The 54,392-nt window shown below is 73.3% G+C and carries 53 protein-coding genes, 1 pseudogene and 1 riboswitch (2 of these 55 cut by a window edge); of the genes and pseudogenes, 24 read left to right on the top strand and 30 right to left on the bottom strand.

Translation table 11 applies throughout. The features are described from left to right. From ACFYSC_RS32755 to ACFYSC_RS32745, 3 genes are all read left to right on the top strand, one after another. Positions 1-814: the 3' portion of a LysR family transcriptional regulator gene (locus tag ACFYSC_RS32755; protein WP_389969334.1), read on the top strand. The gene continues 41 nt to the left of window position 1, outside the view; only the last 814 of its 855 coding nucleotides appear in the window; its start codon lies beyond the left edge, outside the window; the stop codon is at positions 812-814. Positions 815-1,240: 426 nt separating this feature from the next. Continuing rightward, entirely contained in the window at positions 1,241-1,795 is a 555-nt protein-coding gene (locus ACFYSC_RS32750; protein ID WP_389969332.1) for a DUF2243 domain-containing protein, read from the top strand. A gap of 50 nt (positions 1,796-1,845) precedes the next feature. Then, positions 1,846-2,724 carry a cytochrome c oxidase assembly protein gene (locus tag ACFYSC_RS32745; RefSeq protein WP_389969330.1) on the top strand — a complete coding sequence of 293 codons (879 nt, stop codon included), beginning with the start codon at positions 1,846-1,848 and terminating at the stop codon, positions 2,722-2,724. A gap of 118 nt (positions 2,725-2,842) precedes the next feature. Here the strand turns inward: ACFYSC_RS32745 and ACFYSC_RS32740 are convergent, their stop codons facing one another. The 4 genes from ACFYSC_RS32740 to ACFYSC_RS32725 form a co-directional block, all read right to left on the bottom strand. After that, on the bottom strand, positions 2,843-3,256 hold the full coding sequence (locus ACFYSC_RS32740; RefSeq protein ID WP_389969328.1) for an STAS domain-containing protein: 414 nt from the start codon (positions 3,254-3,256) through the stop codon (positions 2,843-2,845). After that, a complete protein-coding gene (locus tag ACFYSC_RS32735; RefSeq protein WP_389969326.1) occupies positions 3,253-4,566 on the bottom strand; it encodes a PP2C family protein-serine/threonine phosphatase in 1,314 nt (437 codons plus the stop codon). The genes ACFYSC_RS32740 and ACFYSC_RS32735 overlap by 4 nt, the downstream gene beginning before the upstream one ends. After that, the gene (locus ACFYSC_RS32730) at positions 4,566-5,339 is read right to left on the bottom strand and encodes an alpha/beta fold hydrolase (RefSeq protein WP_389969324.1); all 774 of its coding nucleotides are present in this window, start codon (positions 5,337-5,339) and stop codon (positions 4,566-4,568) included. Before ACFYSC_RS32730 ends, ACFYSC_RS32735 begins: the two co-directional genes overlap by 1 nt. Positions 5,340-5,425: 86 nt before the next feature. After that, positions 5,426-5,911, bottom strand: coding sequence for a GNAT family N-acetyltransferase (locus ACFYSC_RS32725; RefSeq protein WP_389969322.1), 486 nt, complete (start codon positions 5,909-5,911; stop codon positions 5,426-5,428). 146 nt (positions 5,912-6,057) lie between these two features. Between ACFYSC_RS32725 and ACFYSC_RS32720 the strand changes: the two genes are divergently transcribed. Then, positions 6,058-7,188, top strand: a complete 1,131-nt coding sequence (locus ACFYSC_RS32720) for a hypothetical protein (RefSeq protein WP_389969320.1) — start codon at positions 6,058-6,060, stop codon at positions 7,186-7,188. Positions 7,189-7,256: 68 nt separating this feature from the next. Here ACFYSC_RS32720 and ACFYSC_RS32715 read toward each other — a convergent pair whose 3' ends face one another. Continuing rightward, a complete protein-coding gene (locus ACFYSC_RS32715; RefSeq protein WP_389969318.1) occupies positions 7,257-8,192 on the bottom strand; it encodes a LysR family transcriptional regulator in 936 nt (311 codons plus the stop codon). A 127-nt stretch (positions 8,193-8,319) separates the two neighbouring features. Here ACFYSC_RS32715 and ACFYSC_RS32710 point away from each other — a divergent pair, with 127 nt between their 5' ends. The 4 genes from ACFYSC_RS32710 to ACFYSC_RS32695 all read left to right on the top strand — a co-directional run bounded on the left by ACFYSC_RS32710 (position 8,320) and on the right by ACFYSC_RS32695 (position 14,970). Next, on the top strand, positions 8,320-9,582 hold the full coding sequence (locus ACFYSC_RS32710; RefSeq protein WP_389969316.1) for an MFS transporter: 1,263 nt from the start codon (positions 8,320-8,322) through the stop codon (positions 9,580-9,582). 58 nt (positions 9,583-9,640) lie between these two features. Further along, a complete protein-coding gene (locus tag ACFYSC_RS32705; protein WP_389969314.1) occupies positions 9,641-10,282 on the top strand; it encodes a cysteine hydrolase family protein in 642 nt (213 codons plus the stop codon). A gap of 127 nt (positions 10,283-10,409) precedes the next feature. Further along, positions 10,410-13,583, top strand: coding sequence for a BTAD domain-containing putative transcriptional regulator (locus ACFYSC_RS32700; protein ID WP_389969312.1), 3,174 nt, complete (start codon positions 10,410-10,412; stop codon positions 13,581-13,583). Positions 13,584-13,767: 184 nt separating this feature from the next. Beyond that, positions 13,768-14,970 carry a cytochrome P450 gene (locus tag ACFYSC_RS32695; protein WP_389969310.1) on the top strand — a complete coding sequence of 401 codons (1,203 nt, stop codon included), beginning with the start codon at positions 13,768-13,770 and terminating at the stop codon, positions 14,968-14,970. Between the two features lie 87 nt (positions 14,971-15,057). On the opposite strand, the gene ACFYSC_RS32690 is transcribed toward ACFYSC_RS32695, so the two are convergent. Next, positions 15,058-15,807 (bottom strand): glycoside hydrolase family 25 protein, encoded by a 750-nt coding sequence (locus tag ACFYSC_RS32690; protein ID WP_389969308.1) that lies wholly within the window; start codon positions 15,805-15,807, stop codon positions 15,058-15,060. A gap of 11 nt (positions 15,808-15,818) precedes the next feature. After that, a riboswitch (cyclic di-AMP (ydaO/yuaA leader) is annotated at positions 15,819-15,968 on the bottom strand. A gap of 610 nt (positions 15,969-16,578) precedes the next feature. Here ACFYSC_RS32690 and ACFYSC_RS32685 point away from each other — a divergent pair. From ACFYSC_RS32685 to ACFYSC_RS32665, 5 genes are all read left to right on the top strand, one after another. Next, positions 16,579-17,394, top strand: a complete 816-nt coding sequence (locus ACFYSC_RS32685) for a hypothetical protein (protein WP_389969306.1) — start codon at positions 16,579-16,581, stop codon at positions 17,392-17,394. A 41-nt stretch (positions 17,395-17,435) separates the two neighbouring features. Continuing rightward, positions 17,436-18,110: a GNAT family N-acetyltransferase gene (locus tag ACFYSC_RS32680; protein WP_389969304.1), complete on the top strand. Its 675-nt coding sequence runs from the start codon at positions 17,436-17,438 to the stop codon at positions 18,108-18,110. Between the two features lie 268 nt (positions 18,111-18,378). Then, a complete protein-coding gene (locus tag ACFYSC_RS32675; protein WP_389969302.1) occupies positions 18,379-18,759 on the top strand; it encodes an ArsR/SmtB family transcription factor in 381 nt (126 codons plus the stop codon). Further along, positions 18,759-19,847: an ACR3 family arsenite efflux transporter gene (arsB, locus tag ACFYSC_RS32670; protein WP_389969300.1), complete on the top strand. Its 1,089-nt coding sequence runs from the start codon at positions 18,759-18,761 to the stop codon at positions 19,845-19,847. Before ACFYSC_RS32675 ends, arsB begins: the two co-directional genes overlap by 1 nt. Continuing rightward, positions 19,840-20,235 (top strand): arsenate reductase ArsC, encoded by a 396-nt coding sequence (locus tag ACFYSC_RS32665; RefSeq protein WP_389969299.1) that lies wholly within the window; start codon positions 19,840-19,842, stop codon positions 20,233-20,235. The genes arsB and ACFYSC_RS32665 overlap by 8 nt, the downstream gene beginning before the upstream one ends. Positions 20,236-20,292: 57 nt before the next feature. Here the strand turns inward: ACFYSC_RS32665 and ACFYSC_RS32660 are convergent, their stop codons facing one another. From ACFYSC_RS32660 to ACFYSC_RS32615, 10 genes are all read right to left on the bottom strand, one after another. Continuing rightward, positions 20,293-20,562 carry a hypothetical protein gene (locus ACFYSC_RS32660; protein WP_389969297.1) on the bottom strand — a complete coding sequence of 90 codons (270 nt, stop codon included), beginning with the start codon at positions 20,560-20,562 and terminating at the stop codon, positions 20,293-20,295. A 484-nt stretch (positions 20,563-21,046) separates the two neighbouring features. Then, positions 21,047-22,300 (bottom strand): M28 family metallopeptidase, encoded by a 1,254-nt coding sequence (locus ACFYSC_RS32655; RefSeq protein WP_389969295.1) that lies wholly within the window; start codon positions 22,298-22,300, stop codon positions 21,047-21,049. Next, a complete protein-coding gene (locus ACFYSC_RS32650; RefSeq protein ID WP_389969293.1) occupies positions 22,297-22,554 on the bottom strand; it encodes a hypothetical protein in 258 nt (85 codons plus the stop codon). The genes ACFYSC_RS32655 and ACFYSC_RS32650 overlap by 4 nt, the downstream gene beginning before the upstream one ends. A 148-nt stretch (positions 22,555-22,702) precedes the next feature. Next, a complete protein-coding gene (locus ACFYSC_RS32645) occupies positions 22,703-23,761 on the bottom strand; it encodes an ArsO family NAD(P)H-dependent flavin-containing monooxygenase (protein ID WP_389969291.1) in 1,059 nt (352 codons plus the stop codon). Then, positions 23,758-24,159, bottom strand: a complete 402-nt coding sequence (locus ACFYSC_RS32640; protein ID WP_389969289.1) for a metalloregulator ArsR/SmtB family transcription factor — start codon at positions 24,157-24,159, stop codon at positions 23,758-23,760. The genes ACFYSC_RS32645 and ACFYSC_RS32640 overlap by 4 nt, the downstream gene beginning before the upstream one ends. 32 nt (positions 24,160-24,191) lie before the next feature. Then, positions 24,192-25,424, bottom strand: coding sequence for an MFS transporter (locus ACFYSC_RS32635; protein WP_389969287.1), 1,233 nt, complete (start codon positions 25,422-25,424; stop codon positions 24,192-24,194). Then, a complete protein-coding gene (locus tag ACFYSC_RS32630) occupies positions 25,421-25,684 on the bottom strand; it encodes a hypothetical protein (RefSeq protein ID WP_389969285.1) in 264 nt (87 codons plus the stop codon). Before ACFYSC_RS32630 ends, ACFYSC_RS32635 begins: the two co-directional genes overlap by 4 nt. A 13-nt stretch (positions 25,685-25,697) precedes the next feature. Beyond that, positions 25,698-27,110, bottom strand: coding sequence for an FAD-dependent oxidoreductase (locus ACFYSC_RS32625; RefSeq protein WP_389969283.1), 1,413 nt, complete (start codon positions 27,108-27,110; stop codon positions 25,698-25,700). 26 nt (positions 27,111-27,136) lie between these two features. Next, a complete protein-coding gene (locus ACFYSC_RS32620; protein WP_389969281.1) occupies positions 27,137-27,289 on the bottom strand; it encodes a hypothetical protein in 153 nt (50 codons plus the stop codon). A 112-nt stretch (positions 27,290-27,401) separates the two neighbouring features. Beyond that, the gene (locus ACFYSC_RS32615; protein ID WP_389969279.1) at positions 27,402-28,505 is read right to left on the bottom strand and encodes a flavin-containing monooxygenase; all 1,104 of its coding nucleotides are present in this window, start codon (positions 28,503-28,505) and stop codon (positions 27,402-27,404) included. Between the two features lie 80 nt (positions 28,506-28,585). On the opposite strand from ACFYSC_RS32615, the gene ACFYSC_RS32610 reads away from it, so the two are divergent. Then, the gene (locus tag ACFYSC_RS32610; RefSeq protein WP_389969277.1) at positions 28,586-28,933 is read left to right on the top strand and encodes an ArsR/SmtB family transcription factor; all 348 of its coding nucleotides are present in this window, start codon (positions 28,586-28,588) and stop codon (positions 28,931-28,933) included. 19 nt (positions 28,934-28,952) lie between these two features. Here the strand turns inward: ACFYSC_RS32610 and ACFYSC_RS32605 are convergent, their stop codons facing one another. After that, the gene (locus tag ACFYSC_RS32605) at positions 28,953-29,300 is read right to left on the bottom strand and encodes a Tn3 family transposase (protein ID WP_389969275.1); all 348 of its coding nucleotides are present in this window, start codon (positions 29,298-29,300) and stop codon (positions 28,953-28,955) included. Between the two features lie 477 nt (positions 29,301-29,777). On the opposite strand from ACFYSC_RS32605, the gene ACFYSC_RS32600 reads away from it, so the two are divergent. Further along, the gene (locus ACFYSC_RS32600; protein WP_389969273.1) at positions 29,778-30,350 is read left to right on the top strand and encodes a TetR/AcrR family transcriptional regulator; all 573 of its coding nucleotides are present in this window, start codon (positions 29,778-29,780) and stop codon (positions 30,348-30,350) included. Positions 30,351-30,467: 117 nt separating this feature from the next. Beyond that, positions 30,468-31,451, top strand: coding sequence for a zinc-dependent alcohol dehydrogenase family protein (locus ACFYSC_RS32595; RefSeq protein ID WP_389969271.1), 984 nt, complete (start codon positions 30,468-30,470; stop codon positions 31,449-31,451). 15 nt (positions 31,452-31,466) lie between these two features. On the opposite strand, the pseudogene ACFYSC_RS32590 reads toward ACFYSC_RS32595, so the two are convergent. Both ACFYSC_RS32590 and ACFYSC_RS32585 read right to left on the bottom strand, forming a co-directional pair. After that, positions 31,467-31,631 (bottom strand): annotated as a pseudogene (locus ACFYSC_RS32590) (NAD(P)-binding domain-containing protein); the annotation flags it as partial. A gap of 56 nt (positions 31,632-31,687) precedes the next feature. Further along, positions 31,688-32,611 (bottom strand): SDR family NAD(P)-dependent oxidoreductase, encoded by a 924-nt coding sequence (locus ACFYSC_RS32585; RefSeq protein WP_389969269.1) that lies wholly within the window; start codon positions 32,609-32,611, stop codon positions 31,688-31,690. Positions 32,612-32,744: 133 nt separating this feature from the next. On the opposite strand from ACFYSC_RS32585, the gene ACFYSC_RS32580 reads away from it, so the two are divergent. Continuing rightward, a complete protein-coding gene (locus ACFYSC_RS32580; protein WP_389969267.1) occupies positions 32,745-33,635 on the top strand; it encodes a helix-turn-helix transcriptional regulator in 891 nt (296 codons plus the stop codon). Between the two features lie 154 nt (positions 33,636-33,789). Here ACFYSC_RS32580 and ACFYSC_RS32575 read toward each other — a convergent pair whose 3' ends face one another. Beyond that, positions 33,790-34,800, bottom strand: a complete 1,011-nt coding sequence (locus tag ACFYSC_RS32575; protein WP_389969265.1) for a DUF5937 family protein — start codon at positions 34,798-34,800, stop codon at positions 33,790-33,792. Between the two features lie 87 nt (positions 34,801-34,887). Here ACFYSC_RS32575 and ACFYSC_RS32570 point away from each other — a divergent pair, with 87 nt between their 5' ends. Next, positions 34,888-36,141 (top strand): MFS transporter, encoded by a 1,254-nt coding sequence (locus ACFYSC_RS32570; RefSeq protein WP_389969263.1) that lies wholly within the window; start codon positions 34,888-34,890, stop codon positions 36,139-36,141. A 266-nt stretch (positions 36,142-36,407) separates the two neighbouring features. Then, complete coding sequence (locus ACFYSC_RS32565; RefSeq protein WP_389969261.1) at positions 36,408-37,235, top strand: hypothetical protein; 828 nt, start codon at positions 36,408-36,410, stop codon at positions 37,233-37,235. Between the two features lie 220 nt (positions 37,236-37,455). Here ACFYSC_RS32565 and ACFYSC_RS32560 read toward each other — a convergent pair whose 3' ends face one another. From ACFYSC_RS32560 to ACFYSC_RS32550, 3 genes are all read right to left on the bottom strand, one after another. After that, positions 37,456-40,128 carry a tetratricopeptide repeat protein gene (locus tag ACFYSC_RS32560; RefSeq protein WP_389969259.1) on the bottom strand — a complete coding sequence of 891 codons (2,673 nt, stop codon included), beginning with the start codon at positions 40,126-40,128 and terminating at the stop codon, positions 37,456-37,458. Between the two features lie 526 nt (positions 40,129-40,654). Next, positions 40,655-41,071 carry an NUDIX domain-containing protein gene (locus ACFYSC_RS32555; protein WP_389969257.1) on the bottom strand — a complete coding sequence of 139 codons (417 nt, stop codon included), beginning with the start codon at positions 41,069-41,071 and terminating at the stop codon, positions 40,655-40,657. 58 nt (positions 41,072-41,129) lie between these two features. Beyond that, on the bottom strand, positions 41,130-41,831 hold the full coding sequence (locus tag ACFYSC_RS32550) for a hypothetical protein (protein WP_389969255.1): 702 nt from the start codon (positions 41,829-41,831) through the stop codon (positions 41,130-41,132). Positions 41,832-41,908: 77 nt separating this feature from the next. Here ACFYSC_RS32550 and ACFYSC_RS32545 point away from each other — a divergent pair, with 77 nt between their 5' ends. Next, positions 41,909-42,778 (top strand): LysR family transcriptional regulator, encoded by an 870-nt coding sequence (locus tag ACFYSC_RS32545; protein WP_389969253.1) that lies wholly within the window; start codon positions 41,909-41,911, stop codon positions 42,776-42,778. Between the two features lie 67 nt (positions 42,779-42,845). Next, positions 42,846-44,963: a hypothetical protein gene (locus tag ACFYSC_RS32540; protein WP_389969251.1), complete on the top strand. Its 2,118-nt coding sequence runs from the start codon at positions 42,846-42,848 to the stop codon at positions 44,961-44,963. 202 nt (positions 44,964-45,165) lie between these two features. On the opposite strand, the gene ACFYSC_RS32535 is transcribed toward ACFYSC_RS32540, so the two are convergent. From ACFYSC_RS32535 to ACFYSC_RS32520, 4 genes are all read right to left on the bottom strand, one after another. Continuing rightward, positions 45,166-45,972 (bottom strand): MerR family transcriptional regulator, encoded by an 807-nt coding sequence (locus ACFYSC_RS32535; RefSeq protein ID WP_389969249.1) that lies wholly within the window; start codon positions 45,970-45,972, stop codon positions 45,166-45,168. Positions 45,973-45,995: 23 nt separating this feature from the next. Then, a complete protein-coding gene (locus ACFYSC_RS32530; protein ID WP_389969247.1) occupies positions 45,996-46,883 on the bottom strand; it encodes an alpha/beta fold hydrolase in 888 nt (295 codons plus the stop codon). 130 nt (positions 46,884-47,013) lie between these two features. Next, positions 47,014-47,625, bottom strand: a complete 612-nt coding sequence (locus ACFYSC_RS32525; RefSeq protein WP_389969245.1) for a dihydrofolate reductase family protein — start codon at positions 47,623-47,625, stop codon at positions 47,014-47,016. A gap of 74 nt (positions 47,626-47,699) precedes the next feature. After that, positions 47,700-48,542: a helix-turn-helix domain-containing protein gene (locus tag ACFYSC_RS32520; RefSeq protein ID WP_389969243.1), complete on the bottom strand. Its 843-nt coding sequence runs from the start codon at positions 48,540-48,542 to the stop codon at positions 47,700-47,702. 207 nt (positions 48,543-48,749) lie between these two features. Between ACFYSC_RS32520 and ACFYSC_RS32515 the strand changes: the two genes are divergently transcribed. The 3 genes from ACFYSC_RS32515 to ACFYSC_RS32505 are packed head-to-tail and all read left to right on the top strand — an operon-like array spanning position 48,750 to position 52,440. Then, on the top strand, positions 48,750-49,262 hold the full coding sequence (locus tag ACFYSC_RS32515) for a PadR family transcriptional regulator (protein ID WP_389969241.1): 513 nt from the start codon (positions 48,750-48,752) through the stop codon (positions 49,260-49,262). After that, on the top strand, positions 49,259-49,951 hold the full coding sequence (locus tag ACFYSC_RS32510) for an ABC transporter ATP-binding protein (RefSeq protein ID WP_389969239.1): 693 nt from the start codon (positions 49,259-49,261) through the stop codon (positions 49,949-49,951). Before ACFYSC_RS32515 ends, ACFYSC_RS32510 begins: the two co-directional genes overlap by 4 nt. Beyond that, positions 49,948-52,440 (top strand): FtsX-like permease family protein, encoded by a 2,493-nt coding sequence (locus ACFYSC_RS32505; protein WP_389969237.1) that lies wholly within the window; start codon positions 49,948-49,950, stop codon positions 52,438-52,440. The genes ACFYSC_RS32510 and ACFYSC_RS32505 overlap by 4 nt, the downstream gene beginning before the upstream one ends. 47 nt (positions 52,441-52,487) lie before the next feature. Here the strand turns inward: ACFYSC_RS32505 and sigJ are convergent, their stop codons facing one another. The 3 genes from sigJ to ACFYSC_RS32490 all read right to left on the bottom strand — a co-directional run. Further along, positions 52,488-53,423, bottom strand: coding sequence for an RNA polymerase sigma factor SigJ (gene sigJ / locus ACFYSC_RS32500; RefSeq protein WP_389969236.1), 936 nt, complete (start codon positions 53,421-53,423; stop codon positions 52,488-52,490). 121 nt (positions 53,424-53,544) lie between these two features. Then, positions 53,545-54,189: a LuxR C-terminal-related transcriptional regulator gene (locus tag ACFYSC_RS32495; protein WP_389969234.1), complete on the bottom strand. Its 645-nt coding sequence runs from the start codon at positions 54,187-54,189 to the stop codon at positions 53,545-53,547. A gap of 15 nt (positions 54,190-54,204) precedes the next feature. Beyond that, positions 54,205-54,392, bottom strand: partial view of a sensor domain-containing protein gene (locus tag ACFYSC_RS32490; protein ID WP_389969232.1) — the end only. Its footprint extends 1,045 nt past the window's final position; only the last 188 of its 1,233 coding nucleotides appear in the window; its start codon lies beyond the right edge, outside the window — the gene reads right to left on this strand; the stop codon is at positions 54,205-54,207.

The raw sequence follows: 54,392 nt of genomic DNA, 5'->3' as shown, positions 1-54,392 counted from the left end.
CGTCGCGGAGGAGCTGCACTTCGGCCGCGCCGCCGAGCGCCTCGGCATGGCCCAGCCGCCGCTGTCCCGGGCGATCCAGCGGCTCGAACGCCGCCTCGGCGTCTCCCTGCTGGAGCGCGACCGCCGCGGCGTCTCCCTGACCGGCGCCGGAGAGGTGCTGCTGCACGAGGGCCGCGCGGCTCTCGACGCGGTCAACGCCGCCGCGCACCGCGCCCGTCGCGCCGGCGGCCCGGGCGGCCCCCGTGACCGTCTGGTGCTGGCGGTGAAGGCCGCCGCGTCCCACGAGCTGCTGCAGAAGCTTCTCGCCGCCCACGCGGCCGAGCCCGGCGCCGCCGAGATCGAGGTGCTACCGAGCGGCACCTGCGAGCAGGGGGATATGCTGCGCGACGGCCGCGCCGACGTGGCGCTCATGCACACGCCGTACAACTCCCTCGCCGGGTTCGACAGCGAGGAGCTGCTGACCGAGGGGCAGGTCGCCATCCTGCCCGCCGGGCACCCCCTCGCCGCGCGCGGGACCCTGTCCATGGCCGAGGTCAGCGACATCCCCGGCCTTCCGCTCGCCCGCTGGGCCCGTGACGGCGCCCACCCGCCCGGTCCCGGACCCGAGATCCGGGACCAGACGCAGCTGGCCCAGCTGATCGCCCTCGGACGCACGGCGGCCGTCATCCCCGACTCCGCGCGTGCCTGGCTGTGGGCCGAGCACGCCGCCGTCCCCCTGACCGACGCGCCCCCCGTCGTCACCCACATCGTCTGGCCCGCGCACAGCCGTTCCCTCGCCCTCGCCGGGCTGATCCGCACGGCCACCCGGCTGTGAGCCCCTCCCGGCCTCCGACACCGCCTCCATCGCCGCCGTCATCCCGGCGGCGCACCGCCTGATCGCCGGCCCCGCACCCCGCCGCCGCACAAGCCCGGCACGGGGCGTCCCAGGCGCGGGTGAACGCCGGGCTCCGGGGCTCGCCCCGATGCCCCTCGACTCTCGTCCAGGCCATGCCGCACCCGGGTAAGGGCCGGGCCAAGGACCGCCCGCGGCGGCGTTTCCGCACCTCACCGCGGTGATCCAGAGATCTACCATTCGATCCGTTCCGGGCTTTTCACGGCCCGTTCTCCCGTGTTTCCCGCCACGGCGGGGGAGTGCGGACATATTCCCCCGGATCGGCGGCATGTACCGGTGGGCCGCCACCTCGTTCGGGACGAACGACGCGACGGCGGCACCGGACGGGACGGACGAGGAGGTTCGCACATGACAGACACCGCGGCCGGAACGGTGGCGACGAGACGGGAGATCGTCCTGCCGGGCACGCTCCTCGGGGTCGGGCTCGGAGGGTTCGTCGACGGGATCCTCCTGCACCAGATCCTGCAGTGGCACCACATGCTGACCAGCACGAATACCGACAACATCGGGATCGGGTACTACCCGCCGAACACGGTTCCGGGCCTGCGGATGAACACGCTGTGGGACGGCTTCTTCCACGTGTTCTGCTGGCTGGCGGTGCTGGTGGGCCTGAGCCTGCTGCACGCGCGGGTCACCCACTCCCGCGGCCGGGTGTGGGGCTCGCGGATGCTGTGGGGCTGGATCCTTTTCGGGTGGGGGCTGTTCAACCTCGTCGAGGGCGTCGTCGACCACCACATCCTGGGCATCCACCACGTGCGCACCGACGCCTACCAGCTCTGGTGGGACCTCGGTTTCCTGCTGCTGGGCGTCCTGCTGATGGCCGGCGGCTGGCTGCTGCAGCGCGGCGGCCCGGCGGTGGACCTCTGCCACGACACCCCGCGCACCACCACGGCGGCCCCGTGACCTCCACCGTGATCTCCACTGTGGTCTCCACCGGAGTCTCCGGATCGCACGTGACATCTGTCGCCGTCGCGGACCTTCTCACCCGGCGGGCCGGCGACGTCCCGCTCCTGGCACACGAGGCGCACCACCACGGCGGGCTCTCCGGCGCGCTCCCGGCGGCGGGCGTCGCCGTACTGCTGGCGGCGTACCTGGCGATGGCGGCGCTACGGCGGCGCGAGCCCAGGGGGTGGAGCCCGTGGCGCACGGCGGCCTTCACCGCCGGCGCCGCGCTGCTCGCCGCGGGCCTGACCGGGCCGGTCGCCGCGTTCGCCGCAACCGACTTCCGCGGGCACATGCTCCAGCACCTGCTCATCGCGATGCTCGCCCCGCTGGGACTGGTGCTGGGAGCGCCGGTGACGCTGCTGCTGCGGTCGCTGCCCGCCGGCCGCGCCCGCCGCGTCACCGCCGTGCTGCGCAGCCGCCCCGCGCACGTGCTGGCCGACCCGTGGGTGGCGCTCACGCTGAACGTCGGCGGCATGGCCGCGCTGTACCTCACCCCCCTGTACGGCCTCTCCCACGCCGACCCGCTGTTGCACTCGCTCGTCCACCTGCACCTCGTGCTGGCGGGCTGCCTGTTCTCCTGGGTGATCGCCGGGCCGGACCCGGCGCCGCGGCGTCCCCCGGTGCCCAGGCGGCTGGTCGTGCTGGGCGTGTCGATCGCCGCGCACGCCACGCTGTCGCAGCTGATGTACGCCGGCCTGTTCGTCGGCGTGACGGCCCCCGGGCCGGAGCTGCGGGGCGCCGCGGAGATCATGTACTACGGCGGCGACATCGCCGAGTTGCTGCTGGCCCTGGCGCTGGTGACGACCTGGCGGCCCGCCCGGCCGCGCGTCGCCCCGCGGAGCCGCCCCACGCCCGAACCGGCCACGCCGGCCGTATCGGCGCCGTGAGCCCGAGGCCCCGCACGAAGCCTGACCCGGAGCCCGAGGCCCCGCACGGAGCCCGAGGACCTCACCTGGCGGCCGAGGACCTCACACGGTGACCGGGGGCCTCACGCGGGCCTCGCCGTCACGCCTCCGGGGCCGTCCGCGCCACGGCCCCGGGGGGATCGGCCTCGCGGACCGGCGGGCCGGGCGCCGGGGCGGCGGGGACACCGGCCGCTGCGGCGTCCGGATGGACGGTAAGCACCTGGTCGAGGCCGATGACGCCCAGGACGCGCAGAGTGGGGGCGGGGACGGCCGCCAGCGCGACGTCGGCCCCGGCCTCCAGAGCGACGTTGCGGGCGGCCAGGAAGGCGGTGATCCCGGTGGAGTCACAGAACGTCAGCCCGCTCAGGTCGATGACCAGCCGTTGCCCGGGACGCAGGACGAGGCGCGGGAGCACGTCGTGGAACCCGCCGACGGTGGCGAAGTCGAGGTCCCCGGCCACCTCCAGGACCGTCCCGTCCGGGAAGGCGCGGACGCCGACGGTCAGGCCGTTCACGCCGGTTTCCCGGTCACGCCGAGGGCGGGCACGCTGAAGGCCATGGTCGCGGTGTCGTCGTCCAGGCCCTCGCCGAAGCCGTGCAGCAGGGCGGTGACCGCGGTGATCGTGTCCCCGGCCGTCGCGGGGGCAAGCCGGGCGGCGAAGTCGAGCAGCGCTCTGTCGCCGAAGAGGGCCCGGCTGGAGTCGACGTGGGCCTCGGTGAGGCCGTCGGTGTACATCAGCACGGTGTCGCCAGGGGAGAGCACCGTACTGGTGCGGGTGAACGGCGGGCGGGGCAGCACGCCGACGAGCACGCCGCCCGGGGTGGGCAGGTACTCGGCGCCCCCGCCGGCCCGCAGCAGCAACGCCGGGGGGTGCCCCCCGCTGGCCAGGGTGAGGGTGAAGCCCTTCCCCTCCGGTTCGAGGATCCCGAACACGACCGTGCAGAAGCGGGGCTGGCCGGTGTAGCGCTCCAGCAGGACGGTGTTGAGCGTGGTCAGCACCGTGACCGGGTCGGGGTCGTGGACCGCCGCGGCGCGCAGGGAGTATCGGGTCAGCGAGGTCATCGCCGCCGCGGCCGGGCCCTTGCCGCACACGTCGCCGAGGAAGAAGCCCCAGCGCCCGTCGCCCAGGGAGAACAGGTCGTAGAAGTCGCCGCCCAGGCGGTCGGGGGAGGCGGTGTGGTAGTGCGCGGAGGTCTCCAGCCCGGGGATCTCCGGCAGGACGGGGGGAAGCAGGCTGAGCTGGAGGGTCGCGAGGACGTTCTGGAGCCGCTCGCGTTCCCGTTCGGCCCGGAGACGGGCCTCCTCGGCCTCCCGCTGGGCCTGCTCCGCCTCCCGGCGGGCCTTCTCGGCCTCCTTGCGGGCCCGTAGCAGCTCGGTCTCGTAGGCGCGACGGTCGCGGGCGTCGAAGACGCTGGTGCGGATCAGCAGGGGCTGACCGTCGATGCCGGTCTTGACGGTGGAGGTGACGAGGACCGGCAGGCGGGAGCCGTCGGCGGCCTTGAGGTCGAAGGCGATGCCGCTGATCTCCCCCCGCATGCGCAGCAGGGGGGCGTAGTGGGTCTCGTGATAGAGCCTGCCGCCGACGGTGAGCAGATCGGTGAAGCTCATGCGGCCCACCACCTGCTCGCGGGTGTATCCGAGCCAGGCCAGCAGGGTTTCGTTGATCTTGGCTATCTTCCCGTCCAGGAGAGTGGAGAGATAGCCGCACGGAGCGTTCTCGTACAGGTCCACGGCGCTGTCCTCCAGGAGGGCCGTGAAGGCCGCGTCCTGTGTCAGGCTACCGTCGCCGCCGTTCTGCTCCGGTTCCTGCTCGGTCCGGGACATCACCGGGCGGCCCCGGCGAAGGAGAGGATGGCCTGGGCCGTCGCCTCGGGGGCGCTCAGCTGCGGGCAGTGGCCGGTGGCGTCGAGGGTGACCAGCGTGCTGCCGGGGATCGCCGCGTGGACGTAGGCGCCGACCTCGCGCGGGGCGATGAAGTCCTGCGTGCACTCCAGGATCAGGGTCGGTACGGTGACCGCCGCCAGGTCGGCGCGGTTGTCGGACAGGAACGTGGCGTGGGCGAAGACGCGGGCGATGTCGGGGTCGGTGGCGCAGAAGCTGCCGGTCAGTTCCCGGCCCAGCTCCGGGCGGTCGGGGTTTCCCATGATCAGCGGAGCCATCGTCGCCGACCAGCCCAGGTAGTTGGCGTCCAGGGACTCCAGCAGCTCCTCGATGTCGGCCTTGCTGAACCCGCCGCGGTAGTCGCCGTCGTCGATGTAACGGGGGGAGGGGGTGACCAGGACGAGGCGGGCGAAGCGGCCGGGCTCCCGCGCCGCGGCCAGCACGCCGACCATCGCGCTGACCGAGTGACCCACGAACGTCACGTCCCGCAGGTCCAGCTCCCGGCAGATCTCCACGACGTCGCGGGCGTAACCGTCCAGCGACGCGTACCGCTCCTCGTGCCACGCCGACAGGTCGGAGCGGCCCGCCCCCACGTAGTCGAACAGCACCACCTCGAAGTGCTCGGCGAGGGCGGGCACGACCAGCCGCCACATGTTCTGGTCGCAGCCGAACCCGTGCGCCAGCATGACCGTCGGCGCGCCTCTCCGGCCGGTCACCGTCACATTGTTCCGTTTCGCAACGTTCACACCGCCCATCCTCTCACCGCGCCACGGCTTCTCCGCGGGACGCGGTGAGACCGGGGTCAGCGGGGCAGGTCGAGGCCGTAGGCCAGCAGCGTGAGGGAGGGGACGGGCCGCCAGTCGCGTTCGGGGAGGCGGCGGAAGCCCTCCGAGAGGTACAGCCGCCGGGCGGTCGTCATCGCCGGTTGCGTCGACAGCAGCAGGAGCCCGACGCCCCGGCGGACCGCGAGGTCGGTGGCGGCCCGCACCAGCGCGCGGCCGACGCCCCGCCCGCGGGCGTCCGGCGCCACGGCCAGCGCCCTGATCTCACCTTCTCCGGGGTCGCGCGCCACCTCGCTGCCCTCGTGCCGGGGCTCGAACATGACCGTGCCCAGCAGCCGATTTTCCTCCACCGCGACCAGCACCTCGCCGGGGCCGTCGGCGCCCAGGACGCGCAGGGTGGCGGCGTAGCCGGGGCTGGCGTCCAGCAGTCCCTGCGCGTCGTAGGCGGCGACCCGGAGCTCTCCGGCGCTCTTCATCTCCTCGGGGCGGACATCGCGCACGATCATGCGGACATCCAACCACCACGCCCCACCGGCCGCGCGGCCGGACGGATGGTCTCAGGGACGCGCCCGGCGGGCGAGCACCACGACACGCCCATGAACGAATTACTGTTTTTTTATTTCTGGAAATTGGAAAAGGCTACGCTCGTCCGGTGGTCAAGGACGCGGGCGTGGTGACGGCATGCAGGCACTGCGGTGCGCCGATCGAGCAGCGCCCCGGGCGGGGCCGCCCCCGGGCCTACTGCCCGCAGGGGAGCTGCCAGGCGATGGCCAAACGGGAGCGGGAGCTGAAGCGGGCCGCGCCGGGCCTGGAGGGCGCGCTGGCTCGGGCCGAGGAGCTGTACGACCGCATGGAGAAGGGCATGGCGGCGGCGATCGCCCCGCTGGCCCAGGCCCTGTCCGACGAGCTGAGCCCGGCCGGGGTGGAGGCCAGGCTCAGCGCCGTGCAGGCCGAGGCGCACACCCGGGTGGCGCTCGCCCACGCCGAGCGCGAGCAGGCGCTGGAGCAGGTACGGCTGGCCCGCGAGGCCGCCGGTCACGCCCGGCGCGAGCGCGACGCCATGGTGCGGCAGGTGGAGGAGGCCAACGCCGAGCGGGACACCGCGCTGGCCGACGCCGAGACCGCCCGGGAGCAGGCCCTGGCCGCGCTGCACGAGGCCGCCGCCACCGAACGCCTGGCCAGGAACGCCGAGCAGCAGGCCAGGCGGCGGGCCGAGCGGGCCGAGGCCGCCATGGACACGGGCGTGCGGGAGATGGCGGAGCGGGTGGAGGCGGCCGAGACCGCGGCCCGGCAGGCGCAGGCGGGCGCCGCGCACGAGCGGGAGCTGGCCGGGCGGGCGCACGCCGAGCGCGACCTGGCCCGGCGGGCGGCGGAGGAGGCGCAGGAGGCGCGGGCCGCGGCCGAACGGGCCGTCGCCGCCGCCGAGGCCCGCGCCCGGATGCTGGAGGCGGAGCGGGACCGGGCGCTGGCCCGCGCCGACGAGGAGGCGCGGGCGCGGGCCAAGGCCCAGGCCGAGGCGTCCGAGGCCAGGATCCGGACGACCCGCGCGGAACGCCGGGCGGCCGACGCCGAGAAGCGGGCGACGCGCCGGGTGGCCGAGGCCGGCGACCGGGCCGCGGACGAGGTCGCCCAGGCCCGCGCGGAGCGGGACGAGGCCCGCACCCGGCTGGCCCTGGAGCAGATGAGGACCGCGGACCTGCGCGAGCGGATCGAGGCGTTGCAGGCCGAGGCCGCGGCGCTGCGGGAGCGGGCGGTCACCGCCGAACTGCGCGCCGCCGGATAGCGACGGGACGGCGGGCGGCGGTGGGATGGCGGCCGGGGTTCCGGAGACTCCGGTCCCCGGGGCGGCGCTCAGCGCGGGATCGCCCAGTCCGGCGCCCAGGTCCCGGCGGCGCCGTGGCCGGCCGCCGTGGCCGCGAGGTGGGCGCGGAGGACGGCCAGCGCGGGGTGTGGGTTGTCGCGGTGCCACAGGAGCGAGTGCGGGTAGACGGGCGTGGGATCGGTCACCGGGATCCGGCGCAGGCCGTGGCCGGCGGGCCAGACGAGGCGGGTCTGCCCGCCCATGAAGGTGGCCAGGGCCGGGGTGTCGGCGATGGTGTCGAGGAGCGCGTCGGAGCCGAAGTTGGGGCCGGTCACCTCGATGGTGAGGCCGAACTCGGCGACGAGGTCGTCGTAGTAGGCGGCCCACTCGGTGCCGGGGACGACGCCGGGCATCCAGATCCGGTGCCCGGCGAGCCGGGCGAGGGGCACCGACCGGGCGGCCGCCAGCGCGTGGCCGGGGCCGACGAGGAGCTGGAGCGGCTCGTCGATCACCCGGACGGACTCGACGCCCTCGGGAAGGGGCCGGCCGGGCGCGGCGACGGCGCGGAAGGACGCGTCGATCGCACCGGACCGGATGGCGGCGACGGCCCTCTCGATGTCGAACAGCATCACCACGTCGAGTTCGATCTCGGGGTGCGCGCGGTGGAAGCCGCGCATCAGGCCCGACTGCGCGCTGCGTGAGGTGATCACGTCGACGCGCAGCGGACGGCTGCCGGCGCGCACCGACGCGACCGCGCGCTCGGCGGCGCGCAGCAGCTCCCGGGCGTGGGGCAGGAACGCCTGCCCGTCGATGGTGAGCTCGGCGCCGCGCGGCGTGCGGGTGAACAGCCGCACGCCGAGGTCGCGTTCCAGCGCGGCGATGCGCTTGGAGACGGCCTGCTGGGTGACCGCCAGTTCGGCGGCGGCCTCCTGGAACTGCCCCGCGTCGGCGGCGGCGACGAAGGTCCGGACGGTGTCGAGATCCATGCGCACACCCTAGGGACACAACCACCGGTTGTGTCCAGGTGGCCTTCCGGTTGTTTGATCCCAGGAAAGATGCTCGCTTTGATGCTTCTCGATCACGGATCGGTTGTACGGATGAGAGGCGTCGGGCATGCGGGACGGGCATCGGCTGGGGCGGCGGTTCGGGTGGCTCTGGGGAGCGTACGGGACCAGTGCCCTCGGCACGTGGCTCGCCTTCGGCGCGTTCCCGCTGATCGCGGTCCAGGTGCTGCACGCCGGACCGGCGGAGGTGGCGGCGCTGTCCTCCGCGGGGGCGGCGGCGGGCGCGGCCGTGGCGGTGCCGCTCGGCCCGTGGGTGGAGTTCCGCCGCAAACGGCCGGTGCTGATCGGGATGGACCTGCTCCGGTTCACGGCGCTGCTGACGATCCCCGCCGCCTTCGCGTTCGGCGTGCTCTCCTTCGTCCAGCTCCTGCTGGTCTCGGTCGTCGTCACCGCGGCCGACATCATCTTCCGCGCCGCCTCCGGCGCGTACCTGAAGACGCTGCTGCCGGCGGGGGACCTGCTCGTCGCCAACGCTCGGTTCGAGGCCACGTCCTGGACGGCCACGATCATCGGGCCGCCGCTGGGCGGGGCCGCGATCGGGCTTCTCGGCCCGGTGGCGACGGTGACGGCCGACGCGGCCAGCTATCTGCTCTCGGCCCTGGGCATCCGTGCGATCGGCGGTCACGAGCCGCCGCCCGAACGCCGGGAGGCCACGCGCATGCGGGCCGGGGACCTGCTCGACGGCTGGCGGTACGTCCTCGCCGACCCGGCGCTGCGCCCGCTGTTCCTCAACACCGCCCTGTTCAACGGCCTGGTGATGGCCATCGACGCGCTGCTCGCCGTCCTGATGCTCGGCGAGCTCGGGTTCGCGCCCTGGCAGTACGGCCTCGCCTTCGCCGCGCCCGCGATCGGCGGGCTGCTCGGCTCGCGACTGGCCCGTCCCCTCGTCACCCGGTTCGGACGGCACCGCGTCCTGGTCGTGACCGGGGCGCTGCGTGCACTCTGGCCCGTCGGCCTGGCCTTCACGGGGCCGGGCACCGGGGGGCTGCTGCTGGTGATGGGCGTCGAACTCGGGCTCATCCTCTGCTGCGGGGTCTTCAACCCCGTTCACGCCGCCTACCGTCTGGAGCGCACCGCGACCGGCCGGGTCACCCGCGTGCTGTCCGCCTGGACGGTGACGACCAGGGTCTCGACCGCCCTCCTGACGGCCGTCTGGGGAGTGCTGGGCGGCCTGCTCGGCCCGCGCACGGCCATCGGCCTGGCCGGCGTGCTCCTGCTGGCGACCCCGCTGCTGCTTCCCCGCCGCGCCGCGGCGCCCCTCACCGAACCGGAGCCGGAGCCGGAACGGGAGCCGGAGCCGGATCACGCCTGATCGGCCCAGGCGCGCGACCCCGCGCGCCAGGGTGTCCCTCATCATCCAAGGAGAGAGAATGACCGTCACGACCCCGGCCCTGGACCCCCGTACGGCCGCGCTGCTCGTCCTGGACTGCCAGCGGGGAATCCTGGCCTCGCTCCCGGGCGATCCGGAGGCTCTGCCGTCACGGGTGGCCGGCGCCGTCGCCGACATGCGGGCGCACGGCGCCGTCATCGCCCACGTGCGAGTCGGATTCACCGAAGCCGACTGGGCGGCGGTCCCGCCCGCCAACAGGACCTTCTCCCTCATCGCGCAACAGCGCCTCATGCACCACGAGGAACCCGGCACCGCCTTCCACGACCGGCTCACCCCCGCGCCCGGTGACATCACCGTCCGTAAGACCCGCTACGGCGCGCTGTCCACGACGGACCTGGACCGGCGGCTGCGGGAGCGCGGAATCACCACCCTGGTCATCGCCGGCGTCGCCACCGGCGGCGCCGTGCTGTCCACCGTCGCCGACGCCGCCGACCGCGACTACCGGCTCCACGTCCTCTCCGACGGCGTCGCCGACCCGGACCCTGAGACCCACCGGACCCTGATGACCGGCGTCCTCCCGAGAATGGCCCACATCATCGACACCGCCGGGCTGCGTTCGCTCCTGCGGGAGAACCGGCCCGGCCGGGCGGGGACGGGCGGGGCGGGGACCGGCGGGACATGACCATCGACGATCGGCGGCCGTCAGCGGCCGGACCACCGGCGGCCCTCACCGGGCCGTGTCCGCCTCACCCCCGGGGACCGGTTCCGGAGTCCGGGGACGGTCGCCGGTGTGCGGGACAATCACCGGTGTGCGAGTCGGGCTGCTGGGACCGTTCGAGGTCCGGAACGGTGACGGGGCCGTGGTGGAGGTCCCCGGGGTCCGGCTGCGCGCGCTGCTGGCCGTACTCGCCCTCGAACCGGGCCGGGCCGTCACGCGGGCGAGGCTGGTCGACTGGATCTGGGGGCGGCGGCCGCCCGCGGACGAGGCGAACGCCCTGCAGGCACTGGTGTCCAGGCTGCGCAGGGCGCTGCCGGACGGTGCGATCGAGGCGGACTCCGGCGGGTACCGGCTGGTCGTCGACCCCGACGCCGTGGACGTGTGCCGGTTCGAGCACCTGACCGGCCTGGCCCGCGCCGCCGGGCCCGCGGCGCGGGCGGAGCTGCTGCGCTCGGCCCTCGCGCTGTGGCGCGGCACGGCCATGGCGGACATCGCGCCGCGCGACAGCGACGCGTTCGACGCCGCGGTCGCGCGCCTGGAGGAGCTCCGTGTCACCGCGCTGGGGGACCGGGTGGAGGCGGACCTCCGCCTCGGCCGCGGTCCGGAGCTGGTCTCCGAGCTGACCGGGCTGGTCGCCGCGTATCCGCTGCGGGAGGGGTTCGCAGCGGCCCTGATGCGGGCGCTCGCCGAGGCGGGGCGCACGGCCGAGGCGCTGGCCGTGTACCGGCGGACACGCGAGCGGCTCGCCGAGGAGCTGGGCGCCGACCCGTCGGCCGGACTCTCCGCCCTGCACGTCGCGCTGCTCCGCGGCGAGCCGGGCGAGCCGGGCGGGCGTACGGAGAACCGCGGGACGAACCTGCGCGCCGAGCTGACGAGTTTCGTCGGCAGGGACGACGACGTCTCCGCGGTCGCCGCCCTCGTCCGCGGGCACCGGCTGGTCACCCTGACGGGGCCGGGCGGCTCCGGCAAGACCAGGCTGGCCACGGAGACCGCCCGGACGATGCTCGCCGGGCTGCCGGACGGGGCGTGGCTGGTCGAGCTGGCCCCGGTGCGGGCGGACGGCGACCTCGCGCAGGCCGCGCTCACCGCGATCGGCCTGCGCGACCAGGGCCTGCTCGGCGGCGCGCGGGGCGGGGAACCGGCGGACCGGCTCGCCGCCGCGCTCCGCGAGCGCGCGACCCTGCTGATTCTCGACAACTGCGAGCACGTGATCGAGGCCGCCGCGGCCTTCGCGGACCGGCTCCTGGGCGAATGCCGGAGGCTGCGGATCCTCGCCACGAGCAGGGAACCGCTCGGCATCATCGGGGAGGTGCTGTGGCAGGTCGGACCGCTCGCGTCGCCCGCCGAGGGAGCGGACCCCTCCGAGGCCGGGTCCTCGCCCGCGGTGCGGCTGCTGCGGGACCGTGCGGGTCTGGTGCGCCAGGACATCGGCACGGGTGCGGGCACCCTGTCGGCCATGGCGCGGATCTGCCGGGCTCTCGACGGGATGCCGCTGGCGATCGAACTGGCCGCGGCGCGGCTGCGCACCATGTCCGTCGACCAGCTGGCGCACCGGCTCGACGACCGGTTCCGCCTGCTGAACGGCGGCAGCCGTACGGCGCTTCCCCGGCACAGGACGCTGCGCGCGGTCGTGGACTGGAGCTGGGATCTGCTGACCGAGGCCGAACGCCGCGTGCTGCGGCGGCTCTCGGTGTTCTCCGGCGGGGCGAGCCTGGAGGCGGCCGAACGGGTGTGCGGGGACGGCGCGTCCGGCGGGGAGCAGGTGTTCGACCTGCTGACCGCGCTGGCCGAGAAGTCGCTGCTGATCGCCGGCGGCGACGGCGCGCCGCGCTACCGGATGCTCGACACCATCGGGGAGTACGCGGCGCACCGGCTCGCCGAAGCCGGGGAGATCGAGCGGGCGCACCGGGCGCACCTCGCCCACTTCACCGAACTGGCCGAGACGGCCGAGCCGCATCTGCGCCGGGCCGGGCAGCTGGAGTGGCTGGCCGTGTTGAGAGCCGAGCACGACAACATCGGCGCGGCCCTGCGCCGGGCGATCGCCGCCGGATGGGCAGGGGAGGCGATGCGGCTGGTCACCGCGGTGGGCTGGTACTGGTTCCTCAGCGGGTACCGGACCGAGGGCGCCGAGTTGAGCGTCGCGGCGGCCTCACTGCCCGACGAGGCGCCCGGTGAGGTGCCCGACGAGGTGCGGGCGATGGCGTACCTCCTGGTGACGGTGTTCGCGACCTCCGGGCCCGGCCGCGACCAGTACCGGGCACGGGAGTGGATCCTGCGGGCGCACCGGCTCACCCGGCGCGGCGGGCACAGTAACCCGCTGCTGGGGTTCGTCGCGCCGCTGGAGCGGATGCTGCGGGAGCCGGCGGAGTTCCTGCCCGCGTTCGAGCCGCTCATCGCCGACGACGATCCGTGGGTGCGCGCGCAGGCCAGGCTCACGCGCGGCCGGCTGCGGCTCACCCACGGCGGCGACGAGACCGGCGTGGACGCCGACGCCGGGATCGCCCTCGCCGAGTTCCGCGCGCTGGGAGAACGGTCGGGGATCTCGCTGGCGCTGGCCTTCCTGGCCGACCGGCTCGCCATGCGCGGTGAGTTCGCGCGCGCGTGCGAGCACTACGAGGAGGCGGTCGTGGCGCTGACCGAGGTCGGCGCGGCCGAGGACGTGGTCGGCCTGCGGGCGCGACAGGCCCAGCTGTACTGGCTGCTGGGCGATGAGCGGGCCTGCGCCTCCGCCATGGCCGAGGCGCAGCGGTGCGCGGACGGGATCGCCTGGCCGGACGCGTACGTGCTCGCCGAGCTGGCGCTTTCGAAGGCGCAACTGGCGCGCTGGCGCGGCGAGCCGGACCAGGCGCGCCGGCACCTGGCCGCGGCCCGGGCGACGCTGAGCGAGGAGGGGGAACCGGACGTCTGGCTCCGCGTCAGGGCCTCTGACCTGTACGGCTACCTCGCCGATGACCTCGACGAGGCCCGCGCGCACCGCAGCGAGGCGCTCCGCGCGGCCGTGGAGACGGCATATCCGCAGGCGATCGCCGGGGTGCTGGTCGGGATCGCGGATCTCGCGCTGCGCCGGGGGGACCACGAGCGGGCCGCGCGGCTGCTCGCGGCGAGCGACGCCGTGCGCGGCACCCCGGATCTCTCGCAGCCGGACGTCTCCAGGATCGCCGGGGAGGCACGGAGCCGCCTCGGCGGGACCGCGTTCGCCGAGGCGATCCGCGACGGGCGGCGGCGCGACTGGCACGAGCTGGCCGAGACCGCCCTCGGCCCGTGAGCGTCGCGCGCCGGTCGGCGGCGCGGACGCCGCCGGGGTCCCTGCGGCGACCGGGTCCGGCGCGGGGCGGCGCCGGCGGGCGTGTCAGCGGCCGTGTCAGTACGGCGACGGCCCGGTGTCAGCGCGGCGGGCGATGGTGGACGCCGTTGAGACCCGGCCCTGAAGGCCGACGAGAGGAACCACCATGGAACACACCGTCACCGGGCTGCCCGCCGAGCGCCGGCCCGGCTGTCCCTTCGACCCGCCGTCGGAGCTGGTCGAGGCGCGCGAGCAGGGCCCCATCAGCCGCTACGTCTTCCCCGACGGGCACCGGGGCTGGCTGGTCACCGGGTACGACCTGGTCCGGTCGGTCCTGGCCGACCCGCGGTTCAGCTCGCGCAAGGAGTTCATGCTCCATCACCCGTACATCGACTACAGCGGCGTGGAGACCGTCCCTCCGGCGGGACCGGGCGAGTTCATCCTCATGGACGACCCGCGGCACAGCCGGTACCGCAAACCGCTGATGGGGAAGTTCACCGTACGGCGGATGCGCCTGCTCACCGAGCGGATCGAGCAGATCACCGCCGAGCACCTGGACGCCATGGAGAAGACCGGGCCGCCGGCGGACCTGGTGACCGCGTTCGCCAAGCCGATCCCCGCCGTCGTGATCTGCGAGCTGCTGGGCGTGCCGTACGAGGACCGGGGTTCCTTCCAGGAGAACATCGACAAGTTCCTCAACGGGGAGACGAGCGACGAGGACCTGTTCGCGGCCTACACCGCGACCCAGGGCTACCTCGCGGAGCTGGTGGCCTCCAAGCGCGCCGCCCCGACCGACGACGTGCTCAGCGACCTCACCGACGGCGACCTGACCGACGAGGAGCTGAGGGGGATGAGCCTGATCCTGCTGGCGGCCGGGCTCGACACCACCGCGAACATGCTGGCGCTGGGCACCTTCGCGCTGCTGCGCGAGCCGGAGCAGCTCGCCGCGTGGCGCGCCGATCCGGCGCTCACCGACGGGGCCGTGGAGGAGCTGCTGCGGTATCTGACCGTCGCCAAGATGTTCATGAGGACGGCGCTGGAGGACGTCGAGCTGGGCGGCCGGATCATCGAGGCCGGTACGACGGTCGTCCTGTCGAACCACGCCGCCAACCGCGACCCCGAGCGCTTCACCGACCCCCACGTGCTCGACCTGCGCAGGCGGGAGGGCGGGCACGTGGCCTTCGGCCACGGCGTCCACCAGTGCCTGGGGCAGCAGCTGGCCCGGGTCGAGATGCGGGTCGCGTTCCCCGCGCTGCTGGACCGCTTCCCCTCGTTGCGCCTGGCCGTACCGGCGGAGGAGGTCGCGCTGCGCCCGGAGGTGGCGGACATCTTCGGGGTGAAGAGCCTCCCGGTCACCTGGGACGCCTGACCGCCGAGGGCGGGCGTGGCGGTGTCCGTCCCACCCGGTGGTCCGGGTGGGACGGACACCGGGCCGGCCGGCGCCCCGGCCCGCCGGTCACGCCGACCGGCGGCCCAGGGCGCGGAGCTGGTCCGGGCTCAGCGCGGAGACGTTCTGGTCGATGGGCGAGTCCGAGTACTGGTGGATCGTCCACGCCTTCCAGCCGGCCGGGGGCGTCACGGCGCCCTTCTCCCGGCCGTAGGCGGCCACCCACAGCGGGTACTGCTCCAGCCCCGCGCCGTAGGTCTCGGCGAAGTTCAGGCCGCTGTAGAACATCGGCGTGACGCCGGTCCTGGCCTTCACGTGTGCCAGCCACGCCTTGGCCCAGGCGTTGACCTGCTCGACGGAGCGGTCGTCGGTGGCCTCCAGGTCCAGGACGAGCAGGTCGCCGCGCCTGGCGGGCTGCGCGTCCACGACGGACAGGAAGTGCTCGGCCTCGGCGATCGGGTCGTTGCCCGGGTGGCCGAAGTGGTAGGCCCCGCGCACGATGCCCTTCTTGTCCAGCTCCCTCCAGTGCCTGGCGAAGGAGCGGTCGCGGAACGTCGTGCCCTCGGTGGCCTTGATGATGCCGAACTGGGCGGAGCTGGTGCTCCAGTCGTAGGCGGGCTGGTAGTTGGAGACGTCCAGTCCGTAGGTGAGCGGGCCCGCCTCCTGCTGGGAGACGCGCTGGGCGGCCGCGATGTGCCCGGCGGGCGAGGCGGAGGCCGTGACGGGGGCGATGCCGCCGAGGGCGGCGCCGGTCAGGACCGTGCCCGCGAGGGCCAGGCCGAGACGGTTTCCGAGCGTGCTGATCCGGGGGTTGCGCATGGGGTGTCGGCTCCTTGCTTCCATGTCGCCTACCGGGTTAGCTGTCGGGTTCGGGCATGGAAGTGCCCTACGGACGCGTCGATGAGAAGTCGTCCGATTCACCCCGGAAAAGGTGGGTCCCCGGTTCCGCTGGGAAGGCGCGGATTCGGCGTCCGCACGCCGTCGGCGGGCATTGCCACGGAAACGGCGTCGGGTCCAGTCGATGGAGCGGCTCTCGTGCCGCTGGGGCGGCTTTCGCGCCGCGATGACAAAAGGTATGCGTTGCCCCACGGAAAGGGCAAGTGACCTGCGGCGGAGCGGATCGCGCCGGTGATCCGGAGGGTGTCGGACCACCCTGCCCGCAGGGGATCGGGGCCCATGGTAAAAATTGACGCCTCGCCGTCCCGGACCGGGCGGGAACCGGGCCGCCCGCCGTGGCGACCGGACTTCCCGGCGGTCGCCACGGCGGCCGCATCTCGGCCATACGTCCGGTCTGTAGGGATTCGTGGTGTCCCCTTGGTAACAGCTCCGTAAGAGCGCGCCGTTACCTGACGCATACGGACCGTGATGTTCGGCAGGCTGGGGGGAGATCGGATCCGGCGACGGGGAGGCGAGATGCAGGATGATCATGGTCCGGCCCGCGGGCGCGGTTCCGGTGCGGGCCCCCGCGGTCGCATGCCGTACGGCGGGCCCCCGGGCGGCCCGCCCGGGTCCGCCGCGTCCCCGTCCCGTCCGCCGGTCCGCCCCGAGGCCCGGTACGACGGTCCGGCGCAGAGCCCCGGAGACCCGTTCATGCACGGCTCGCTGGTGGACGCCGGCATCGCCCTCGCCGGTCGGCCGCGCCACCCGGCCGGGGAACGGCCGCGTTCCTGGACGGGTCCGCGTCTCCGGCGCGACCGGCTGCTGCGCCCGGCGCTGATCGGCGCCTTCCTGGCGGCCGCCGGGCTCGGCGTCTGGACCTCCGGCCGGTCCCCGCTGGACGACCGGCCCTCCGCCGTGGCGGCCCCGCTGCCCGCGCCGTCGCTCGCCCCGCACGGCACCGCGGTCGTCCACCCGCCGCAGGCCGCCCGCACGCCCTCCGCCGAACCCGGCAGGGTCATGGTCGTCCGCGAGCTGAAACCACGCCTGGTGCGGCCCCGGGCCGACGCGGCGGACACCCCGGACGGCCGCGCCCCGGGGGAGGAGCGGCGGCACGCCGCGGCACGCCGTACGCCGGAGGCCGCTACGCGGACGGAAGCGGGAACGGAGGCGGGGGCCGGGGCCGGAGGCGACAGGCCGGGCCACCGGGAGACACGGGGCCTCTCGCGCCCGCCGCACGCCCCGCACGACCGCGGGCACGGGCACGGGCACGGGCACGGCCCGGGGGCGCCCGCCCCCGAGGCCGGACCGCGGGGCCGGGCCGACGGCGGCGCTCCCGGTGCCCCGGCCCGTGACGCCCGTGACGCCCGGGACACCTCCGCCGGTCCCGGCGGCCACGACGGCTCCGGCGGCGTGGGGCTCCGGTTCGACACCGCCTACGCCTGCCGCGACTTCCGGCCGGACGACTGGCGCCACGACTTCTGCGTCCGGGCGTGGAACGACTACCGCAGAAGCAACGACCTTCCCTAACCTGGGGGCCGCGCCCACCCGCGAGTGAAGGAGCACCGGTAATGGCGCACGATGAGATCACCGGCCGCCGCTCCGTGCCGGCCCAGGACGCCGCCGGTCGGACGGCCGACGGCCACGAGCAGGATGCCTTCGGGCGGGGCCGCTCCGGCGCGGCCGGCCATGAGGAACCCGGCGCGCGACCGGCGACCGCCCAGGCCGCCGGGCCCGACGCTCCGCCGGGGGTGGAGATCCGGCCGATGCGCCGACGCGACGCCGAACAGGTGCTGGCCATCTATCAGGCCGGGCTGGACACCGGCCAGGCCAGCTTCGAGACCCTCGCCCCGAGCTGGGAGGGCTTCACCGCGGCCAGGTTGCCGCACCTGCGCCACGTGGCCTGCGACACCGGCACCGGCCAGGTGCTCGGCTGGGTGGCCGCCTCGGCGGTCTCGGCCCGCCCCGTCTACGCCGGGGTGGTCGAGCACGGCGTCTACGTCCACCCGGGCTGCCAGGCCCAGGGGATCGGCCGGGCTCTGCTGGCGGCGTTCGTCTCCGCCAGCCAGGACGCCGGCGTCTGGACGATCCAGTCCGGCGTCTTCCCCGAGAACGCCGCCAGCCTGGCCCTGCACCGGGCGCTCGGTTTCCGGGTGGTCGGCATCCGCGAGCGGATCGGCCGCCACCACGGCGTCTGGCGGGACGTGGTGATGATCGAGCGCCGCAGCACCTCGACCGGAACCTGAATCGCCGCCCGGGAACATCGGCTGCCGGGCGATGGTCGCACAACCCGCGGCCGGTGTGCCCGGTGTCCCGGGCCTCACCTTTCGCCTTCGTGGAACACCGTTCGTCTGGGGCCGCGTTGCGCTTTTCGCCGAGAGGTGACACGCACACGTGATGGCTGAGGGCCTCGCTGTTGCGAACTCCGTCGCGACTCCTCCGATCTCCCCCTGAAATCGATGTATGTCAATATAGAGAAGTATCGATTTCGATGAATGTCTATATGGAGGACGTGTGGAACCTCTGGAACTCCTGGAGTGCAGCCCGCCGCTGACCCGCGAGCCGCTGGACGCCGGGCAGGCGGCCGGGGTGGCGCGCGTGTTCAAGGCGCTGGGCGACCCGGTACGGCTGCGCATCCTGTCGATCGTGGCCAGCCGCGCCGGCGGCGAAGCGTGCGTGTGCGACATCACCGACGCCTTCGAGCTGTCCCAGCCGACCATCAGCCACCACCTCAAGGTGCTCAAGGAGGTGGGGCTGCTGACCTCTGAGCGGCGCGCCTCCTGGGTGTACTACCGGCTGGTGTCCGAGACGCTGGGCGAGCTGTCGGCGCTGCTGACCCTGCCCGCCAATGAGCCCGCCGGCGTGACGGCCGCTGCAGCGGCGGTGCCGCGGTGATGTCGGCTCAACCCGCACAGGCCACCGCGCCGCCAGCCGGGGTGATCGGCGCTCTGTCGGTGCTGGATCGGTTCCTGCCGGTGTGGATCATCGCGGCCATGGGCGCAGGGCTGCTGCTCGGGCGTCTGGTGCCCGGCCTGGACACCGCGCTGGACACCGTCAAGATCGGTGAGATCTCGCTGCCGATCGCGCTCGGCCTGCTGCTGATGATGTATCCGGTGTTGGCCAAGGTCCGCTACGACCGGCTCGGCACCGTCACCGGCGACCGCCGCCTGCTCCTCTCCTCCCTGCTGCTCAACTGGGTGCTCGGCCCGGCGCTGATGTTCGCGCTGGCCTGGATCTTCCTGCCGGACCTGCCCGAGTACCGCACCGGCCTGATCATCGTCGGGCTCGCCCGCTGCATCGCCATGGTGCTCATCTGGAACGACCTGGCCTGCGGCAACCGGGAGGCCGCCACGGTGCTGGTCACGCTCAACTCCATCTTCCAGGTGGTCGCCTTCGGCGCGCTGGGCTGGTTCTACCTGCAGGTGCTGCCTGGCCGGCTCGGCCTGACGCAGGCCGCACTCGACGTCTCGGCCTTCGACATCGCCTTTTACGTGCTGGTCTTCCTGGGCATCCCGCTGGCCGCCGGCTACGCCTCGCGCAAGCTCGGAGAGCGCGCCCGGGGCCGAGACTGGTACGAGCAGCGCTTCCTGCCGCGCGTCGGCCCGATCGCCCTGTACGGGCTACTGTTCACCATCGTCATCCTGTTCGCCCTGCAAGGCCACACCATCACCTCCCAGCCCGGCGACGTGGCCCGCATCGCACTGCCGCTGCTGGCCTACTTCGCCCTCATGTGGGGCGGCGGCTTCGCGGTCGGCAAGGCGATCGGCCTGCCGTACGACAAGACGACCACGCTCGCCTTCACCGCCGCCGGCAACAACTTCGAGCTGGCCATCGCGGTTGCGGTCGGGGTCTTCGGCGTCACCTCCGGCCAGGCCCTGGCCGGAGTGGTCGGCCCGCTCATCGAGGTCCCCGTCCTGGTCGCCCTGGTCTACGTCAGCCTGGCCGGCCGCCGCCTGTTCAGCAAGGAGCCCGTAGGTGCCTGACAAGCCGAGCGTCCTGTTCGTCTGCGTGCACAACGCCGGCCGATCCCAGATGGCCGCCGGATGGCTCGTCCACCTGGCCGCAGGCCGCATCGAGGTCCGCTCCGCAGGATCGGCCCCCGCCGATCAGGTCAACCCCGTCGCCATCGAGGCGATGCGCGAGGTGGGCATCGACATCACCACCGCCCAGCCCAAGATCCTCACCGTCGACGCGGTCGAGGCGTCCGACGTGGTCATCACCATGGGCTGCGGCGACGCCTGCCCGATCTTCCCCGGCAAGCGGTATGAGGACTGGAAGCTCGACGACCCCGCCGGGCAGGACATCGAGGCCGTCCGCGAGATCCGTGACGACATCCGCGCCCGGATCGAGAAGCTGATCACGCAGCTGTAGCCGCATCACATCAGGGCGGCGTGTGACGTCCGGTCCCGCGCCGCCGGATGGCTGCCGTCAGGTGATGCCTCGGGCGATCTCCCGGACCACCTCACGCCCCGTCGGGGCGACCGCCTCCTGCATCACAAGCAGCAGATCCATCTCAAGGTTCGGGTTGCGCCGCGCCACCTCGGCAGCCAGTTCCTTGAGGTAGTCCCGCGCCGCAACCCGGGCGATCTCCTGCATGAGGACCAGCAGATCCACCTCCAGCTTCGGATGGCGACGGACCAGGTCAGCCGCCAGCTCGGCGACGGTTTGCCGCGCCACCTGGGCCGCGGCCTGTTCCATCGACGCCCCTGGCCCCGAATGGCCGTCGATGCGGGGCCGGCCCGCCGGGGTGGCCCCGGACGATCGGCCCTGGCATCACTTCGGTCTGCGCCTGGCCCCTGATCTGGCTAGTCACCCTCGGTTGCCGCTGTGCTGAGGAGCAGTTCCCGTACGCCCTGCGGGCCGCCTGACGGCGTGCTCGCCTTCATGAGAAAGAACGTCATGCAGATTCTCGACCTGCTCACCGGCCCCCTGCAGGTGGCCTCCGCCGCGGCCGGCCTGTACGCCGCCTCACGCTGGCGCGCCGCCAGCTGACCCGTCGCGTAGAAGGCGAGCCCGCCGAACCGCCTGTCGAGACGCCGCCAGCGACGGTGCCTTCGTCCGCCCAGTCCTCGTCCTTCCCGCAGCCGACGCTCGGATCGCCGCTGGAGTCGTCCGCCACGTCGCCGGAGGCCGACGCACGTCCATGACGATCCCGCTCACACCACGGCACCGCGCACGCCCGTCACAGTGCTGAGACGATCGAGGGCGCCAGGAGCCACACGGTGGCCACCAACAGCCGAGCCGCTGCCACCAGGGTGTCCGGCTGGACGCGGTCGGGGGTTTCGGCGGGGGTCTGGTAACCGGGCATGCCCATGCCGATGCCGATCGCGGCCAGTCCGGCGGCGGCGTAGCGGCGGTTGTCAGACGCCATCGCGCCGGCCCGCAAGGGCACGTCAACCAGGCGGGCGGCCTGGTCGAGGGTGGCCAGCAGGGCGTGGGCGGGTCCGCCGGCCTCGACGGAGGCGGCCTGGTGCAGGTGCGCGGCGCCGTCGAGGTTGATCACCAGCGTGCCGGACGGCAGGGCGGGCGCGTGGCGGGCCGAGCCCCATGCCCCGCTCTCCTCGGCGTCCAGGAAGGCCACCGACAGATCGGCCCGGAGGGCCGGGGCGGCCGTCAGGACGCGGGCGGCCTCCAGAACGGCGGACACGCCAGAGGCGTTGTCGGCGGCCGCGGGCAGCCGTACGCCGGGATCGTCGCCCACGCCGTCGTAGTGCGCGGTCAGCAGTACCCGCGTCCCGCTCCCCGCGCCCCCGGCGCGGGAGGAGGCGGGGAAGCGGGCGCAGACGTTGCGGCCGTCCGCAGCGACCTGCCGCAGCGGCATCGACCCGGTCACCTGCACCGGCCCGACCGCCAGGGCGTCGGCCAGGCGGGCGTGCAGGTCGGTGCGCAGAGCGATGATCGGGACGGCGCGAGGGGCCGGTCCGGCGATCATCTTGGGCATCCACCCCTCGGCGTCGGTGCCGCGCGCGGCCAGTACTCCGGCCGCGCCGTGGGCCTCGGCTCGTTCGCACGCCTGCGCCCAGTCTCCGGCCTCGGCCAGCACCCATCGGCCGCGCAGGTCGGCATCGGAGGTGGCGGCCAGCGGCGCGGTGTGCGGATGCGGCGAGTCGGCGGAGGCGAGGTGCTCGACGAAGTCCCGGCGGTGTTCCAGGCGCAGCGCCTGATCGCCTGCGCTCCATTCGAGCACCGGGGTGGCGTACAGCTCCCGTACGTCGGCGACGGGGAAGGAGTCGAGTTCGACCTTCGCGCCCAGCTCGCGTAGCCGCTCGGCGAGCCATGCGGCGGCGGCGCCGCCTCCGGGCGTGCCCACGCGCCGACCCGCGTAGTGGTCGCGGGCCAGCTCGTGCACCGTGGCCAGCATCCGCGCCGCCGACACCCGCTCCACGACGGCGGCCAGGCCGGGCGCCTGAGGGAGGTCCGGCGTGGTGGAGGTCATCCGCAGCAGCCGGTGGAGGCTGCCTCGGCGGCCGGAGCGGCGGTTGGGGCCTGACCGCAGCAGCCGGCCTGGGCGGTCTGCTGGGCGACGGCCGTGCTGCCGCAGCAGGCGGTGGCGGCTGCCTCTGCCTGCTGGGCCGTGTCACTGGCCGGGGAGGCGGAGGAGGGGGTTCCGCAGCAGCCGCCGGCGGCGGGCGGTGCGAAAGCCTCTGCCAGGTCGCTGGTGAAGCCGCCGCTGGTCTGGTTCGTCGTCATGGTGGTTGCCCTTCTGCCGGTGCGAGGTCGAGACCATCAACACTTAGATGTATGTCGAATCAGGAGCCACGATCTCACGCTGCTTAGATGTTCGTCAAGATAGACGTAAGTCGAATCAAGGGTGTGAATGACACCGAAGTGCGTGCGCCTAAAGCTGGGCGATGACCTCTGCGGCCAGCTGGCGGGCGGTGCGGCCGGCGCCGATAAGAGTGGCCGAGGCGGGGCCGGTCCAGTCGCCATAGCCGAGCAGGTGCAGGCGTGGCTCGGCCAGGGCGCGGGTGCCGTCGGTGCCGATCACGCCGCCGGGGCCGCGCAGCCGCAACGGGGCCAGGTGGGCCAGGGCGGGCCGGAAGCCCGTACACCACACGATCACGTCGCATGCCGTCGTGCTGCCGTCGGCCCACGCCACCCCGCCGGGAGTGATGCGGGAGAACATGGGCTCGGCCTTGAGTGCGCCCCGGTCGCGGGCCTCGCGCACGGGCGTGACGGCGACGATGTCGCCCAGGTCGGCGATGCTGTCGGCGTTCTGTCCGGTCAGGGCGGCCTGGTGGCGGCGGGTGGCCAGGTCGAACAGGGCGCGGCCGTCGATCTCGTCAGGGAGCACCCGGGGCGGGCGCAGTGTCGCCCAGGTGGTCTGGGCGACCTGGGAGAGTTCGGCGAGGATCTGGGCGGCGGAGTTGCCGCCCCCGACGACCAGTACGCACTTGCCGCGGAACGGCTCAGGTCCGCGGTAGCCGGCGGTGTGCAGCTGCTCGCCGCCGAAGTCACGGATGCCGGGGTAGTGAGGGACGTAGGGACGCCACCAAGTGCCGGTGGCGCTGACGACGATGCGGGCGTGCCAGGTGCCGGCGCTGCTGTCCACGGCGAGACGGTCGCCGGCACGTCGCACGGCCTGCACGACGGCCGGGCGGACGATCGGCAGCCGGTAGCGCTGCTCGTAGTCGGTGAGGTAGGCGACGACGTGGGCGGCGTCCGGATAGCCGCCGTCGTCCGGAATCGGCATCATCCGGCCGGGCAGGGAGCTGTACTGCGCGGGCGAGAACAGCCGCAGGGACGGCCAGGCGTGCAGCCAGGCACCCCCCGGGGCCTGCCCGGCGTCCAGGATGACGAAGTCGACACCTGCACGCCGCAGGTAATAGCCCATGGCCAGGCCCGCCTGCCCGCCGCCGATCACCAGGACGTCGACGGACCCAGGGGCGGCCGTCATGCCGGAAGCAGCTCCAGCTCAGTGCGACCCGCCGCGGGCTGGGGGTCGGGTCCAGGAGCAGAATCGGTGAGCGGGGCGAACAGCGCGCCCAGCTTGTTCACCGTCTCGGGGATGATGCGGTAGTAGACCCAGGTGCCGCGGCGTTCGCCGTCGATCAGCCCGGCGGTGCGCAGCACCTTCAGGTGGTGGGAGATGGTGGGTGCGGTCAGGTCGAACACGCCGGTGAGATCGCACACGCACGCCTCGCCGCCGGCATGCGAGCCGATCATCGACAGCAGGCGCAGCCGTACCGGGTCGGCGACGGCCTTGAGCAGCGTGGCCAGCTCGACGGCGTCGGCCTCGCCGAGCGGCTCTCGGGCGATCGGCGCGCAGCACGGGGTGGTGGAGAGGGCGGCCATGACGCGACTCCTTAATTCGATGCCGGTCTAAATTATAGGCGGTGGTAGGCGAGCAGCGCGAACGCCGCGATCGCGCAGGCCACGGCCACCGCGCTCATCACCCAGCCATAACCTGCGGTTTGGGCGAGCGCGACCGCGCCGAGGGGAGCCAGGGCCTTGTCTGCGACGGAGAAGAGCGCGATCCGCCCTGACAGGCTGGCGTAGGCGGCGGTGCCGTACCGCTGCACGAGCAGGTGCGGCAGCGTGATGGAGCCGATGCCGAAGCCGAGCCCGAAGAGCAGGACGCAGCCGATCACGCCCGCGACGCTCGCTCCCAGGACCGGCAGGAGCAGCGCCGCGACGCCTTGCAGCGTATAGATCGCGGCGGCTATGAGAGCGGCGGGCAGGCGGGTCTGCAGGCCGGTGGTGACCAGCCGCCCGGTGACCGACAGGACGCCGAGCAGTCCGGCGAGAGTGGCGGCCAGGACCGGGCTGTGGCCGAGATGGATGAGGTAGGTGATCAGCACGACGGCGATGACGGCGACCGCGCCGCCGCTGGCGGTGAAGGCGATCACCAGCAGCCGGAACGGACGGCGGCGCACGGCTGCCCTGAGGAGGTCGGCGCGTTCCCCGGCGGCCTCGGAGGTGCGAGCGTGAGCCGGGCGGCGGCGGATCACCAGCGCGTGCAGCGGGACCGCCGCCAGGCCGTAGACGAGACCGAGGACCACGAGGGCCTGGCGCCAGCCGTAGGCGTCGACCAGCAGGCCGGTGAGAGGGATGAAGATCGAGGAGGCGAACCCGGCGACGATGGTGAGCGCCAGGATGCCTCGCGCACGGCCTCGCGCGTCGGCGCCGTACCAGGCGATGATGACGGCGAACGCGGCCTCGTACAGCACCGTCGAGCAGGCGATGCCGATGGCGGCGAAGACCAGGTAGAGCTGCCACAGCGCGGTGACCTGCGACCAGGTCAGCACCGCCCCGGCGCCGAGCAGCGAACCGAGCGTCATCAGGGCGCGCCCGCCGTGGGCGTCCAGCCACCGCCCGGCGAGCGGGGCACAGACGGCGGTGATCAGCACGGATACCGTCAGCGCGGCGGCGACCTGGGCGGTGCCGGTGTGCAGGTCGTGGGCCATCGGGGAGAGGAAGACGGAGAAGGCGTAGTAGAGCACGCCGTAGCCGATGGTCTGGGTGACGGCCAGCGCGGCGACGATCCGACGGCCATGTCCGCAACGCGGAGGACCGCCGCCCTCCTGTTGGAGGGCGGCGGTCTCGGCGGGGGAACTCATGCGGGGCAGGCGATCAGTGCGCGGCCCTCAGCCGTGGTCGCCCAGTCGCCCGCAAGGGTTTCGGCGATGAAGCCCTGGGCCCGCAGCCGCCAGGCGAGCGTTCCCGCCATCCGGGCGATCGCCGGGCCGTAGCCGGGGTTGGTGCTGGGCTTGCGGGCGGCGACCAGGGCGTCGCCCAGCCGGTGGGCGGGCATCGGCTCGTGGTCGCAGATGAGGCGCAGCGCTTCCTTCTGGGCGGCGGTGGGGTAGCCGTCAGACATCAGGTGCTTCCTTTCAGCCGCAGCAGCTGCCGCCGGACTCCGCCGGAGCTCCGACGGTGGCCGGCGGGAGCGGAGACGCCAGCAGGCCGCCGCTGATGCCGGTGGCCAGGCCGACGCGCTGCTCCTGGGCCTCGGCCAGGCCGGAGGAGCACACGCCGGTCTCGGGGAGGTCGAGCTGCACGTCCCGGGCCGCCTGCCAGTCTCCGGCCAGCGCGGCGACCACGGAGCGGACCTGCTCATAGCCGGTGGCCATCAGGAACGTCGGGGCGCGGCCGTAACTCTTGACGCCGACCGCGTAGTAGCCGGGCTCGGGATGAGCGAGTTCGTCCACGCCGTGCGCCGGGACGGTGCCGCAGGAGTGCTGGTTGGGGTCGATCAGCGGGGCCAGGGCACGGGGGGAGCCGAGCACCGGGTCCAGGTCCAGGCGCAGTTCGGAGGCGATGGAGTGGTCGGGGCGGTAGCCGGTCGCGCTCACGACCTGGTCCACGGTGACGCTCTGCTCGCGGCCGGAAGGGTCGCGGCTGACCACCTCGACGCCCCGGCCGGTGGCGTTGACGCGGTGGGTTAAGAAGCCGGTCAGCAGCGTGATGCGGCCGGATTCGACGTGGGCGCGCAGCCGGGTGCCGAGCGCGCCGCGGGCCGGGAGCGCGTCGGCGTCGCCGCCGCCGTAGGTGCGGGTGGCGCTGCCGCCGCGGATCGCCCAGGTGATCGGCGTGCCCGGCAGCTCGGCCAGTGCGAGCAGGGTGGTGGCGGCCGAATGGCCGGCCCCCACGACCAGGGTGTGCCTGCCCTGGTAGCGGTCGTGGTCGGCGCCGAGCACGTCGGGAAGGGCGTGGTCGACGAACACCTCGTGCTCGCCGTGGGCGGGCAGGCCGCTGGCGCCCAGCACGTTCGGGCTGGTGTAGGTGCCGGAGGCGTCGATGATCGCGCGGGCGGTCAGTTCGGTGCCGTCGGCCAGGCGGATGAGGAACGGCACCTGCTCGCGGCCTGCCGTGCGCACGCGGTCGTAGCCGAGGCGGCTGATCGCGCTCACCTTCGCGCCCAGGCGGACCCGGTCGCCGAACAGCTTGGCCAGCGGGGTGAGGTAGTCATCGATCAGCTCGGCGCCGGTCGGCAGCCAGTCGGGGTCGGGCGCGCTCCAGCCGCCGGCTTCCAGCAGGCGGCGGGCTGCGGCGTCGATGTTGTACTTCCACGGGCTGAACACCCGCACGTGTCCCCACTGCGCGATCGACGCGGCGACCTGCTCACCGGCTTCCAGGAGGAGGAAGTCGATGCCGCGCTCGGCCAGGTGGGCGGCGGCGGCCAGTCCGACCGGCCCGGCGCCGATCACGACGACCGGCAAGCCGGTCACCCCCGGGGCGGTCTGCTGGGGAGTGGTGAACTGCTCGATCTCGATCGCGGTGGTGCCGCAGCAACTGTCGCTCATGACGGCTCTCCAGGTGGGCGCGTGGGCTAGCGGAAGGACGGGAACATGGCGTAGAGGCGGGCGCGCTCGATGGCGGCATCGGCGCGGCAGTCAAGGTCGCACACCCGCGAGGTGGCCTTGTCGACGGTGAAGCCGGTCCAGTCGGTGGACGGGCGGCGTCGGGTGAACAGAGCGCGCATCACGCACCCCTTTGGATAGAAGTTTATCTAAGCAGGAGTCATCATGCGTCACTGCTTAGATGAAAGTCAAATCAGCCTGTGGTCGAGGCGGGACAGGAGTACCTGGGCAGCCTCAGGATTGCCGGCCGGCGCGCCGGGGAGCGCCGCGCAGGTGACGGGCGAGCATCCCCACTACGTGCGCGGCGTCCGCGCCGACGCCGCGCAGGGTGTTGGAGGAGGGGGTGCGCTGCCACTCCAGGCCCAGGTAGCCCAGGCCGGGATGGGTCAGCGACAGGCCGCGGCGCTGGCGCGGGTGACCACCGTCGTCCAGTGCGCCCAGGTCGGTGAGATAGGGCAGGTTCGGCCGATAGCCGGTGGCCAGCAGCACCGCATCGACGCGCTCACGCCCGCCATCGGGCCAGACCGCGTGATCGCCCTCCAGACGGGCGAACATCGCCCTGCGCGTGTAGCGGCCCTTGCGCAGCGCCCGGCGGTAGCGGCCGTCATCGAGCACCGGCGAGGCGGGCGGGGCCTCGGCGCGGGCCAGCGGCAGCCGGTCGAACCCGGTCAGGCGGAACCAGAAGTGCAGGTCACGTCCCAGCGGGCGCTGGTCCACGAACCGGATCGGCTCCCGGCTGGCCAGCGTCACCCGGCGCTCGGCGGCCAGTTCGTAGGCGACCTGGACCGCCGAGTTGCCCGCCCCCACCACGATGATGTGCTCACCGGGCAGCGAGGCCGGTGCGCGGTAGTCGGCGACGTGCGGCACCGGGCCGGTGAAGGTGTCCAGGCCGGCCAACGCGGGCCGGTGTGGGCGGCCGAAGGAACCGCTGGCCGCGATGACGGCAGGAGCGGTCAGCTCCTGCCCGTCGGCCAGGCGAACGAGGAAGCCGCTCACGCCGGGCTCGCCGACGAGGTGGACGGCCTGGACGCGGGCGCCGGTGCGCAGCTCGGCGCCGCGCTCGATCAGGGCGGCGGCATACCGCTCCAGGTAGGTGACGACCTCGTCGCGGTGCGGGTAGCGCTCGGGGTCGCCGCCGAAGGCCATGCCGGGCAGGCTGCTGTAGCGGGCGGGCGAGAACAGGGCCAGGTTGTCGTAGTAGCGCGGCCAGGATCCGGCGGCCCGATCGGAGGCTTCCAGCAGTAGGGGCCGTAGTCCCTGATCCAGGGCGGCGTGCGCGGCGGCCAGGCCGGACTGTCCGGCTCCGACGATCACGATGTTGTCGTTGTCGATGGGCATGCCGCAGAACGTACCGTCATTTTCTAATATGTCAATAAGTTGGTATGAGGGTAGGGTGCAGTGAAAAGGAGGGAGCAGGCATGGCCGAGACCGCAACGCCATCAGCCACACCGAAGGACGGTGCGGAGAGTGCCACGTGCGCGCCGCAACTACCGCAGGCCGCCCAGGACTTCCTCAAGGCCCTGGCCAACCCCGGACGCCAGCAGATCATGCTGCTGTTCGCCCAAGGCGCCGAGCTGTCGGTCAACCAGGTCGCCGAACGCGCCGGCATCAGCCAGTCCGCCGCCTCCCAGCAGCTCGCCCTGCTGCGCCGCGGCGGCATCGTCACCTCCCGCCGCGACGGCAAGGAAGTGCTCTACCGAGGCGACCGCGACGGTGTCGCCCGCATCCTCGCCGACCTGCAGAACTACCTGAAGTTCTGCTGCTGACCGCCCGTCGGCGGCGGGCTCAGCCGGCCGGGGCGGGCACGTCGTGGAAGGGGCGCAGCCCGGAGCCGACGTCAGCGCGGGTGAAGGCGTAGCGGCCCAGGAAGTTGATGAGCTCGTAGGCGATCGGTGACAGCCGGGCGCACATCTCGTCGGTGACCGGGAAGCCTTGGGCGTGCAGCCGCTGCACGGCGGCATCCAGATAGAGACTGTTCCACCAGATGACCGCGTTCAGCGCCAGACCCAGGCTGCCGAGCTGGTCTTCCATGCCCTCGCGGTAGCGCCGGCGCAACTGCCCGCGGTTGCCGAAGGCGATCTTGCGGGCGAGCCGGTGCCGGGCCTCCTGTACGTTCAGCTGCGTGCCGATCATCCGCCGGTAGCACTGTACGGCCCAGCCGAGCTTCTGGCTGGGCGCCGTTTCGCGGCCAGTGCATCCTAGGCACTGCGATCCAGCCGGAAGAACTGCTCCAGCTCCGCAGACGAGGGCTCCTCGGGGAAGCGGCCATAGCGGGCGATCTACTCATCGGAGAGAAATTCGAAGGGCATGGCCCAGGAACGTAAGCCCCGCGACCTGCCCAAACGAGCACCGTCATCGAACCGGTACGAAGATCAACTCCCTACCGCTAATTTCTGCACGCAGCCTCCTCGAAGGCCAAAAGGCCGCGGTCGATGTGAATCCGGTCCTCGGGGGCGCCGAGCGTCAGCTGGGGTGCTGGGCTGAACGCTCGCCCGGAGTCCCTCGATCATCACGGAGAGTCACATTCCCCCGGGTGACGCCGAGCGCCGGACCCTGGCTTGTCGGCTCTTAATCGTACGGACTAGTCTGTTTGATTAAGGAGGTGTGGTGATGGCGACGCGAGTCAGGAAGACGAAATCCGAGGAGAAGATCCTCACTGCGGCGGCCGAGCTGTTCTACGCGAACGGGCTGCGCGGTGTGGGCATCGATCAGGTCATCGTGGCGTCGGGCGTCGCGAAATCGACGCTGTACGTGCACTTTCATACCAAGGAGGAGCTCGTCGCGGCGTACCTGCGCAGGACCGACGACTCCTGGATGGCGCAGCTGCAGGATGCCGCCGCACGCGCCGGGGACAGCCCTCGCGAGCAGCTCGTCGGGTTGTTCGACGCGCTGACGGACGCCTTCGACCGGCATGGCTTCTTCGGATGTCCGTTCATCAGTGCGGCGGTCGAGGCGGACCTCGACTCGCAGGCCCGGACCATCACCGTGCAGCACACTCAGCGCCGTCAGGCATGGCTGACCGAGCTGAGCGAGAAGGCCGGCGCCGCCGCCCCGCAGGCGCTCGCCCGGCATATCGGGCTCCTGATCGATGGCGCCCTGGCCTCCGGGCGCCTGCTCCAGGACCGCACCGTCGTGGATGAGGCGAAATCCGCGGCCCGCCTGCTTGTCGCCGGTTGCACCTGATCGCGCCCGAACCAGCCAGGCACCGTAACCGACATACGCGGCACCGGCCTTCATGGCAGCCGTCTCCGACGCCCCCGGCCCCACACCCACCTGACAGGACAAGAAGAAGGCACAGTCATGCGCGCAGTGGTTCTACAAGAGTTCGGCACTCCGCTGATCCTCAGCGAGATCGACAAGCCCGACGCCGGCCCGGGCCAGGTTCTGGTCAAGGTCATGGCCAGTGGCGTCAACCCGCTGGACACCAAGATATGGGCGGACAAGGCCGCCCACGCCAAGCGCACGCTACCAGCGGTCCTCGGCCTGGATCTGGCCGGCGTGGTCGAGGCGGTCGGCACAGGCGTCAACGACTTCACGCCCGGCGACGAGGTCTACGGCATGACCGGCGGCGTCGGTGATCTGCAGGGCTCGCTCGCCGAGTACGCGGCCGTCGACGCCCGACTGCTCGCCCGCAAGCCGACCGCGCTGAGCATGCGCGAGGCCGCGGCCCTGCCCCTGGTCGTCATCACGGCCTGGGAGGGGCTGATCGACCGGGCACAGGTCCGCCCGGGGCAGAAGGTCCTCATCCACGGTGGGGCCGGCGGCATCGGTCATGTGGCCGTGCAGATCGCCCGGGCCCGCGGCGCCGAGGTCTTCGCTACCACCTCGCCTTCGCGGCTGGAGGTCGTTGAGCGCCTGGGGGCCACCCCCATCGACTACACCACCACCGCGGTGGAGGAGTACGTCGCCGAGCACACCGGCGGCCAGGGCTTCGATGTCATCTTCGACACCGTCGGCGGGGCCGTGCTCGACGCATCCTTTGCGGCGGTACGCACCTACACAGGTCACGTTGTGAGCGCCTTGGGCTGGGGGACCCACAGCCTCGCGCCCCTGTCCTTCCGCGGGGCGACCTACTCCGGTGTATTCACCCTGCTGCCCATGCTGACCGGTCGGAACCGGGAGCACCACGGCGAGATCATGCGCGAGGCGGCCGCGCTCGCCGACGCGGGGGCGCTCAAGCCGCTGCTCGACCCCAGGCGCTTCACGCTCGCCGACGTCGTCGACGCCCATGCGGCCGTGGAGAGCGGCGCCCTCCACGGCAAGATCGTGATCGACGTCGGCTGAGGCGGACGTCCCGAGTTCGGCCACCGTGGCGTGCACGGTGTGCGGGACCTTCTCCGCCGCCGCCAAGGAGGCGCGGAGCCGGGTCCATACGTGCAGGTCGAAGCCGTGCTCGCCGATGGCCTCTGCCATGGGGGCGCCCTGGTCGCCGAGACCGACGAAGCCGACCTTCCTGATCGGCACCTTCGTTGCGATGTTCTTTCGTCGTACGGGTGAGAAACGAGGACTGGAGAGCGTGCTCAGCAGACGATGTCGCTCGCCAGCTCCCAGAGGCGTTCGGCGTTCGCCGGGTCCAGCGCGTAGCGGGCCACGGCGGGAACGCCGAATCGCGTGGGCCGGGCATCGACCACCGGCGCCTCGTTGACATCCTCGAAATAGCGCCCGCCGACTCCTTCGACCAGTGGGGACGCGGCGAGGAACACGCTGGTCGCGGCACCCTGCTCGACCGTCTTGCGGTAGGGCTCCGGCGTCCTCAGGCCGCCGGTATGCCGCTGCAGGTTGGTGGCGATCGCACCGGGGTGCAGGGCGTTGGCCATGATGCCATCGCCGGCCCAGCGGCGCTGTGCCTCGACGGCCAGGAGGACCTCCGCGGTCTTGGACTGGCCATAGGCGGTGAGCGCGTCGTACGGGCGGAAGCGGAAGTCGATGTCGTCGAAGACCACGGGGGAGAACAGGTGGCCGCCGGAGGACACCGAGACCAGGCGCGCACCGTCCGCCTCGGCGAGGGCGCGGTGCAGCCCCAGGCTCAAGGCGAAGTGCCCCAAGTAGTTGGTGGCGAACTGCTGCTCGTGGCCGCCGGTGCCGCGCTCGAGCTCCGGTGGCATCATGATTCCGGCGTTGTTGATCAGTATGTGCAGCGGGCCCTGCCAGGCGGCGGTGAACGCGCGTACCGACTCCAGGTCGGAAACGTCCAGGCGGGCGACGTGGATCGCGTCGTTCCCGGTGGTCTTGCGCAGCTCTGTCGCGGCCTGCTCGCCGGCGTCGGAACGGCGCACGGCGAGCGTGACCTCGGCGCCGCCGGCCGCCAGAGCACGGGCCGTCTCGACACCGATGCCCGAGTTGGCCCCCGTGACGACCACCCGCCTGCCGGACAGGTCGACGCCCTCGATCACATCGGAGGCGGTGCTGGTGCGGTCGAACGGGGTGGTGAAGAGCTGGGACATGTGACGTATTCCTCCCTGGTGCTCGGACTTTGCCGTCATCCTGCGCCGAACGCCGCCAGGCGGACCAGGACGGGCTGAGACTGGGACCGGCAGGGCCTCCCAGAGAACCGAAAATGCCTCCTAACCTGGAAACATGACCGCCGCCGGAGACGCCAACACACTGGGCCGATATCTGCGCGCCCGCAGGGAACTGGTCCAGCCCGACGAAGCCGGGGTTCTGGGTCAAGGCAACCGGCGCGTCCCCGGGCTGCGCCGCGAGGAGGTCGCCTTCCTCGCGGGAATCAGCTCCGACTACTACAACCGCTTGGAGCAGGGCCGCGACAAAAACCCCTCCGAGCAGGTCCTGCGCAGCATCGCCCGCGCACTGCAGTTGGACGAGGAGGCCACGGCCTACCTGCTGCAGATCGCCGCACCGGCGAGAGCTCGGCGCAAACGGCCCCGCAAACCCGAGAGGGTCGGCGAGGGCATCCGCGCCCTCATCGACACGTGGCCGCTCACCCCGGCGTACGTCCACGGCAAGTACATGGACGTACTGGCCGCCAACAGCCTCGCCATCGCCCTCTCACCGTTCAACGCCCCGGGCCGCAACGGCATCCTCGCGGCTTTCCTGGAACCAGAGATGCGGGAGCTCCATCAGGACTGGGAGAACATGACCGCCCGGGTCGTCCCTTATCTGCGCTCCGTCGTCGGCGCGGACATCGACGACCCGCGCCTGGTCGAGATCCTCGGTGAGCTCTCCCTGCGCAGCGAGCGGTTCCGCAGGCTCTGGGCCCGGCAGGATGTCAAGCACAAGGCCAGCGGCACCAGCCTGCTCCTGCATCCCCAGGCCGGCCCTCTGGAGCTGCGCTACGAAAAGCTGCTGGTCCCGGGCACAGGCGGGCAGACGCTGATCATGTACCATGCGGAGCCGGGCAGCGCTTCCGAGGAACGCCTGCGCCTGCTCGCCGGCATGTACGCCCCCGAGCACGTCACCGGTACACCGGCTACAACCGCCCGACCCGTCCCCCGGCGCACCAGGCCATGACAACCGCGGACGACACACATCCGGCAGCCGCACCGCTGTTCTGAGTTTCCGTCACTGATCCCGTGGTCGGATATCAGCGACGGAGCAGGAGCGGGCCGAGGAACGGCAGGCCGGTGCGGCCGGGCGTCGCGCTCGGCGGGGGAAGGGCGCCGGCTCAGCGCGGCGGCCCGGTGAGGAGGGCCTCGGCCGCCTCGGTGCGCGCGTAGAGCACGAACCTTCCCGACCGGTGCGCGCCGGCCAGCCCCGCCGCGCGAAGCGCGGTCAGGTGCCGTGACACCCCGGCCATGGACATGCCGGTCCGCCGGCTCAGCTCGGTGGTGGAGGCGGGAGCCGACAGCTCGCCCAGCAGCATCGCGCGGGAGCGGCCGAGCACCCCCGCCAGCGCCTCGGGCACCTCGGTCCGGCGGTGTTCCCACAGCGTGGCGATCCCGCGCGGCGAGTAACGCAGCGTGGGCTGCCACGGCGGGACGGTGACCGAGAAGACCCGCGGCCAGATGAAGACCGAGGGCACCAGCAGCAGCCCCCGCCCGCCCAGCCTCCGCTCGTCCGACACGTGCCGGTGCCTGACGAACAGGGCGTCGTCCTCCCACCGGACGGCCGGGTCCAGGTCGTCGAGCAGCCGGCCCACGCCGCCCTCGGCAAGCAGCCGGGCCCGGTGCAGGATGTCGCCGTCGAGCAGGGCGCGGATGCCCGGCCAGTACGGTGCCAGCGCCACGTCCCAGTAGGCACGGATCACCTCCGACAGCTCCGCCAGCCCGCGTACGGGGTCCTCGCGCAGCACGGCCAGGCGGGAGCCGTCCATCCCGGTGAGGTCGGCGCGGACCCGCTCGGGCGGGGTGGCGCGCATGGTCGCCAGCTCCAGCTCCAGGCCGGGCGAGGTGGTGACCGGCGGCGGGCAGACGAACGCCGGGATCACCCGGGTGGGCACCGGCACCAGCTCGGCGAGCATGCCCCAGTCGACGCCCGCGGCCCGCAGCCTGGGTGCGACGGCCGACGTCCAGGGGCGGTGCAGCGGGTGCTCGCCGGGGCTCCTGAGCACCCGCGTGCTCGCCACCACCTCCCACAGGGGTGAGAACGCGAACCGCGTGCAGGCCAGATCGGCCAGCCCGAACTCCAGTCGCAGCACGCCGCGGCCCTCCTCGTAGGCGTTCCGGCAGCCCTCCATCGGAGCCGGAACGGTACCGCGCACCGGCCGATTCGCTCCAGCGCGAATCGATGGAGCGGACCGGGAGTCGACGGCAGGGTCGGGCGCATGACGACTTCGACGACGTCCGGCGGCGCGGTGTTCGCCGACGCCGATTTCCGGCGGCTGTTCGCCGCGGCCGCGGCCAGCAGGCTGGGCACCTCGATCGGGCAGCTGGCGCTGCCCCTGGCGGCGGTGACGGCGCTCGGCGCCGGGCCCGCGGAGGTCGGGGCGCTCGCGGCGGCGAGCACCCTGGCGTTCCTGCTGATCGGCCTGCCCGCGGGGGCCTGGGTGGACCGGGTGCGGCGGCGGCCGGTGCTGGTGGCGGCCGATCTGGCGCGGGCCGTACTGCTGGGGTCGGTGCCGCTCGCCTGGTGGGCGGGGGCGCTGACCCTGGCACAGCTGTACGCGGTGGCGCTGCTGTGCGGGGCGGCCACGGTGTTCTTCGACGTCGCCGACCAGAGCTACCTGCCGCACCTGGTCGGGCCCGGACGGCTGACGGCCGCCAACACCGCGCTGGTCAGCATGGACGCGGCCAACCAGCTCGCCGGCCGGGGCGTCGGCGGCCTGCTGGTGGAGCTGCTGTCGGTCCCGGTGGCGATCGCCGTGGACGCGCTGAGCTTCCTGTGGTCGGCGCTGTGCCTGCGCTCCATCCGCCGCCCCGAGCCTCGGCCCGGTACGGCGGGGGCGAGCCTGGGCCGCGACATCGCCGAGGGGGTCCGGCTGGTGGCTCGCCACCCGATCCTGCGGGCCTTCACCGCCGAGGGCGCGCTGACGAACCTGGGCAGCCAGATCGTCCTGACGATGCTGCCCGTGCTGTTCGTCCGGGAACCGGGCCTGTCCCCGCTGTGGCTCGGCGCGTTCCTCACCGCGGGCGGGGCCGGCTCCCTCCTCGGCTCGGCCGCCGCGCGCCGCCTGGGCACGCGGCTGGGGGAGGGGCGGCTGATCCTGCTGACCAGCGTCGGGATCGTGCCCTTCCTGCCGCTGGTGCCGCTGCTGGACGGCGGCGCCGGACTGTGGGCGGCCGGGGCGGCGTGGGCGGTGCTCACCGTCAAGGTCGGCGTCAGCAACGTGATCAAGGTGAGCTACCGGCAGCGGGTCACCCCGGATCGGCTGCTGGGCCGGGTCGGGGCGACGATGCGTTTCCTGCTGACCGGGGCGCTGGCGATCGGCGCCGGGGTGTCCGGCCTGGTCGGCGAGCTGGCGGGGGTGCGGGCGGCGCTGTGGGCGGGGGCAGGCGTGCTGGCGGTGAGCTGCCTGCCGATCGTGTGCTCACCGCTGCGGACGCTGCGCGACCTTCCTGCGGGTGAGGGTCCGGCGTGACCCGGCTTCGCGGGATACGGCCCACCGGTGTCCTCGCGTCCGGACGGCCGACGGCGTCTGGGACGCTGTCCGTCCTCGGCCCGGTCGATGCGGCCGGCCGCTACGGCGTCGAGTCCGGGTGACACCCCGGCGCCGCCCGGCGGAATCGACCGGGGTTGTCGTATCCGGGCCGCGTCGTTCGTAGTCAGGGTGAACGGTCGCCCACGAGGGCGCCGTCACGACCGGCTGTCACGATCAGCTGTCACGACCAGGGGAGATGCCGACCGATGCAGCAGCACCCACAGGCCAGGATCCGCCGCATGTTCGAGCTCGTCGAGCCGATCGCCACCGTCACCTTCTCCGAGGTGGTGAACGAGGCGTTCCTGGCCCTCGGCATGCGCGACTACTGGGACGGATACTTCGCGGGCCGGGCCGCACCGCTGGGGCCGGCGCCGGCCGCGGTGGTACACGCGGTCTTCTACAACTTCGCCGACGGCGAGGTGGCACGCCACATCCCCTGGGTGTGGGGAAAGGTCACCCCGCAGGAGGCGATCACCGTACGCGAACGGGGCAGCGCCGCCGCCCTGCGGCAGATGATCGGAGAGCTCGCCGACTCGCCCGGCCTGGTGCGGGCCGCCGACCTCGCCACCCGGGCGGCGGTCAGCGCGCCGGCCGAGGGCCGGCCACTGTACGCCGGGCTGCGGGCGCTCGACGTGCCCGAGGAGCCGGTGGCCAGGCTCTGGCACGCGGCGACGCTCCTGCGGGAGCACCGCGGGGACGGCCACAACGCCGCCCTTCTCGCCCACGGCATCGGCGGCACCGAGTCCCACGTCCTCATGGCCGTTTCCCTCGGAATGAGGGCGGAGGAGTTCGGCCGGATCCACCACCTGCCCAAGGCACGGCTGGCCGCCGTGGTCGACGGGCTGCGCGGCCGCGGCCTCGTGGACGCCGCCGGCGGGTTCACCGACGCCGGCCGGGAGACCAAGCGGCGGATCGAGGCGCTCACCGACGAGCTGGCCGCGCCGGCGTACGGCGTGCTCAGTGCGGACGAGCTCGACGAGCTGGCCGCGGGACTGGAGCCGATCGCCGCGGCGGTACGGGCCTTCGGCGACTGAGCGGGCACGTCAGGCCGCCGGGACGGCCACGACCTGGCCCGGCGCCAAGCTGCTCGGCGTCGGCCCGGGAACGCTGTACAACCACATCCCCGAACTGCGCGAACCACGAACCAGCCAGGCGCAGCAACTGCCGCGCTGAGACGGATCACCATTCCAGCGGAGGTCTACGCTGAGATCTTGAACAGCGGTGATGCGTTGATCCCTTGAGATCACCACCGTTTCAGAGACGCTCCTCAGCCTCCTTCGTCCACCGGGCAAGGCTGGCGCGGGCAGCTAACACCTCCGAATGCTTCGGACCCATTACCCGTTCGAGCACCGGCAGCAACGCCTCGTACTGGTCTCGGGCACCGGCCGCATCCCCCGCCTCTGCCGTCACGGCTGCGAGGTTGGTCCGGGCGGTCATTGTGCCCATATGCTCGGGACCCAGCACCCGCTCAAGTACCGGCACCAGGGCTGTGTACCGATCCCGAGCACCGGCCACGTCCCCCGCCTTTCCCGTCCAGAACGCCAGGCCGGCCCGAGCCATCAGTGTGCCCGGATGCTTCGGACCCATCACCTGCTCAAATGTCGGCAGGAGTGCCGCGAGCTGGTCCCGGGCGCCTGCCGCGTCCCCCGCATTTCCCGTCCAGGACGCCAGATTGCCCCGCGCCGTCAACGTCTCCGGATGCTTCGGACCCATCACCTGCTCAAATGTCGGCAGGAGTGCCGCGAGCTGGTCCCGGGCGCCTGCCGCGTCTCCCGCATTTCCCGTCCAGGACGTCAGGTTTGCCCGGACCTTCAACGTTTCTGGATGTTTCGGACCCATTACCCGTTCGAATACGGGCAGCAGTGCCGTGAGCTGGTCCCGGGCGCCTGCCGCATTCCCCATCTGCCCCGTCCAGGACGCCTGGTCGGCTCGGATGGTCAGTGTCTCCGGATACTCCGGACCCAGTACCCGCTCGGCAACTGGCACCAGGGCCGCGTATCGATCCCGAGTACCGACCGCATCCCCCGCCCTCCCAGTGACAGCTACGAGGTGCATCCTGACGATCAGCGTGCCCGGATGCTTTGGGCCCATTACCTGCTCGAATACGGGCAGCAGTGCCGCGAGCTGTTCCCGGGCACCTGCCGTGTCCCCCGCTCTCTCCGTGAGGAACGCCAGGTTGACCCGGGCGCCCAGCGTCTCCGGATGTTCAGGTCCAAGGGCGTGGTTCAGCACGATGTAGCGGCGGTGTTGCAGGGTTCGGGCGGTGCGGTAGTCGCCGCTGGCGTTCAAGTAGATAAGGACGGCATTCATGGCGTCGGAGCCGGCGTCCAGGACAGCCTGGGCATGTGGCAATAGCCGGGCGTAGGTCGGCCAGGAGGAGATGTGCTCGGGATTGTCGGGCAGTGCGGCCTGCAGCAGGTCGGCGGCGACGGCGCGGGTAACGGTCCGGGCGTCATCAGGCAGGGCGGCCAGGGTGACGGCTTGGACCAGGCGGTGGACGCTCACCGCCTGCCCATCCCGCGATCGGTTGATCATGCTGTAGGAGGCCAGAGTTCCCAGGGCGTCGGCGATGGCGGCGGCGTCGGTACCCTCGACCCCGGTCAGCACCTCGCACGGCAGGTCATCAGGGGCGTAGCAGGCCAGCACGTGCAGCAGCCGCATCGCCCGTGGGTTGATCCGCTCGATCCGCGCACACGTCACCTGCCATACCCGGGTGACGCCCCGGTCGGTCGCCGCATCGTGCCGTGGATCGGCGCTCAGTGCCCGCGCCGGGGTGGTGCGCAGCAGGTCCAGGTAGGTGGCCGGGTCCATGCCGGGGGTGGCGGCGAGGTAGGCGCCGGCTTGCTTGAGCGCCAGCGGCAGTTCACCGAGCTCCGCCGCCAGCTCCCCGGCCACCGCCCGGTCAATGGTGGTCTCGGTGCCGATCATCTCCAGCAGCAGCTCCACCGCCTCGGCGCGCGGCAGCACCTCCAGCCGCAGCACCTCACCGACGTCCCGCCAGCCGACGGCGCGGCGGCTGGTGACCAGCACGTGTCCGGTGCGCAGGCGACCGAGGTATGGTTGCAGGTCCTCGGCATCCGCTGCGTTGTCGAAGACCACCAGCCAGTCGTCATGGGCGGCCAGCCAGGCCAGTGCCCAGGCCTCGGCCTCCTCGGCCGGCGCCTGGGCCGCAGCCGTGGAGGCTACGCCCGCGCACAGCGCCCGGCCCAGCCCGGCCAGCCCGGCCTGGATCTGCTCCGGGATCTCGGCGGTGATCCACCACACCAGCCGGTAGGCGCCTTGGTGCCGCTCGGCGTACTGCAGGGCCAGTTCGCTCTTGCCGATCCCGCCCAGCCCGACCACCGCCTGGGTGATCACCCCGGGGCCGGAGCGCAGCGCCGCCTCCAGCTGCCCCAGTTGCTCCTGCCGTCCGACGAACACTCCCGCCGGGCGGCGCGGCAGCCCGGCCAGCCCGCCCACCGGCACCTGCACCGCGTCGGCGGGCGGCAGCGGCGGCCGCACCTCGGCGGTCGTCGTGGTGATCGTGGCCCCGTCGCCGGTGATGAGCATTCCGGCGGTGAGGTCGCCGGTCACGGCCACCGCCCGCTCCGCCCCGGCTGCGGCGCCGCCCGGGCCGGTCACCGTACCGCCGGAGACCTGCCCGACGACCATGCCACCCGCCATCGCCCCGCCCACCACCGGCGACCCCGGCCCCGAGGAGGATGCTGCAGGTACGGCGGGCGCATCGGATGACGGCGTGGCCTGTTCGCGCAGTTGGGTCAGCAACCCCACTCCGGCCACCACCAGGCTCGCGACGCCGACGAACAGGCTCAGCACGCTAGCCCGCTTATCCAGCACGTCCAGCACCGCATCAGGCAGGTGCAGCGGGTCGGCGAAGAACCCCACCAGCCCGACGGTCAGCGCCAGCACCGACACGGTCACGCCCACGGCCGTCACCGCCCGACGTCGGCGGTTCCGGACCGGTGTCGGAGGTGTGCTCTGGGGCTGCGAGGCGGGGGAAGTCGACACCCTTCCAAGATTGCCGTTTGCGGCCGATACCGCGTCAAGGTGTCACGAACCCGTTACTGACATTGTCACCTAGCGGGCACCGCGTGAAATTCGACCCGGGCCGATCCCGGTCGCTGAGACTTGTCACGAACTGGTATATGTGGCGGTTCTGACCGGCCAGAACCGCCGCACTGTCCGGTATTCCCCTCGGAGGCGCCACCGCCAGCCCACCCCCCGATCTGGCCCTCGGGGCGGTCGTCGCGCAGGCGGGCGGCCAAGATGCGCTGGGTGGTCGGCCGTACCTGCAGCTCGCCCTCCCGGTCACCGTCTTCTTGCCGCGGGGCGGGTTCGGCGGGCAGGGGGACGCCGGTGCGGGCGACCCGATAGCGGCCCCGGTCGATCATGAATCGGGCCGGGGCGAGTACGCGGATCCGCAGCCGAGCGCACCCCAGGCTTCCGGGCGGCGTCACGTGACAAGCACGGCGGTGAGCATTGAGAGATACGACTCATGAGCGAGACGCAGGCCGCCGAGGTCGGACGTCTCGAACCACGCCACAGCGTCGTGCTCGTCCGGCGCGGCGTTGACGGGTGTTCCGTTCCAGCCGTCGACCAGCCAGATCCGCATGTCGAACGCCGCGGTCAGGATCCGACGCATCGGCGGGCCGGACGGCTCCGGCGCCGTGATCCCCAGCTCCTCCCGGAGCTCGCGGACAAGGCTCTCCTTCGGATCCTCCCCCTCCTCGACATGACCGCCCGGCAGGTCCCACACGTCGGGATACCAACGGCGTGCGGCGCTTCGATGACACAGCAACACCCGATCGCCGTCGCGAAGAACGGCCGTCACGATCCGGACCGGACCTGAGGCGTCGGCGGAGGTCGTCATCGGCACATTCTCACCCATGCGGATCCGCCGCGGACAAGGCGCGTCCTGGCGGCACCCGTCACCGTGCGTGAGCCGAGGCGTGGGCGACGGCCGCGGAGGCGAACGCGGTGATGGCCGGATGCGGCCTGCCGCCGTCCCCGGCCAGCTCCGGCTGGAAGAGGGTGGCGAGGAAGAAGGGGTGACCGGGCAGCTCCAGGACCCGTACGGCCCCCTCCGCGCCGCGGCCGGTGAACCTCAGCCCGCCCTCTTCGAGCACCGGCACGTAGGCGGGGTCGAGGCCGAAGCCGCAGGAGTACTTCTCCACGGTGCGGTCCGCGCCGACGATCCTCTCGATCAGCGAGCCCGGCTCCAGCCGTACCTCCTCCTCGTGGCCGGCGAGCGAGCAGGCCAGGGGGACCAGCAGGAACTCCCCGGCTCCGGGGTCGTTCTCGGCGTGCGCGACCCGCAGGCCCAGCATGTCGCGGGCGTACTCCAGCAGGGTGTGCTGGAAGCCCCCGCAGGTGCCGAGGAACGGGATGCCGTTCTCGCGGGCGGTGCGGGCGGCGTTCACCGCGCCGGCCTCGCTGCGGTAGGGGCTGCCGGGCAGCATCCAGACGCCGTCGAACCCCTCCAGCCCTTCGGCCTCGTCGGTGGGGATCCAGTAGGCGTCCACGGTCAGTCCGTCGCGCTCACGCAACGCGGCGAGGAGGGCGGGGACACGGGTGTGGGCCTGGACGGCGGGTGATCTGTCGCCCACCAGGGCGATTCTCGCGATGGTCACGCGCCCATCCTGACCGCCGCCCGCCGATGAGGGCCAACGATGATTCCTGCTGCGGCGATAAGTGATACTGATGCGCCGTGGATCCGCATCTGCTGCGCACGTTCGTGACCGTCGTCCGCCGCCGGTCCTTCTCCGCCGCCGCCGAGGAGCTCGGCTACACCCAGTCGGCGGTGTCCCAGCAGATCGCCGCGCTGGAGGCCGATCTGGGCCTGCCGCTGCTGCGCCGCCGTCCGGTGGCGCCGACCCGGGCGGGGGAGCGGCTGCTGGAGCACGCCCGGCCGCTGCTGCTGCGGCACCGGGCGGCCCGCGCGGACGTGCTGCGTGCCGCCGCCGGGCCGGCCGGGCGGCTGACCGTGACGGCCTCCCCTCTGGCGCTGGTCCCGGCGGTCGTCCGCGCCCTGGAGCCGGGCGGTCCGGCGGTGACGCTGCGTACGGCCGACCGCGATCGCGTGGCCGAGGAGGTCGCCTCCGGTGACGCCGACCTGGGGTTCGCCGACGGGATCGCGGCTCCGAGCGATCCGCTGCGCCTGGCCGGCACGGGGGCGCCGACCGGCGTGGGGATCGCGGAGGAGGAGTTGGTGGTGGTCCTGCCCGCGCGGCATCCGCTGGCGGGCGGGCGGGGGCTCGCGCTGGCCGGCCTGGCCGACGCGCTGTGGCTGCACGCCCCCGCCTTCGTGCCGGTGGAGCGGCTGCGCGAGGTGGCGGGCGGCGGCGCCTTTCGGACCGGGTTCCGCTACGACGGCCATGACCTGCGCACCGTCCTGAAGCTGGTGGCCGCCGGGCACGGCCTCGCCCTGCTGCCCGCGTCGGCCGCGGCCGACGCGGGAGCGGGAGCGCTGACGGCGGTGCCGCTGACGGCGCCGCGCCTGGTGCACCGGGTGGAGATGCTGTGCGACCCGCTCGCCTCCGGCGAGGTGCGGGCCGTCGCCGACCGGCTCGGCGCCTGACCGGGCCCCTGCGGCGTATCACGAAAAACCCGGAGAGAAGCGATGTTCGCCGTCATAGGGTGCGGGCGTGGACAATCTTGAAAGGCTCATCATCACCCGGCGGCTGCGGGTCCCCCTGGACGCTCCCGCCGGCGCCGTGCCGGGCTGGGGGGAGACGGCCGCCCGCCAGCTCGACGCGGCGCTGCTGAGCGTCGGTTTCACCTGCTCGCCGGCCCTGCTCGGCCGCCTGGCGGAGCTGCCCGGCGCCACCGTGGTGGACCTGGGCGTGCGGATCCTGGCCGCCGTCCGTGAGCTGGTGGGCGACCACGTACGGCACAACGCATACTTCATCGACTTCCCCGCGAACGTGCCGGACACCCTGGAGTTCTGGGCGGGCCTGATGCGGGAGGCGCTGCTCGACCCGGTCACCGCCGACGGCGGCCGGCCGCCGTCGCTCGACCTGCTGGCCCTGCCGGGCTACGGCCGCTACCGGCACTCCTACGCCGACCTGCTGGCCGCGCACGCCGAGCTGGTCCCGCTGGCCGCCGACCGGGTGACCGTACTGGAGCTCGGCGGCAGCCTGGAGGCGGAGGCGTCCGCGCTCTACCTCTCGCTGGCGGGCGCGGAGACGCCCCTGGCCGCCGAGGACCTGACGGCGCTGCGCGCCCTGGCCGGGTTCTGCGCCGACCGGCCCGAGCAGCCCGAGCGCATCCCCGTGCGGGAGAACCGCGCCGTCCTCAACGAGGTACGGCTGGCCGCCGGCCGGCCCCTGCTCGTCGACACGGTGACCGACGTGCTCCGGCTCGCCTGCGGCTGCTCCGGCGGCGACGTCACGCTGGCCGTGCCCACCCGGTTCCGCTCGTTCCGCCGCGCCGAGCGGCGGATCCTGCTCGAGGCCCTGGACACCGTCGCCTCCCCGTCCGCGCTCGGCGACGTGCCACGGCACCGGGAACGGTGGAAGCGGCTCGGCGAGCGGCTGCACCCCCACGAGTACCCGCACCTGGCGCGTGCCGCCCGCGTCTTCGAGGTGGCCAGGGGCGAGCGCCGGGCGGTGAGCCTCGACGGGCGCGTCGAGGCCGCCCTGTCGGCCGGCCGTACGGCCGAGGCCGTCGAGCTGCTGGGGAACGCGCCCGGCGCTCTGCTGCGCCGCCTGGACCACCTGCTGCGGGCGGGTTCCGCGTCCGCCGTGCTGGACGCCGCGGAGAAGGCCGCCGCGGGCGCCTCCGGCCGCGTGCTGCTGTCCCTGCGCGAGCACCTGCAGAACCGGATCGCCCCCGCCGCGGGCCGCGTCTTCGCCAACCGGCACGGCAGGGCGTGGACGGCGCCCGACACCCGCCCGCCGCTCGCGGAGGAGGTCGTCACACGGGCGCTCGCCGTCCTGGACGAGGAGATCACCCGCCGCCTCCCCGACCCCGGCGAGCTCATCGTCGACCCCGACGTGCTCGACGTCGCCCTGCCGTTGTCCGGCAAGGCCGTCGCGCCCGGGATCGGCGTGCTGCCCCGCGGCTCGCTGTCGCCGGTGGACGGCGAGCTGTTCCGGTTCTTCGTCCACTGGCGGCAGACCGCGCGGCGCACCGACTACGACCTGTCGGCCCTCATGCTCGACGCCTCCTACGGCGACCCCGAGCACATCTCGTGGACGAACTACGGCAACGGTTTCGCCGCCTACTCCGGCGACCTCACCCAGGCGCCCGACGGCGCGTCGGAGTTCATCGACGTCAGGCTGGCGGAGGCGACCCGGCCGATCATCATCCCGCAGGTGAACGTCTACGCGGGAGAGCCGTTCGACCAGGCCGCCGAGGCGTTCTTCGGGTACATGACCAGGGACGCCGCGCAGGAGGGCCGGCCGTTCGAGCCGCGGACCGTGCGGATGAAGTCCGACCTGCGCGGGTCGGGCCGCGTCGCCCTGCCGTTCGTGCTGCTGCGCGGTGACGACGGCCGGTGGCGGGTGAAGTGGCTGCACCTCTATCTGAAGGGGTTCCCGCACTTCAACCAGGTGGAGGGCAACCGGGTGACCACCTCGCTGCTGACCCGCTCGATCGTGGAGCGCGACTACCTGCGGGTCCGGTATCTCACCGATCTGCTGCGCGCCCGGGGTTCGACGGCCGCCCACACCACCTACATCGGGCTGGAGACGCCGGCCGGACTGCCGCCGGGCTCGCGGGTGTACACGCCCGGGACCCTGCACGAACTGATCCCCGCCTGATACGGTCGGGGTGCGAGGCCATGGGAGGGCTTCCTTCCACCTTCTTTGGATCGGCAGGCAGGTTTCGGCCTCCTGCCGACGGTTCCAGTCTTCCCGCTTTCCTCGCACACCGGCCGTGAGGCCATTCGGGGGCTTCCTTCTTCCTGGTTCGATTCCAGGTAGGCCCATGGGCCTACTGGTGCTCTCAGCTCCCGGGCCCCCCTCACGACCGGCCGCCCTTTCCCTCCGTCTCGGTGTCAGCCGGGGGCACGCGTTCGAGCCTGGTCCAGCCCGTCCAGCCTCGCCGGCTCAGCAGCTCGATCAGCCGGCGTGCCGCCGGCACGGTGTCGAAGGCCAGTCTGTCCATCAGCTCGACGAGGGACGGCTCGATATCGGTGTCGTCCATGTAGTCCTCGCCGTGCTCGCCGGCCAGCCACGTGAGGTAGGCGGCCAGCCTCTCCGCGAGTCCGGCCAGCCGCGGGTCGTCATCGGCCCGGTCGAGAGCCTGGCCGAGGGCGAGGTAGAAGTCGACGAGCCGTGGATCGGCGATCTGCTCCCGCTTGCGGGCCATCCACTCCGGGACCCGTTCGGGTGAGCGCGCGGCCAGCGGGATCCAGCCGTCGCGCTCGGCCCGGACGATCCGCTCGTCGACCCCGAGCGCCCGCAGCCGGCCGAGATACCCGACCACCTCCGGGGGCAGCGCCAGGCCGTCCCCGGAGGTGAGCCGGGCGATCCGTTCGCGGTGCCGTTGCCGCTGCCGGATCTCCGTCCGCAGCCGTTCGTCGATCTCCGCGACCGCCGCGGCGAACTCCTCCTCGCCGGCCCGCAGCAGCTGCCGCACCCGTGCGAGCGGGACCCCGGCCTCGGCGAGCGTCCGGATCCTGATCAGCTCGACCACGGCGCCGGCGTCGTATCTGCGGTAGCCGGAGTGGTCCCGCTCCGGCTCCGGCAGCAGCCCCTTGGCGTGATAGTGCCGCACCGTGCGCACCGTCACCCCGGTGTACGACGCCAGCTCGCCGATGGTCAGCATCGCACCAGTCTCCTACGGGGAGTTCAGGGACGCGCCTGGCGCACACCCCGGATGATCCGGGCGATTTCCGAGGCGTGGGTGAAGACCAGTCCGTGGTCGGCGTCGATCCAGGAGACGGCGATGTCCGGGTGCTCGCGGACGAGCCGTTCGATGCCCGCGCGCCAGTTCCGGTTGAACCGCGGTGCGTGCCCCTCGCCGCCGTCGCCGGCCATCGAGGTCGACATGATCATGCTGATCGGCCGGTCGATCCTCCTGTAGCGGTCGAGGATCCCGGCGCGCACCGCGTCGATCTCAAGGTTCACGTCGAGGATCTCCTGGGCGGTGAGCAGCACCTGACGCGCGGTGCCCCGCTCGGCCTCCCGCAGGGTCGCCATGTCCTCCCACATGGCGCGGAACTCCGGCAGGACGGCATCGGTGACGAACGGCTCGGGCACCGGGTTCGCCCCGTCGATGAGAACGAGTCCGGCGACGGAGCCGGGATGCGCGGAGGCGTGGTGCACGGCCAGGTCGGCGCCCAGCGAGTAGCCCACCAGCACGGGCGCCGCGGACAGGCCCAGGTTTCCCAGCGCCGCCATCACCGTGGCGAGGTCGCTGAGAAAGGCGTCGAAGGAGTACCGGCCGGCGGCCGAGGCGAGGCCGTGGCCCCGCAGGTCGAAGGTCACCACGTCGTGGTCGCGCCGCAGCAGCCCGGTCAGCTCGCGCAGGCCGGCCTGCGTCGAGTTCAGTCCGGGGCACAGGACCAGCGGTCGTCCCCGGCCGCCGCGGGACACCGGGATGGTGACGCCGTCATGGTGGATCGTGAAGTGTCGTGTCGTTCCGCCGTCTCTTCCTGCCCGCACGCCCTCGTCGCCGTGCTCGCCGTACCGCTCATGAGGTCCGGCGACCTCGATCGCCTCGGTTCTCTTGTTCATGCCGCCATGCTGGGAGCCTGACGCTGCGTCAGGGTCAAGCGGCGCGGTGACAGGACGTCCGCGTCCCGGCCCCGGGCTCACGCGCCGCGGGCTCCTCCGGCGGAGAACCCGGCGTCGCGTCCCCCGGGGCTCAGCGGCGCACCCGGAACCTCAGATGCAGCACCCCCTCGCTCTGGATGACCACGTGGGGGTCCTCCAGCAGATGCCGCCCGTCGATGTCGCCGAAGTAGCGTCTGCCCGACCCGAACACCACCGGCACCACGTCCATCGCCACCTCGTCCACGAGGCCGGCCTCCAGGATCCGGCCGCCCACCTCGCCGGCGTTCACCGCGACGGTCCGGTCCCCGGCGAGTTCCCGGGCCCGGTCGATCGCGGCCGTCACATCGCCGGCGAAATGGCACGACGCCTCCGGGTGCCAGCCCTCGGGCTTGGGCCGATGGGACACCACGACGATGTGGTCGCCCGCGGGCGGCCGCCCCTCCCAGCCGTTCACCAGGTCGAACAGGCGCCGGCCCATCACGGTCGTGCCGATCGTCTCCCATGTCGACCGGACGTACTCCGCCGACGCGCGTGGGACCTTGACGCGGCTTCCTGAGCCGGAATGGTCGTATCCCCGGCCGTCGTCTTCGGTGACCGGGGCCTCGCCGTTGAAGTACCAGTCATGGAGCGGCCCGACGTCGTCGTTCTCGTCGGCGATGAAGCCGTCCACCGACATCACGCTGTGCATGATCACTTTTCCCACAGGGTCTCCCGAAGTCCTCTCGCGCGTTCGCCCCCGATCCTTCCGCCCTCGCAGGCCGGCGGGCTTGTAAAAAATCAATCGGCGGGCATCGGGCCGCTGTCCGGAGGGAACCCCCGTTCGGCGGGGAACCGGCGGCGCAGGGCCAGGTAGTCCGTCGGGGTGTGGCCGGTGAAGTCCTTGAACTCCCTGATGAAATGGGCCTGGTCGAAGTAGCCCGCCGTCTGGGCGAGCCGCGGCCAGTCGACCGGGCCCAGGGCGTCCACGGACACGATCAGCCGTGCGAAACGGTAGATCCGCGCCACCCGCTTGGGGGTGACCCCGACATGGGCCTTGAACTGCGCGGCCAGGTGGGTGCCGCTCACCCCGGCGGCGTCGGTCAGCGCGGCGATCGGGACCGCGCCGTGTGTGGTCTCCAGGCGGCCGCCCGTGTGCCGGACCAGGTTGAGACCGCGCGCCGGCGGCTCGGCGAGTCGTGACAGCAGTTCCTCCTCCACTGCCCGCAACCCCTCGGCGGCCGATGCGAGGCCGCCGACCCGGTTGCGGATCCGGTCCAGGGACCGCCGCCAGACGGCGTCGACCGGCACCCACCGGTTCCGCAGCTCGGCCGCCGGTACGCCGGCGAACGGCGAGAGTCCCCAGGGCTTGAAGTGCACCCCGACGAGCCGCACCGGTGTGGGGTACTCGAAGAGGAAACGTCTGGTCCACACGCCCATGAACCACCCGTCGGTGAGCGTCGCCGGCGGCGTCGAGGGGTCGGAGTCCCACAGGCGGACGGGTCCGCCCAGGTTGACGAACAGGTACGCCGACGGCATCGGCGGGACGTTCATCCGGCGGTGGCGCGGCGTCCCGGTCAGGCAGTAGATGTCGTCGATGAACCGGTCGAGCGGCGGCGGGGGCACCCGGGCGACGTATTCCATCGCGTCAGTGTGGCCGATGGGCGTCTGGCCTCGGGGGTTCACGAGCCACGGGTGCCCCGCCGGGCGGCGGAGATCACATTTCGGCTGCTCGCCCGGCGTGGGCACGGCGGCGGACGGCGGCGGACGGCGGCGCGGAACGCCCCGTTCCCATGCGAATACGGCGGATCCGCTTGAGAAATGCATACCGAATATGCATACTCAGTATCTGTGTCCATCAGGCACGGGCTGCTCGCCCTGCTCAGTAGGGGACCCCGGCACGGCTATCAGCTGCGCGCGGAGTTCGAGGCGTCGACAGGGGCGGCCTGGCCGCTCAACATCGGCCAGGTCTACACGACGCTGTCCCGCATGGAACGCGACGGCCTGGTCGCGCCGGGGGAGCCGGACGAGCAGGGCCGGGTCGTCTACACGGTCACCGCGGCCGGCCGGACGGAAATGGCGCGATGGTTCAGCACCCCCGTCGTCCAGTCCGACCGGCCGCGGGACGAGCTGGTCATCAAGCTGGCCATGGCCGTCGCCGCCGGGGAGGTGGACGTCGCCGACGTCATCCGCAGGCAGCGCACCGCGACCATGACGGCCCTCCAGCGGCTGACCAGAGCCAAGCGGGCCGCCACGGAGGGCGCGGCCCAGCGGCTCGTGCTCGATTCCATGATCTTCCAGGTCGAGGCCGAACAACGGTGGTTGGACCACTGCGAGGCCGTTCTCGAAGAGGAGCGAAGATGACGGTCGTACGGCTGGCCGGGGTGGCCAGGGTCCACGGTGAGGGGGCGACGGCCGTGCACGCCCTGAGGGACGTGAGCCTCCAGGTGGAGCCGGGAGAGCTGGTCGCGGTCATGGGCCCGTCCGGGTCCGGTAAGTCGACCCTGCTCAACGTCGCGGGCGGGCTCGACCGGCCCACCTCGGGGACGGTGCACGTCGACGGGCGGGACCTGGCCGGCGTGCGCGACCTGGCGGCACTGCGGCGCCGCAGCGTCGGCTACGTCTTCCAGGACCTCAACCTGATCGCGTCGCTGACGGCGGCGGAGAACGTCATGCTGCCGCGCGAGCTCGACGGCGTGCGGTCACGCCCCGCCCGCGAGGAGGCCGTGGCCGTGCTGGCGGAGGTCGACGCGGCGGACCTGGCCGACCGCTTCCCCGACGAGCTGTCCGGCGGCCAGCGCCAGCGGGTCGCGATCGCCCGCGCCCTGGTCGGCGAGCGGCGCCTGCTGCTGGCCGACGAGCCGACCGGCGCGCTCGACACGCGCACCGGCGACGAGATCATGCAGGTGCTGCGCGCCCGCTGCGACGCGGGCGCGGCGGTCCTGCTCGTCACCCACGAGCCCCGCTACGCCGCCTGGGCCGACCGAGTGGTGTTCCTCCGCGACGGGATGATCGCCGACTCCACGGACGTGCCGCTGGCGAGCGCCCGGTGAGCGCCGTCGCCGCCGCGCTGCGCATCGCCCGCCGGACCGCGTGGCGCTCCCGGGGACGCAGCGCGCTCATCATGGTGATGATCGGCCTGCCCGTCCTGGTGATCACGACGCTGCTCACCCTCACCGAGACCATGAGCGTCACCCCGCGGGAGGGGCTGACGGCCGAGCTCGGCGCGGCCGACGTCCGCCTCGTCCAGACGCCCGCGGGCACGGAGCTTCAGCAGCAGCCCGGCGGGGCGAGCTGGAGGACGGACGGCGAGAAGACCGCGCCCCGGACCGCCGCCGAGGTGACGGCGCTGCTCGGACCCGGAACCCGGCTGATCCCCTTCGGCACCGGCGTGCTCCGGCTGGACGGCGAGCGGGTCGAAGCGCTGGAGACCGACCTGCGCGACCCCCTCACCCGGGGGATGCTGACGCTGAGCGAGGGCAGGCTCCCCGCCACCGGAGAGGTCGCGGTGACCCCCGCGCTCGGCCTGCGGCCCGGCGACCTCCTGCGGCCGTCCGGCGCGGCGCCGCTGACGGTGACGGGCGTGGTCGAGCACCCGCACCTGCCGTCGCTCAAGCGGGTCGTGGGCCCGGACATCCCGGTGGAGACGCCGGATGAGCTCTGGTCTCCGCACCATTACGGCACCGGCTGGCTCGCCGACACGCCCAAGCCGGTGACCTGGGCCGACGTGCCCGCGCTGAACAAGGCCGGCCTGGCCGTCACCTCCCGCGTCACGCTCACCGACCCGGCGAACGCCCCGGTCCGCGCCTCGGACCTCGGCGCCCGGCAGGCGGTCGGGCTCGGCGCCATGGTGATCATGGTGGTGCTGGAGACCGTGGTGCTGGCCGGGCCCGCCTTCGCGGTCGGGCTCCGCAGGCGGCGCCGGGAACTGGCGGAGATCGCCGCGCAGGGCGGCTCGGCCCGGCACCTGCGGACGATCGTGCTGGCCGACGGGCTGGTCCTCGGCGGTACGGCCACCCTCGTGGCGACGGCGCTGGGCATCGGGGCCGGAACGCTGGGCGCCCCGATCGTGGCGCGCTGGGGAGGACGGGTCGGCCCGCCGGAGGTGCCGTGGCCGCCGGTCCTCGGCGTCGCCGCGCTGGGCCTTCTCGCCGGGCTCGTGGCGGCGCTGGTGCCCGCCGTGCAGGCGGCCCGGCAGGACACCGCGACCGTGCTGGCCGGCCGCGCGCCCGCGACGGCCGACCGACCGGGATGGCCTCTGGCCGGAGCCGTGCTGGTGCTGGCGGGGCTGGGGGCGACCGTGGTGGCGCGGCGTCAGCCGGACTCGATGTGGGTGTCCGCCTCCGCGGTGCCGATCCTGCTCGGGCTGGTGGCGTTGACGCCGTGGCTGATCGGCCGCACGGGACGGCCGGCCGCGCGGCTCTGGCTCCCGCTGAGGGTGTCCGTCCGCGACGCGGTCCGCCACCGATCCCGTACGGCCAGCGCCGTGGCGGCCGTCATGGCGGTCACGGCCACGGTCGTGGCGGTGGGCATCGGCGCCCACAGCGCGTACACCGACCAGCGCGACGCCTACACCTCGGCCCGGCCGACCGGCATGCTGGCGATCTGGGGCGGCAGCATGGGCGACGCCACCTGGAACAGGCTGCGCGCCGAGGCGGAGCGTCTGCTGCCGGGGGTACCGCTGACCGCCGGCCACCAGGTGAGGGACGCCGAGGGCCACCGCTACGCGCTGCGGTACACGGTGCGGTGGAACGGGATACGGAAGCGCCGCACGGTGGTCGTCGGGGACCGGGATCTGCTCAGGCTCCTGCAGGGCCGCGACGATCCGCGAGCGGCCGCGGCGCTGGCGAGCGGCAAGGCCGTGGTGTTCGACGCGGCCGCGGTGCGCAACGGCAGGCTGGCGCTGCGGGCGGGCTCCACGGGCGGCCCCCCGCGCAAGCTGGAGGTGCCCGCGGTGGTGGCCACGCCCGCCGACGAGCACCAGGGCGGCGCCCTGCTGCCGCGCGCCCTGGTCGAGCGGTCCGGTTTCTCGACGGTGGAGCGCCAGCTCTACGCCATGCACCGGTTGCCGGCCGACTCGACACTGGGACGCGATCTCACCAGGGTGGTCCCCCGGGTGACGGTCGCCTCCGAGGAGGGTTACCGCAACCTGCCCGAACCCGGGCTGTGGGGCTGGCTCGCGGGCGCCCTCGTCCTCGTGGTCGGCGGCACGCTGGCCGCCACCCGCCTGGCGTCGGCCGACATGGGGCCCGAGCGGGCGGCGATGTCGGCCGTCGGCGCCCCGCCCCGGACGTTGCGGGCGGTCGTGGCCGGTCAGGCCCTCTACATCTCCGGGCTCGGCGCGCTGGTGGGGCTGGCCGCCGGAACGGTGACGGGCGTGGCGCTGAGCCGGCCGATGACGACGCACGGCGCCGGGGATCCCGCCACGATCGCCGTGCCGTGGCCGTTCGTGATCGCCGTGGTGGTGGGCCTGCCGGTGCTGGCGACCGCGGCGGCGCTGGTCACCCGGGTCAGGACGCCCGTCACCCGCCGGCTCGTGTGACGCCGGCCCCGGACCGCCCGCGGCCGTGGCCCCGGACGGGCGGCGCGTCAGCCCGCGGTCCAGGGCCGGAGCTTCTCCGGATTGCGCACCGCCCAGATGCGCGTGATCCGGCCGCCCGCGACCTCGAACGCCACGACCACCACGGTGACGCCGTCGTGCCGGACCACCAGGCCGGGCTGGCCGTTGACCGTACGCTCCAGGAACGTCAGGCCGGGCACCCCGGCGGTGATGCCGGCGAAGGCGCGCGCGATCCGCCCGGCGCCCTCGACCGGGAGCAGCAGGGCGCTGGCGACGCCGCCGCCGTCGGCGACGACCGTGGCGCCGGGGTCCAGGAGGCAGATGAGGGCGTCGACGTCGCCGGCCGCCCACGCCCTCCTGAAGGCGCCGACGACGCCGGTCCGGTCGGCCACCGGGGTGACGGGGGCCTGGGAGGCGCGGACGCGGCGGCGGGCCGAGGAGGCCAGCTGACGGCACGCCGCCGGGGTACGGCCGACGATCTCGGCCACCTCGGCGAAGGAGTAGCGGAAGACGTCGTGCAGGACGAACGCGACCCGCTCGGCCGGGGTCATCGCCTCCAGCACGACCAGGAAGGCCATGGTGACCGACTCGTCGAGGGTGACCTGGTCCGCCGGGTCGGTGGCGATCTCGCCCGGCCGCCCGCCGGGCCATTCGCCGCGGTCGGGCAGCGGCTCGGGGATCCATTGCCCCACGTACCGCTCCCGCCGGGCCCGCGCCGAGCCGAGCACGTCCAGGCAGACGCGGCCGGCGACCCTCATCAGCCAGGCCCCCGGGGACTCGACGGCGTCCCGCCGTTCGAGGGGCATCGCGTACCAGCGGGCGTAGGTCTCCTGCACGGCGTCCTCGGCCTCGGCCAGGGAGCCGAGGAGCCGGTAGGCGAGGTTGATCAGCTGACGCCGCTCGCTCATGATCGCGTTCAGGCCCGGATCGGGCCGGCCGTCTCCCGGCCCGGACGGGATGGTCATGGTGCCCCCGGCTCTCCTCGGTGCGTCGGCGTCTCACGGGACCGACGAGACGGCCCCGCGGAATGTGAGGCCGGATTGTTCGGAAAGCCCGCCGGGCCCCGCGGCCTGCGGGACCCGGCGGTCAGCCCTGCAGATAGCGCAGGACGGCCAGCACCCGGCGGTGGTCGCCGTCGGACGGGGACAGGCCGAGCTTGGTGAAGATCTGCGCCACGTGCTTCTCCACCGAGCCGTACGACAGGAACAGCGCCGTGGCGATGGCGTTGTTGGAACGCCCCTCGGCCATGAGGGAGAGCACCTCGCGTTCCCGGGGGGTGAGCGCGGCCAGCGCCTCGGCGCGATGACCGGCGCCCATGATCTGGGTGACCACCTCGGGGTCGAGGACGGTCTGCCCGGCCGCGATCCGGTCGAGGGCGGACAGGAAGTCCCCGACGTCGGCGACCCGCTCCTTCAGCAGGTAACCCACCCCGTGAGCGCCGTCGGCGAGCAGCCGCGCGGCGTAGCGCGTCTCGATGTACTGGGAGAACACCAGCACGCCCAGACCCGGGTGGGCGCGGCGGACCCGGAGCGCGGCCCGCAGTCCCTCGTCGGTGTGGGAGGGCGGCATGCGCACGTCCACCACGGCGACGTCGGGCCGGTGCTCGGCCACGGCCGCCTCCAGCGCCTCACCGTCGCCCACGGCGGCCGCGACCTCGTGACCCCGGGAGGTGAGCAGCATGCACAGCCCGTCCCTGAGCACCGCCGCGTCCTCGGCTATCACGATGCGCATGGGCGTCTTTTCCGTTCAGATGTGGAGGGGAAGCTCGACGGTGACCACCGTAGGCCCTCCCGGCGGGCTGTGGACGTCGATCGTCCCGTCCACCGGCGCCACCCGGCCGGCCAGGCCCCGCAGCCCGGACCCGGTGTCCGCCGCCGCGCCGCCGTCGCCGCCGTCGCGGACGAGCAGGGTCAGCAGGCCGTCCGATGCCCGCA

Origin of the sequence: Streptosporangium sp. NPDC004379, from assembly GCF_042873875.1 — a bacterium.
Lineage (GTDB): Bacteria > Actinomycetota > Actinomycetes > Streptosporangiales > Streptosporangiaceae > Streptosporangium.
Note: the sequence above shows the minus strand (reverse complement) of the source record. Positions and strands in the feature narration are given on the sequence as shown.

What these genes read in the sequence shown, in the direction of transcription:
- ACFYSC_RS32750 (WP_389969332.1), top strand. Translation starts at nt 1,241, where the DNA reads ATGACAGACACCGCGGCCGGAACGGTGGCGACGAGACGGGAGATCGTC.
- ACFYSC_RS32735 (WP_389969326.1), bottom strand. Translation starts at nt 4,566, where the DNA reads ATGTCCCGGACCGAGCAGGAACCGGAGCAGAACGGCGGCGACGGTAGC.
- ACFYSC_RS32725 (WP_389969322.1), bottom strand. Translation starts at nt 5,911, where the DNA reads ATGATCGTGCGCGATGTCCGCCCCGAGGAGATGAAGAGCGCCGGAGAG.
- ACFYSC_RS32715 (WP_389969318.1), bottom strand. Translation starts at nt 8,192, where the DNA reads ATGGATCTCGACACCGTCCGGACCTTCGTCGCCGCCGCCGACGCGGGG.
- ACFYSC_RS32710 (WP_389969316.1), top strand. Translation starts at nt 8,320, where the DNA reads ATGCGGGACGGGCATCGGCTGGGGCGGCGGTTCGGGTGGCTCTGGGGA.
- ACFYSC_RS32705 (WP_389969314.1), top strand. Translation starts at nt 9,641, where the DNA reads ATGACCGTCACGACCCCGGCCCTGGACCCCCGTACGGCCGCGCTGCTC.
- ACFYSC_RS32695 (WP_389969310.1), top strand. Translation starts at nt 13,768, where the DNA reads ATGGAACACACCGTCACCGGGCTGCCCGCCGAGCGCCGGCCCGGCTGT.
- ACFYSC_RS32690 (WP_389969308.1), bottom strand. Translation starts at nt 15,807, where the DNA reads ATGCGCAACCCCCGGATCAGCACGCTCGGAAACCGTCTCGGCCTGGCC.
- ACFYSC_RS32685 (WP_389969306.1), top strand. Translation starts at nt 16,579, where the DNA reads ATGCACGGCTCGCTGGTGGACGCCGGCATCGCCCTCGCCGGTCGGCCG.
- ACFYSC_RS32680 (WP_389969304.1), top strand. Translation starts at nt 17,436, where the DNA reads ATGGCGCACGATGAGATCACCGGCCGCCGCTCCGTGCCGGCCCAGGAC.
- arsB (WP_389969300.1), top strand. Translation starts at nt 18,759, where the DNA reads ATGTCGGCTCAACCCGCACAGGCCACCGCGCCGCCAGCCGGGGTGATC.
- ACFYSC_RS32660 (WP_389969297.1), bottom strand. Translation starts at nt 20,562, where the DNA reads ATGGAACAGGCCGCGGCCCAGGTGGCGCGGCAAACCGTCGCCGAGCTG.
- ACFYSC_RS32655 (WP_389969295.1), bottom strand. Translation starts at nt 22,300, where the DNA reads ATGACCTCCACCACGCCGGACCTCCCTCAGGCGCCCGGCCTGGCCGCC.
- ACFYSC_RS32650 (WP_389969293.1), bottom strand. Translation starts at nt 22,554, where the DNA reads ATGACGACGAACCAGACCAGCGGCGGCTTCACCAGCGACCTGGCAGAG.
- ACFYSC_RS32645 (WP_389969291.1), bottom strand. Translation starts at nt 23,761, where the DNA reads ATGACGGCCGCCCCTGGGTCCGTCGACGTCCTGGTGATCGGCGGCGGG.
- ACFYSC_RS32640 (WP_389969289.1), bottom strand. Translation starts at nt 24,159, where the DNA reads ATGGCCGCCCTCTCCACCACCCCGTGCTGCGCGCCGATCGCCCGAGAG.
- ACFYSC_RS32635 (WP_389969287.1), bottom strand. Translation starts at nt 25,424, where the DNA reads ATGAGTTCCCCCGCCGAGACCGCCGCCCTCCAACAGGAGGGCGGCGGT.
- ACFYSC_RS32630 (WP_389969285.1), bottom strand. Translation starts at nt 25,684, where the DNA reads ATGTCTGACGGCTACCCCACCGCCGCCCAGAAGGAAGCGCTGCGCCTC.
- ACFYSC_RS32625 (WP_389969283.1), bottom strand. Translation starts at nt 27,110, where the DNA reads ATGAGCGACAGTTGCTGCGGCACCACCGCGATCGAGATCGAGCAGTTC.
- ACFYSC_RS32620 (WP_389969281.1), bottom strand. Translation starts at nt 27,289, where the DNA reads ATGCGCGCTCTGTTCACCCGACGCCGCCCGTCCACCGACTGGACCGGC.
- ACFYSC_RS32615 (WP_389969279.1), bottom strand. Translation starts at nt 28,505, where the DNA reads ATGCCCATCGACAACGACAACATCGTGATCGTCGGAGCCGGACAGTCC.
- ACFYSC_RS32610 (WP_389969277.1), top strand. Translation starts at nt 28,586, where the DNA reads ATGGCCGAGACCGCAACGCCATCAGCCACACCGAAGGACGGTGCGGAG.
- ACFYSC_RS32605 (WP_389969275.1), bottom strand. Translation starts at nt 29,300, where the DNA reads ATGATCGGCACGCAGCTGAACGTACAGGAGGCCCGGCACCGGCTCGCC.
- ACFYSC_RS32600 (WP_389969273.1), top strand. Translation starts at nt 29,778, where the DNA reads ATGGCGACGCGAGTCAGGAAGACGAAATCCGAGGAGAAGATCCTCACT.
- ACFYSC_RS32595 (WP_389969271.1), top strand. Translation starts at nt 30,468, where the DNA reads ATGCGCGCAGTGGTTCTACAAGAGTTCGGCACTCCGCTGATCCTCAGC.
- ACFYSC_RS32585 (WP_389969269.1), bottom strand. Translation starts at nt 32,611, where the DNA reads ATGTCCCAGCTCTTCACCACCCCGTTCGACCGCACCAGCACCGCCTCC.
- ACFYSC_RS32580 (WP_389969267.1), top strand. Translation starts at nt 32,745, where the DNA reads ATGACCGCCGCCGGAGACGCCAACACACTGGGCCGATATCTGCGCGCC.
- ACFYSC_RS32575 (WP_389969265.1), bottom strand. Translation starts at nt 34,800, where the DNA reads ATGGAGGGCTGCCGGAACGCCTACGAGGAGGGCCGCGGCGTGCTGCGA.
- ACFYSC_RS32570 (WP_389969263.1), top strand. Translation starts at nt 34,888, where the DNA reads ATGACGACTTCGACGACGTCCGGCGGCGCGGTGTTCGCCGACGCCGAT.
- ACFYSC_RS32565 (WP_389969261.1), top strand. Translation starts at nt 36,408, where the DNA reads ATGCAGCAGCACCCACAGGCCAGGATCCGCCGCATGTTCGAGCTCGTC.
- ACFYSC_RS32555 (WP_389969257.1), bottom strand. Translation starts at nt 41,071, where the DNA reads ATGACGACCTCCGCCGACGCCTCAGGTCCGGTCCGGATCGTGACGGCC.
- ACFYSC_RS32535 (WP_389969249.1), bottom strand. Translation starts at nt 45,972, where the DNA reads ATGCTGACCATCGGCGAGCTGGCGTCGTACACCGGGGTGACGGTGCGC.
- ACFYSC_RS32530 (WP_389969247.1), bottom strand. Translation starts at nt 46,883, where the DNA reads ATGAACAAGAGAACCGAGGCGATCGAGGTCGCCGGACCTCATGAGCGG.
- ACFYSC_RS32520 (WP_389969243.1), bottom strand. Translation starts at nt 48,542, where the DNA reads ATGGAATACGTCGCCCGGGTGCCCCCGCCGCCGCTCGACCGGTTCATC.
- ACFYSC_RS32510 (WP_389969239.1), top strand. Translation starts at nt 49,259, where the DNA reads ATGACGGTCGTACGGCTGGCCGGGGTGGCCAGGGTCCACGGTGAGGGG.
- sigJ (WP_389969236.1), bottom strand. Translation starts at nt 53,423, where the DNA reads ATGACCATCCCGTCCGGGCCGGGAGACGGCCGGCCCGATCCGGGCCTG.
- ACFYSC_RS32495 (WP_389969234.1), bottom strand. Translation starts at nt 54,189, where the DNA reads ATGCGCATCGTGATAGCCGAGGACGCGGCGGTGCTCAGGGACGGGCTG.